The 57,671-nt window shown below is 58.7% G+C and carries 47 protein-coding genes and 1 tRNA gene (2 of these 48 cut by a window edge); 15 read left to right on the top strand and 33 right to left on the bottom strand.

Annotated features, from left to right (window positions below):
• The 10 genes from ACFSE1_RS10615 to ACFSE1_RS10660 form a co-directional block, all read right to left on the bottom strand.
• Positions 1 to 1,826, bottom strand: partial view of a nitrate reductase gene (locus ACFSE1_RS10615; RefSeq protein WP_377400520.1) — the 5' portion only. 850 nt of this gene lie to the left of the window's left edge; the window shows 1,826 of its 2,676 coding nt (coding positions 1-1,826); it begins with the start codon at positions 1,824 to 1,826; its stop codon lies beyond the left edge, outside the window.
• 6 nt (positions 1,827 to 1,832) lie between these two features.
• Positions 1,833 to 2,168: a nitrite reductase small subunit NirD gene (gene nirD, locus ACFSE1_RS10620; protein ID WP_377400522.1), complete on the bottom strand. Its 336-nt coding sequence runs from the start codon at positions 2,166 to 2,168 to the stop codon at positions 1,833 to 1,835.
• Between the two features lie 4 nt (positions 2,169 to 2,172).
• On the bottom strand, positions 2,173 to 4,677 hold the full coding sequence (gene nirB / locus ACFSE1_RS10625; RefSeq protein ID WP_377400525.1) for a nitrite reductase large subunit NirB: 2,505 nt from the start codon (positions 4,675 to 4,677) through the stop codon (positions 2,173 to 2,175).
• Positions 4,678 to 4,682: 5 nt separating this feature from the next.
• On the bottom strand, positions 4,683 to 5,480 hold the full coding sequence (locus tag ACFSE1_RS10630) for an ABC transporter ATP-binding protein (RefSeq protein ID WP_377400528.1): 798 nt from the start codon (positions 5,478 to 5,480) through the stop codon (positions 4,683 to 4,685).
• 11 nt (positions 5,481 to 5,491) lie between these two features.
• Positions 5,492 to 6,397: a nitrate ABC transporter permease gene (gene ntrB / locus ACFSE1_RS10635; protein WP_377400531.1), complete on the bottom strand. Its 906-nt coding sequence runs from the start codon at positions 6,395 to 6,397 to the stop codon at positions 5,492 to 5,494.
• Between the two features lie 81 nt (positions 6,398 to 6,478).
• A complete protein-coding gene (locus ACFSE1_RS10640; RefSeq protein ID WP_377400534.1) occupies positions 6,479 to 7,777 on the bottom strand; it encodes a CmpA/NrtA family ABC transporter substrate-binding protein in 1,299 nt (432 codons plus the stop codon).
• A 347-nt stretch (positions 7,778 to 8,124) separates the two neighbouring features.
• The gene (locus ACFSE1_RS10645; protein WP_377400537.1) at positions 8,125 to 9,405 is read right to left on the bottom strand and encodes a CmpA/NrtA family ABC transporter substrate-binding protein; all 1,281 of its coding nucleotides are present in this window, start codon (positions 9,403 to 9,405) and stop codon (positions 8,125 to 8,127) included.
• 25 nt (positions 9,406 to 9,430) lie between these two features.
• Positions 9,431 to 10,030 carry an ANTAR domain-containing response regulator gene (locus ACFSE1_RS10650; RefSeq protein WP_377400540.1) on the bottom strand — a complete coding sequence of 200 codons (600 nt, stop codon included), beginning with the start codon at positions 10,028 to 10,030 and terminating at the stop codon, positions 9,431 to 9,433.
• Positions 10,027 to 10,626, bottom strand: coding sequence for a hypothetical protein (locus ACFSE1_RS10655; RefSeq protein ID WP_377400543.1), 600 nt, complete (start codon positions 10,624 to 10,626; stop codon positions 10,027 to 10,029). Before ACFSE1_RS10655 ends, ACFSE1_RS10650 begins: the two co-directional genes overlap by 4 nt.
• An 18-nt stretch (positions 10,627 to 10,644) precedes the next feature.
• Positions 10,645 to 10,830, bottom strand: a complete 186-nt coding sequence (locus tag ACFSE1_RS10660) for an HvfC/BufC N-terminal domain-containing protein (RefSeq protein ID WP_377400546.1) — start codon at positions 10,828 to 10,830, stop codon at positions 10,645 to 10,647.
• A gap of 236 nt (positions 10,831 to 11,066) precedes the next feature.
• Here ACFSE1_RS10660 and ACFSE1_RS10665 point away from each other — a divergent pair, with 236 nt between their 5' ends.
• On the top strand, positions 11,067 to 12,002 hold the full coding sequence (locus ACFSE1_RS10665) for a bile acid:sodium symporter family protein (RefSeq protein WP_377400549.1): 936 nt from the start codon (positions 11,067 to 11,069) through the stop codon (positions 12,000 to 12,002).
• 388 nt (positions 12,003 to 12,390) lie between these two features.
• Here ACFSE1_RS10665 and ACFSE1_RS10670 read toward each other — a convergent pair whose 3' ends face one another.
• Positions 12,391 to 14,373 (bottom strand): BCCT family transporter, encoded by a 1,983-nt coding sequence (locus tag ACFSE1_RS10670; RefSeq protein WP_377400552.1) that lies wholly within the window; start codon positions 14,371 to 14,373, stop codon positions 12,391 to 12,393.
• A 400-nt stretch (positions 14,374 to 14,773) separates the two neighbouring features.
• Here ACFSE1_RS10670 and nhaA point away from each other — a divergent pair, with 400 nt between their 5' ends.
• The gene (nhaA, locus tag ACFSE1_RS10675; RefSeq protein WP_377400555.1) at positions 14,774 to 15,982 is read left to right on the top strand and encodes a Na+/H+ antiporter NhaA; all 1,209 of its coding nucleotides are present in this window, start codon (positions 14,774 to 14,776) and stop codon (positions 15,980 to 15,982) included.
• 70 nt (positions 15,983 to 16,052) lie between these two features.
• On the opposite strand, the gene ACFSE1_RS10680 is transcribed toward nhaA, so the two are convergent.
• A complete protein-coding gene (locus ACFSE1_RS10680) occupies positions 16,053 to 16,877 on the bottom strand; it encodes a pseudouridine synthase (RefSeq protein ID WP_377400558.1) in 825 nt (274 codons plus the stop codon).
• Positions 16,878 to 16,970: 93 nt separating this feature from the next.
• On the opposite strand from ACFSE1_RS10680, the gene prmB reads away from it, so the two are divergent.
• Entirely contained in the window at positions 16,971 to 17,888 is a 918-nt protein-coding gene (prmB, locus tag ACFSE1_RS10685) for a 50S ribosomal protein L3 N(5)-glutamine methyltransferase (protein ID WP_377400560.1), read from the top strand.
• On the opposite strand, the gene ACFSE1_RS10690 is transcribed toward prmB, so the two are convergent.
• Complete coding sequence (locus ACFSE1_RS10690) at positions 17,889 to 18,692, bottom strand: potassium channel family protein (RefSeq protein WP_377400563.1); 804 nt, start codon at positions 18,690 to 18,692, stop codon at positions 17,889 to 17,891.
• Between the two features lie 157 nt (positions 18,693 to 18,849).
• Positions 18,850 to 19,398 carry a cupin domain-containing protein gene (locus tag ACFSE1_RS10695; RefSeq protein ID WP_377400566.1) on the bottom strand — a complete coding sequence of 183 codons (549 nt, stop codon included), beginning with the start codon at positions 19,396 to 19,398 and terminating at the stop codon, positions 18,850 to 18,852.
• 147 nt (positions 19,399 to 19,545) lie between these two features.
• Here ACFSE1_RS10695 and aptA point away from each other — a divergent pair, with 147 nt between their 5' ends.
• Positions 19,546 to 20,880: an omega-aminotransferase AptA gene (aptA, locus tag ACFSE1_RS10700; protein WP_377400569.1), complete on the top strand. Its 1,335-nt coding sequence runs from the start codon at positions 19,546 to 19,548 to the stop codon at positions 20,878 to 20,880.
• Positions 20,881 to 20,924: 44 nt separating this feature from the next.
• Here the strand turns inward: aptA and ACFSE1_RS10705 are convergent, their stop codons facing one another.
• The gene (locus tag ACFSE1_RS10705) at positions 20,925 to 21,746 is read right to left on the bottom strand and encodes a bifunctional allantoicase/(S)-ureidoglycine aminohydrolase (protein ID WP_377400572.1); all 822 of its coding nucleotides are present in this window, start codon (positions 21,744 to 21,746) and stop codon (positions 20,925 to 20,927) included.
• A gap of 462 nt (positions 21,747 to 22,208) precedes the next feature.
• On the opposite strand from ACFSE1_RS10705, the gene ACFSE1_RS10710 reads away from it, so the two are divergent.
• On the top strand, positions 22,209 to 23,960 hold the full coding sequence (locus ACFSE1_RS10710; protein WP_377400810.1) for an MFS transporter: 1,752 nt from the start codon (positions 22,209 to 22,211) through the stop codon (positions 23,958 to 23,960).
• 414 nt (positions 23,961 to 24,374) lie between these two features.
• Here the strand turns inward: ACFSE1_RS10710 and ACFSE1_RS10715 are convergent, their stop codons facing one another.
• Positions 24,375 to 24,653 carry a hypothetical protein gene (locus tag ACFSE1_RS10715; RefSeq protein ID WP_377400575.1) on the bottom strand — a complete coding sequence of 93 codons (279 nt, stop codon included), beginning with the start codon at positions 24,651 to 24,653 and terminating at the stop codon, positions 24,375 to 24,377.
• 116 nt (positions 24,654 to 24,769) lie between these two features.
• Positions 24,770 to 26,203, bottom strand: coding sequence for an aldehyde dehydrogenase family protein (locus ACFSE1_RS10720; protein ID WP_377400578.1), 1,434 nt, complete (start codon positions 26,201 to 26,203; stop codon positions 24,770 to 24,772).
• 438 nt (positions 26,204 to 26,641) lie between these two features.
• On the opposite strand from ACFSE1_RS10720, the gene rpsU reads away from it, so the two are divergent.
• Both rpsU and ACFSE1_RS10730 read left to right on the top strand, forming a co-directional pair.
• Positions 26,642 to 26,884, top strand: coding sequence for a 30S ribosomal protein S21 (gene rpsU, locus ACFSE1_RS10725; protein ID WP_377400581.1), 243 nt, complete (start codon positions 26,642 to 26,644; stop codon positions 26,882 to 26,884).
• 44 nt (positions 26,885 to 26,928) lie between these two features.
• A complete protein-coding gene (locus tag ACFSE1_RS10730) occupies positions 26,929 to 27,117 on the top strand; it encodes a hypothetical protein (RefSeq protein ID WP_377400584.1) in 189 nt (62 codons plus the stop codon).
• Positions 27,118 to 27,173: 56 nt separating this feature from the next.
• On the opposite strand, the gene ACFSE1_RS10735 is transcribed toward ACFSE1_RS10730, so the two are convergent.
• The 6 genes from ACFSE1_RS10735 to ACFSE1_RS10760 all read right to left on the bottom strand — a co-directional run bounded on the left by ACFSE1_RS10735 (position 27,174) and on the right by ACFSE1_RS10760 (position 32,639).
• Positions 27,174 to 27,533, bottom strand: a complete 360-nt coding sequence (locus tag ACFSE1_RS10735) for a hypothetical protein (RefSeq protein ID WP_377400587.1) — start codon at positions 27,531 to 27,533, stop codon at positions 27,174 to 27,176.
• Between the two features lie 62 nt (positions 27,534 to 27,595).
• Entirely contained in the window at positions 27,596 to 28,624 is a 1,029-nt protein-coding gene (locus tag ACFSE1_RS10740; protein ID WP_377400590.1) for a LacI family DNA-binding transcriptional regulator, read from the bottom strand.
• Positions 28,625 to 28,631: 7 nt separating this feature from the next.
• Positions 28,632 to 29,456 carry an ABC transporter permease gene (locus tag ACFSE1_RS10745; RefSeq protein WP_377400813.1) on the bottom strand — a complete coding sequence of 275 codons (825 nt, stop codon included), beginning with the start codon at positions 29,454 to 29,456 and terminating at the stop codon, positions 28,632 to 28,634.
• A complete protein-coding gene (locus ACFSE1_RS10750; RefSeq protein WP_377400593.1) occupies positions 29,456 to 30,277 on the bottom strand; it encodes an ABC transporter permease in 822 nt (273 codons plus the stop codon). The genes ACFSE1_RS10745 and ACFSE1_RS10750 overlap by 1 nt, the downstream gene beginning before the upstream one ends.
• Before the next feature lie 84 nt (positions 30,278 to 30,361).
• Positions 30,362 to 31,507: an ABC transporter substrate-binding protein gene (locus tag ACFSE1_RS10755; protein WP_377400596.1), complete on the bottom strand. Its 1,146-nt coding sequence runs from the start codon at positions 31,505 to 31,507 to the stop codon at positions 30,362 to 30,364.
• Positions 31,508 to 31,556: 49 nt separating this feature from the next.
• On the bottom strand, positions 31,557 to 32,639 hold the full coding sequence (locus tag ACFSE1_RS10760; protein WP_377400599.1) for an ABC transporter ATP-binding protein: 1,083 nt from the start codon (positions 32,637 to 32,639) through the stop codon (positions 31,557 to 31,559).
• 246 nt (positions 32,640 to 32,885) lie between these two features.
• Between ACFSE1_RS10760 and ACFSE1_RS10765 the strand changes: the two genes are divergently transcribed.
• A complete protein-coding gene (locus tag ACFSE1_RS10765; protein WP_377400603.1) occupies positions 32,886 to 33,377 on the top strand; it encodes a sigma-70 family RNA polymerase sigma factor in 492 nt (163 codons plus the stop codon).
• A 90-nt stretch (positions 33,378 to 33,467) separates the two neighbouring features.
• Here the strand turns inward: ACFSE1_RS10765 and ACFSE1_RS10770 are convergent, their stop codons facing one another.
• The gene (locus tag ACFSE1_RS10770) at positions 33,468 to 33,596 is read right to left on the bottom strand and encodes a hypothetical protein (RefSeq protein WP_377400606.1); all 129 of its coding nucleotides are present in this window, start codon (positions 33,594 to 33,596) and stop codon (positions 33,468 to 33,470) included.
• A 169-nt stretch (positions 33,597 to 33,765) separates the two neighbouring features.
• Complete coding sequence (locus tag ACFSE1_RS10775) at positions 33,766 to 34,590, bottom strand: manganese catalase family protein (protein WP_377400609.1); 825 nt, start codon at positions 34,588 to 34,590, stop codon at positions 33,766 to 33,768.
• A 211-nt stretch (positions 34,591 to 34,801) separates the two neighbouring features.
• Between ACFSE1_RS10775 and ACFSE1_RS10780 the strand changes: the two genes are divergently transcribed.
• Positions 34,802 to 36,049, top strand: coding sequence for an NAD(P)/FAD-dependent oxidoreductase (locus ACFSE1_RS10780; RefSeq protein WP_377400611.1), 1,248 nt, complete (start codon positions 34,802 to 34,804; stop codon positions 36,047 to 36,049).
• Between the two features lie 12 nt (positions 36,050 to 36,061).
• Positions 36,062 to 37,360 (top strand): NAD(P)/FAD-dependent oxidoreductase, encoded by a 1,299-nt coding sequence (locus ACFSE1_RS10785; RefSeq protein ID WP_377400614.1) that lies wholly within the window; start codon positions 36,062 to 36,064, stop codon positions 37,358 to 37,360.
• Positions 37,361 to 37,465: 105 nt separating this feature from the next.
• Here the strand turns inward: ACFSE1_RS10785 and ACFSE1_RS10790 are convergent, their stop codons facing one another.
• The 3 genes from ACFSE1_RS10790 to rirA form a co-directional block, all read right to left on the bottom strand.
• Entirely contained in the window at positions 37,466 to 38,122 is a 657-nt protein-coding gene (locus tag ACFSE1_RS10790; RefSeq protein WP_377400616.1) for a TetR/AcrR family transcriptional regulator, read from the bottom strand.
• Positions 38,123 to 38,628: 506 nt separating this feature from the next.
• The gene (locus ACFSE1_RS10795) at positions 38,629 to 39,654 is read right to left on the bottom strand and encodes an AbrB family transcriptional regulator (RefSeq protein ID WP_377400618.1); all 1,026 of its coding nucleotides are present in this window, start codon (positions 39,652 to 39,654) and stop codon (positions 38,629 to 38,631) included.
• Between the two features lie 114 nt (positions 39,655 to 39,768).
• Positions 39,769 to 40,236 carry an iron-responsive transcriptional regulator RirA gene (gene rirA / locus ACFSE1_RS10800; RefSeq protein ID WP_377400620.1) on the bottom strand — a complete coding sequence of 156 codons (468 nt, stop codon included), beginning with the start codon at positions 40,234 to 40,236 and terminating at the stop codon, positions 39,769 to 39,771.
• 170 nt (positions 40,237 to 40,406) lie between these two features.
• Here rirA and ACFSE1_RS10805 point away from each other — a divergent pair, with 170 nt between their 5' ends.
• Together ACFSE1_RS10805 and ACFSE1_RS10810 are read left to right on the top strand one after the other, a co-directional pair.
• On the top strand, positions 40,407 to 41,444 hold the full coding sequence (locus ACFSE1_RS10805) for a Fe(3+) ABC transporter substrate-binding protein (RefSeq protein WP_377400623.1): 1,038 nt from the start codon (positions 40,407 to 40,409) through the stop codon (positions 41,442 to 41,444).
• Between the two features lie 284 nt (positions 41,445 to 41,728).
• Entirely contained in the window at positions 41,729 to 43,618 is a 1,890-nt protein-coding gene (locus tag ACFSE1_RS10810; protein ID WP_377400626.1) for a phosphatase PAP2 family protein, read from the top strand.
• Between the two features lie 98 nt (positions 43,619 to 43,716).
• Here ACFSE1_RS10810 and ACFSE1_RS10815 read toward each other — a convergent pair whose 3' ends face one another.
• A complete protein-coding gene (locus ACFSE1_RS10815; RefSeq protein WP_377400629.1) occupies positions 43,717 to 45,213 on the bottom strand; it encodes a CoA-acylating methylmalonate-semialdehyde dehydrogenase in 1,497 nt (498 codons plus the stop codon).
• A gap of 115 nt (positions 45,214 to 45,328) precedes the next feature.
• Here ACFSE1_RS10815 and ACFSE1_RS10820 point away from each other — a divergent pair, with 115 nt between their 5' ends.
• Positions 45,329 to 46,210, top strand: coding sequence for a LysR family transcriptional regulator (locus tag ACFSE1_RS10820; RefSeq protein WP_377400632.1), 882 nt, complete (start codon positions 45,329 to 45,331; stop codon positions 46,208 to 46,210).
• A gap of 24 nt (positions 46,211 to 46,234) precedes the next feature.
• On the opposite strand, the gene ACFSE1_RS10825 is transcribed toward ACFSE1_RS10820, so the two are convergent.
• The 3 genes from ACFSE1_RS10825 to ACFSE1_RS10835 all read right to left on the bottom strand — a co-directional run bounded on the left by ACFSE1_RS10825 (position 46,235) and on the right by ACFSE1_RS10835 (position 49,492).
• The gene (locus ACFSE1_RS10825) at positions 46,235 to 48,436 is read right to left on the bottom strand and encodes a methyl-accepting chemotaxis protein (protein WP_377400635.1); all 2,202 of its coding nucleotides are present in this window, start codon (positions 48,434 to 48,436) and stop codon (positions 46,235 to 46,237) included.
• 398 nt (positions 48,437 to 48,834) lie between these two features.
• Positions 48,835 to 48,911: transfer RNA gene (locus tag ACFSE1_RS10830), tRNA-His, on the bottom strand.
• A 134-nt stretch (positions 48,912 to 49,045) separates the two neighbouring features.
• Positions 49,046 to 49,492, bottom strand: coding sequence for a phasin (locus ACFSE1_RS10835; protein WP_377400638.1), 447 nt, complete (start codon positions 49,490 to 49,492; stop codon positions 49,046 to 49,048).
• Positions 49,493 to 49,725: 233 nt separating this feature from the next.
• Here ACFSE1_RS10835 and ACFSE1_RS10840 point away from each other — a divergent pair, with 233 nt between their 5' ends.
• Positions 49,726 to 53,892, top strand: coding sequence for an ATP-binding protein (locus tag ACFSE1_RS10840; RefSeq protein WP_377400641.1), 4,167 nt, complete (start codon positions 49,726 to 49,728; stop codon positions 53,890 to 53,892).
• 184 nt (positions 53,893 to 54,076) lie between these two features.
• Entirely contained in the window at positions 54,077 to 55,645 is a 1,569-nt protein-coding gene (locus ACFSE1_RS10845) for an ABC transporter permease (RefSeq protein WP_377400816.1), read from the top strand.
• A gap of 158 nt (positions 55,646 to 55,803) precedes the next feature.
• Here ACFSE1_RS10845 and ACFSE1_RS10850 read toward each other — a convergent pair whose 3' ends face one another.
• Positions 55,804 to 57,671 carry the 3' portion of an acetoacetate--CoA ligase gene (locus ACFSE1_RS10850; protein WP_377400644.1) on the bottom strand. The gene runs 85 nt beyond the window's last position, so 1,868 of the gene's 1,953 nt are visible here — the last part of the coding sequence; its start codon lies off the right edge, out of view; it ends in the stop codon at positions 55,804 to 55,806.

A 57,671-nucleotide genomic window follows, 5' to 3' on the forward strand; every position in this document is an offset into this window, starting at 1 on the left:
AGCCGGGCGCTTTTGCCCGTTCGCGTCATCGTATGCCAGTGATCGCGGATCCGGCCCGTGTTCAGGGTCAAGGGATGCCACTCACTGGCCTCTTCAAGCGCCGGTGCCGTGACAGGCACAAAGCGCGCCTTTCGGTCTGGAGTGAAGAACCCACCATCGGCGAAAAAACGGGCGGTTGATGATCCGTCCTGGCGTAAAGGCCATTGGAACGGCAGAAGCGCGTCATAGGCTTCCGTGTCGATCCCCGCATGGGCGCCAATGTCGAAATCCCGCTCGCCGTCATTTTCGAAAGCCGAGAGGGCCGCATGCTCGGCATAGACATCTGACGGGCCGCTATAGTTGAAGTGAGCGCGAAACCCCATGCGCTTTGCCACCTCAGCCAGCTGCCACCAATCGGCACGCGCCTCACCCGGTAGAGCAAGAAATGATCTTTGCCGCGAGATCCGCCGTTCGGTATTGGTCACGGTGCCCGATTTTTCGCCCCAGCCACTGGCTGGAAGCAGGACATGGGCGAGACGCGCGGTGTCTGTATCCTTCTGGATGTCCGAAACCACGACGAAGGGACAGGTCTGCAGAGCCGCTTTCACCGCATCGGCATCCGGCATCGAAACGACCGGGTTGGTGGACATGATCCAGATGGCCTTGATCCGTCCGTCTGCCACCGCCTCGAACATATCCACGGCTTTAAGACCGGCTTTATGAGCGATGACAGGCGCATTCCAGAAGCGCTGCACGTGCTCGCGGTGCACCGGATTTTCAAGCGCCATATGAGCGGCCAGCATATTGGCGAGACCGCCAACCTCTCGCCCGCCCATGGCATTGGGCTGGCCGGTCAGCGACAAAGGCCCCATGCCGGGGCAACCGATCCGACCTGTCGCCAGATGGCAATTCAAGATCGCATTGACCTTGTCCGTGCCGACGCAAGATTGATTGACGCCCTGGCTGTAGCAGGTCACGACCTTCTGCGTTTCACCGAAGAGGCGAAAGAACCGGCGAAGCAGGATGGCAGAGACGCCGGTCGCCTCGCAGAGTTCCGCCAGGCTTGCATGCGAGGCTGCCGCCAAGGCCTCGGGCAGACCGGACGTGTAGTTTGAGACGTAGGTTTCATCGATCGCCCCGGTTTCAGCCAGATAGACAAGCAGGCCATTGAAGAGCGCGAGATCCCCATCCGCACGGATAGCCAGATGCAGATCGGCAATATCGCTGGTCGCCGTTCGGCGTGGATCGATCACCACCACTTTCATGGCCGGACGGGCGGCCTTGGCTGCTGCAAGACGCTGGTAGAGAACGGGATGACACCAGGCCATGTTGGAGCCGACCAGCACGACAAGATCCGCCAGTTCGAGATCCTCATAGCAGGCAGGCACGGTATCGGCACCGAACGCACGCCGATGCCCTGCAACCGACGAAGCCATGCAAAGACGCGAATTTGTGTCGATATTGGCGGAACCGATGAAACCCTTCATCAGCTTGTTGGCAACGTAGTAATCCTCGGTCAGAAGTTGGCCCGAGAGGTAGAAGGCAACGGAATCGGGTCCATGCGCGTCAATCGTGTCTTTGAAGCGCTGTGCCACGAGATCGAGTGCCGCATCCCAGCTCGCACGTTGGCCGTGGACCTCAGGATAAAGAGCACGCCCTTCCGCCCCTAGCGTTTCAGCAAGGGCTGAACCCTTGGAGCACAGCCTGCCGAAATTGGCGGGGTGGTTCGGATCGCCCCGGACGCTGACTGTGCCTTGCTGATCGGCCTTCGCGATCACACCACACCCGACACCGCAATAGGGGCAGGTCGTCTTGATGTCGACGTCGATGGGGGGCAATCCGGCCATCGTCCTTTACTCCGCTGCAACCAGCAGGCTCTCGAGCATGATCGAGAGCTGACCATCGATATTGCGGACAGGAATTGTCCTCACCTCACCTTCATCCGCCCCCAGCGCCTGGCCGCTTTCCAGCGAAATGACGAAATTGTGCAGGGGGCAGGTCACCGATTTTCCGTGCACGATGCCTTGGCTGAGAGGCCCACCCTTGTGAGGGCATTGATCCTCTATGGCGAAGACCTCGTTTTCAGCAGTGCGGAAAACAGCGATCTTGCCACCGGGAGTCTTCACGCAGCGGGCCCCGCGCGGCGGGATGTCGTCAATGGTGCCGATGTCGATCCAGTTCCCATTCATCATCTCACTCCGCAGCCTGATTATAGTTGATGGTCGCCATGGGCTTGAATTCGTGCTTGTCCTTGCCCGAGACGCGTTCCGACCACGGGTCGACCTGCGCAAACTTCTGGGAGAAGACGAAGCGGTCGTAATAGGCGCGGCGCTTGTCGGCATCCTCCATGATCTGCCTGCGGATCTCGTCATGACCGACACGTTTTGCCCATTTGTAGATCCGCTCGAGATAGCGCCCCTGCTCGCGATACATCTGGGTAAGCGCCACGATATGCTCGAGCGCCTCGTCCTCGGTCTTCACCAGCCCCAGAACGTCGGTACCTTTGATGTCGAGACCGGCTGCACCGGCAAAGTGGATCTCGAAGCCTGAATCCACACAGATCACGCCGATGTCCTTGCAGGTCGCTTCTGCGCAGTTGCGTGGGCAGCCCGATACGGCAAGCTTCAGCTTGGCAGGCGTCCACGAGCCCCACATGAATTTCTCGATGCGGATGCCGAGCCCGGTTGAATCCTGCGTGCCGAAGCGGCACCAATCCGAGCCGACACAAGTTTTCACTGTGCGAAGACCCTTTGCATAAGCCTGGCCTGAGACAAAACCTGCCTTGCCAAGGTCGGCCCAGACCGCGGGCAGGTCTTCCTTGTCGATGCCCAGCAGGTCGATACGCTGGCCGCCGGTGACCTTCACCATCGGGATCTCAAACTTGTCGACGACATCGGCAATCGCCCGAAGTTCGGCAGCGTTGGTGACCCCGCCCCACATGCGTGGCACGACGGAATAGGTGCCGTCCTTCTGGATATTGGCGTGGACGCGCTCGTTGATAAAGCGTGACTGGTAGTCGTCAGCATATTCATCCGGCCAATCCGAAACGAGGTAATAGTTGAGCGCCGGACGGCATTTGGCGCAGCCGCACGAGGTCTTCCACTCCAGCTCCTGCATGACGGCAGGTATCGTCTTCAACCCCTTTGCCTTGATCAGGCGGCGTACATCGTCGTGGCCCAGTTCCGTGCAGGCGCACATTGGCGTGACTGCAGCCGGGTTGTAGGCCTCACCCAGCGTGAGAGACATCAGCTGTTCGACGAGACCCGTGCAGTTGCCGCAGGAGGCGGATGCCTTGGTATGGGCGCGAACCCCCTCCAGCGTTGTCAGGCCCTTCGCTGTAATGGCAGAGGTGATCTTGCCCTTGCAGACGCCGTTGCAGCCGCAGATTTCCGCATCATCTGGCAAGGCTGCAACGGCCGCCATAGGGTCCAGCGGAGTGCCCCCCTGGAAGGATTGGCCGAAGATCAGGGTATCGCGCATCTCGGAGATATCCGTTCCGCGCTTCATCAGGTCGAAGAACCAGGAGCCATCGGCGGTTTCGCCATAGAGCACAGCGCCGAGGATCTTGTTATCCTTGAGGACGAGGCGCTTGTAGACACCGGCGCTGGCATCGCGCAGCACGATTTCCTCACGATCCGGCGCTTCCGCAAAGTCACCGGCAGAGAAGAGATTGATGCCGGTGACCTTGAGCTTCGTATTGACGACGGAGCCATGATATTCGCTGGTTCCGCCGGTCAGGCGGTCGGCCAGAACGCGGGCAGCCTCATAAAGTGGGGCAACGAGACCGTAGCAGGTGCCGCGATGCTCTGCGCATTCGCCAAGCGCGAAGATATTGGGATCCGACGTCATCATGCCATCGTCGACGACGATGCCCCGGTTGACCGCAATCCCCGCTTCCTTTGCAAGTGCGGATGCCGGACGAATACCGACGGCCATGACCACCATGTCGCCCTCTATCACCCGGCCGTCTTCCAGCTCTATACCCTCAACCTTGTCGGTTCCGAGGATCTGCTTGGTGTTGGCTTGAGTGATGATATCGATACCGCGTTCAGTCAGCGCTTTTTCAAGCAGATAGGCAGCCGCCGGATCGAGCTGACGCTCCATGATGGTCGGCATCAGGTGGATGACCGTCACATCCATGCCCTGACGCTTGAGGCCATAGGCTGCCTCAAGCCCGAGCAGGCCCGCGCCGATGACGATGGCACGGCCCTTGCGCTCTGTTTTGTGGCGCATTTCTGCGAGGTCAGGCGTGACCGCCTGACTGCAAGATGCGCGGGCAATCTCGAGCATCCTGTCGACGTCGTCGAGATCGCGATAGGGCAAAACACCGGGCAGCTGGTGGCCGGGAACCGGGATGATGAAGGGCAGCGAGCCGGTGGCGATGACCAGCTTGTCGTAAGCGGCGGTAACGCCATTGGCCGATGTTACCGTCTTGGCATGACGATCAATCTCGGTAACCTTCGCGCCTTTGTGGAGGGTCACGCCATGGGTTAAATACCAGTCGTCGTTGTGGATGATGATGTCTTCGTAAGCCTTTTCGCCGGAGAGCACCGGCGAGAGCATGATGCGGTCGTAGTTCACGCGCGGTTCGGCGTTGAAGATGGTCACGTCGTAAAGGCCGGGCGCCTTCTCAAACAGTTCTTCCAGCATGCGGCCCGGCGCCATGCCATTGCCGATGATGACGAGTTTCTCAGCCATTGGTGTCACTCCGCGGCTTCGACGAAACGGTGACGTTCGTAGAGGAACTTCAACACGGCTTCGCGGGATTTGAGGTAGGTGCGGTCTGCGGCAAGCGTGATACGGTCGCGCGGCCTCGGGATTGGGACCTCCAGCACTTCACCGATGCGGGCGGCTGGCCCATTGGTCATCATCACGATGCGATCTGACAGCAGGACAGCTTCATCCACATCATGAGTGATCATGATCATCGTGTTGCCGAGGCGGGCATGAATTTCCATGACCGCATCCTGCAGATGGGCACGCGTCAGCGCATCGAGCGCGCCGAAGGGCTCGTCCAGCAGCAGGATCTTCGGCTCCATCGCAAGAGCGCGGGCAATGCCCACACGCTGCTTCATACCACCGGATATTTCTGCCGGACGCTTGTCCTTGGCATGCGCCATCTGGACCAGATCGAGATTGCGCATGACCCATTCATGCTTTTCCGCTTTGGTCTTCCTGCCCGCAAAGACCTTGGAAACAGCCAGGTTGACGTTTTCGTAGACGGTGAGCCAAGGCAGTAGCGAGTGGTTCTGAAAGACGACGGCACGTTCAGGGCCAGGTGCGTTGACCTCGACATTTTCCAGCAGAACAGCGCCTGCCGATACTTTCGTCAAACCAGCAATCAGGTTGAGCAGTGTGGACTTGCCACAGCCGGAATGGCCGATGATCGAGACGAACTCCCCCTTGTCTATGGTGAGCGTCACATCTTTCAGCACCTCCGTCCGGGTGCCGGCGCGCTCAAAGCTTTTGTCGATGTGGTCGATCTTGAGATAGGCGTTCATGGTCACACTCCTCAATTCTTCGCTGTGCCGCGGGTGACGACACTGCCGAGGAGTGCAACGAGCTTGTCGAGGACAAAGCCGGTCACGCCTATATAGGCGAGTGCCACAATGATGTCGGAGAGACGCGAGGAGTTCCAGGCATCCCAGATGAAGAAGCCGATGCCGACACCGCCAGTGAGCATTTCTGCAGCAACGATAGCCAACCAGGAGAGGCCGACACCGATGCGAAGGCCGGTGAAGATGTAAGGTGCAGCCGCTGGCACCATGATGCGGATGAAGAATTCCAGCGGATTGAGGCGCAGAACCCTCGCGATGTTGCGGTAATCGTCAGGAATGTTGCGCACACCGACGGCGGTGTTGATGATGACTGGCCAGATCGACGTGATAAAGATGACGAAGATCGCGGAAGGGTTGGAGTCCTGAAAGGCCGCGAGCGACAGCGGCAGCCAGGCAAGCGGCGGCACGGTGCGCAAGATCTGGAAGATCGGATCCAGCCCGCGCATGGCCCAGACTGATTGACCAACGACCGCACCAAGAAAAACCCCGACAACAGATGCCAGGCCGAAACCAATTGCCACCCGCTCCAGCGAGATGAGGACACGCCAGGCAAGACCGATATCCTGCGGACCATTATCGAAGAAGGGATAGGCAATGAGATCGTAGCTATCGGTAAAGACCTGTGACGGGGGCGGCAGTGTGGCACCGGGATGCGAACAGGCAAGCTGCCAGATGACAAGCATGGCAATGAACACCACCAAAGGCGGCAGGACATTGCGACAGACTGCTGTCAGCACAGGCTGGAGGTTGAGTTTTCGGTTGGGGCGCGTCGCCATGATGACGACGGTCGCGCCTTGATCGGATGCAGCCTTCATCGTCGCTTGCGCCGGCTGATCTGCCTTGCGGGCTGTTGCGGTCATGGTGTGGTCCTTCTGGGCGGTTGCTGTTCGGCTGGCCTCGGTTCTGCCCCTCACCCGCTGCGCGAGCGCGAGGCGAACAGGTTACGCGCCGGCCCTGATTGTCAGGCTGTCGAGATAGGCCTTGGGATTCTCCGGATCGAAGACCTTCCCGTCGAAAAAGATCTCCTTGCCGCGAGAGGTCGATGCGGGGATATCGCTTGCGGCAACGCCGAGCTGCTTTGCAGCGTCGCGCCAGATCTCTTCGCGGTTCACCTTATCGACCAGCGCCTTGATATCCGTGTCGGCTTCGAGATTGCCCCAGCGGATATTCTCCGTGATGAACCAGGCGTCATGGCTCTTGAAGGGATAGGAGGCATGGTCCTTCCAGAACTTCATTTCCAGACCGGAATTTTCGACCACGCGGCCATTGCCGTAATTGATTGTGCCCTTGAGGCGACCGGCAACATCCTTCGGCGGCACGTTGAACCATTGACGCTTGCCAAGGATCGTGGACATTTCTTCCTTGTTGTCCAGGCTGTCTGCCCATATCTGGGCTTCCATCACAGCCATCAGCAAAGCTCGGGTGGCATTGGGATTTTTCTCGATCCAGTCACTGCGCAGCCCCAGCGCTTTTTCCGGATGCCCCTTCCACAATTCGCTGGTGGTGCAGGCGGTAAAACCAATGCCCTGATTGACGAGCTGCTCGTTCCACGGCTCACCCACGCAGAAGGCATCCATATTGCCCACCTTCATGTTGGCAACCATCTGCGGCGGCGGCACGACGATCGTGGACACATCCTTGTTCGGATCGATACCGCCAGCAGCCAACCAATAGCGAATCCAGAGGTCATGGGTGCCGCCGGGGAAGGTCATGGCAACCTTGATCTCTCCACCTGCCGCTTTTTTGGCGGCAAAAGCGTCCTTCAGCCTGGAGGCATCAAGCTGGACACCGGTTGATGCATATTCCTTGGCGACCGAAATGCCCTGGCTGTCGAGATTGAGGCGACCAATGATCGACATCGGCACGGGAACTTTGTTTTGCGTCACCTTGCCCGTCGAAATTAGATAGGGCATCGGCGTCAGGATATGCGCACCGTCGATACCGTTTGCTGCGCCGCCAAGCACCAGATTGTCACGCGTGGAGCCCCAGGAGGCCTGTTTCAGGATCTCCACATCGGGAAGACCATGTTTCTCAAAGAGCCCTTTTTCCTTGGCAATGATCAGGGGGGCTGCGTCGGTGAGCGCGATATAGCCAAGCTTTATGCCGGTTACTTCCGGTCCGGCACCTGCTGCAAAGGCACCGGAAGGAAAAGCCATGCGTGCGGCACTTGCCAGTGCTACCGCAGAACCAACCTTCAGGATCTGACGGCGGCTGATGCTCATTGCTTTGGTCTTGGTCATAGCTCTTTGCCCCTCTTGACTGTGACGGAGATGCGAAAACAAAAAACGCCGCGTGCTTGCCTGCGGGGATCCTGGCTCAAGGAGCCGGACAGCAAGAAGCCTGCGACGTCATTGTCTGATGAATTATCTGCACCGGTCTGGTGCTCATCCGTCCTGCGATCGCCGTTGACCGCGGGACATCAAATACAAAGCAAAGAGCGTGCCAGTTGCCATCCGGGACTATTAAACGAATGAATCCGGGATTGCCTCACAGATGAAGAGGTGACTTTCGTCTATCGGCACACGCAACTGCTCGTTTGAAAGCATGCTCCAGAATGCAAATGCCCGAGCTTTGTGCACTGCGCATTTTATAGCTCTGCAGCCCCTGCGGCAGCCGAGGTTGTTGAACGGACGGGAAATTGGCCGACATAAGCCGGTAGGTCATCGGGATCGAAAAGCGCGCCATCCACGAAACCATGATAGCCAGCCGTCCCCTTCTCACGTGCTTCATCCGGCAGCGCCGCATCCTGGCCGAGCGCCATACGATAAAGGTCGGGCCGGAAGGCACTTCTGACGTGCGCCAAGCCTTCGGCACTGAACTCGGCTTGTCCCCAGCGGATCATCTGGCTGTAAATCCAACTAGCCTGATCAGGCCGGGGATAATTCGCTGCTCCACGGTGGAAAAGGAAATAGTCCGGCACAACCCGTTTTGCCCCCCGCGCATCCAGGCTGAACTCTCCGCTCAGCACACGGCGAATAATGCTCGTCGGTGCTGCTATATAGTCAGGAACGCTCAAAATCTCGGCAAGCTCGTTGTGATGAGCGGGATCATCGCACCATTGCGCCGCCCGATCGAGTGCAACAATGAGACGGCATACCGTATCGGCATTGGCCTCGGCCCAATCCGGCCGCATGCCCAGCACTTTCTCGGGGGCGAGCGGCCAGATATCCTGCTTGGCGGCGACGATGCGGCCCGTGCCGCGCTCCGAGGCGATCATGTTCCATGGTGCCCCGACACAGAAGCCGTCAATGGCGCCCGCGGCCAGCGCATCGGATGTCAACGGCGGCGGAACCACAACCAGCTTCACATCCCGATCCGGATCTATACCACCGGCTGCCAGCCAATAGCGGAACTCATAATTGTGCGATGAGAAGGGATAAGTCATGCCGAGAGTTGGCACTGCCTCACCTCTTGACCGCATATCGGCCAGCAAGGCGGCGAGCGACTTTGAATTGGCCAGGGCATCGGCATCGTCACCAAGACCGGTCAACGACTTCATTCGCTCGAAAATGCGGGCCGAAAGCGTGATGGCATTGCCGCCCCGGCCCAATGAGAATGGCGCGATGGTGGGTGAGGGATTTGAGCCCAGGCCAAGCATGGATGCAACAGGCATTGGCGAGAGCATGTGCGCGATATCGAACTGGCGGAAGGCGAGCCGGTCGCGGACATTGGCCCAGGTGACATCCCGCACCAGTTCGAGCCGCAATCCCTCCTTCTCCGCAAAGCCGAGTTCTGCGGCGACGATGAGGATAGAGGCATCTATTAGCGGAATATAGCCTGCCCTCAGGATCCGCTGTTCCCTGCCAAGGCCGCGCACTGGTGCGTGGATGGCAGTGTCACCCGATTGAGTGGAAACGATCTCGCTCACCAGTATTCTCCGATCCCTGCTACACTCACAGCAGCAGTCCCGCTGCCGTCACGACGCTCTGAGCGATATCGGCCAGCTTCTTCTTCTCGTTCATCGCGGTTTGTCGAAGCAGAGCGAAAGCCTGCTCCTCGCTCAAACCCCGCATCTTCATCAGAATGCCCTTGGCGCGTTCGATCACCTTGCGCTCCTCAAGCGCCGTGCGTGCTTCGGCGAGCTCGCGCTGTAACCGGCTGAAGGCATTGAAGCGGCTCACCGCCATGTCGAGAATGGGTTTCACCCTCTCCTTCTTCAGCCCATCCACCACATAGGCTGAAACCCCGGCATCCACGGCGGCCTCGATTGCCGTGGAATCAGAGCGGTCCACGAACATGGCAATGGGCCGGGCGACCATGCGCGTCAGCTGGAACATATGCTCCATCATGTCACGATTGGGATTTTCGATATCGATGATGATCACATCAGGATCCATCGTCTCGATCAGTCGTGCCACCCCCTGCATCTCATGGATCAAGGTGACCTTGAGGTGCCCGGCTTCATTCAGCCCCTCCTCGATGATCGAGGCGCGGATTGCGTTTTCGTCGATCACAAGGATCTTCAGGTCGGTGGAGGTTTTCGAATTGCTCAAGATGCCATACCAGCAATATAAACCGCAAAACCCAAGGTGGCTGTGATGAGCGCTGTGTCTGAGCCAACACGCTCCCCGGCAAGCAGTGCGATCACGGCACCTAAGCCAGTTGTCGCCAACCCCATCCGCAGATCAGTGACACTAAACGCCAGCCCAACAGCGGCTAGAAAAAGAGCCGATGCTGCCGTCATCCTGATTGCGGCCCACGGAAGCACAGCCTTGGCAGGATGCCACATGGCGCAAAAATCTCTCCAGCTCAAACCAATCACGATGCAGAGAACAAGTATGCGGTCTTCCAACGGCGTCTCCTGCGTTGCCCCGTCAGAAAGATGCAATTCCTGTGCCGTTCGTGAAGGCGACGTCGTGCGGAAGGGTTCGGATTGTAAACTGGGGATGAAGATATCCCCTGTCTGTTCTGGCGCAATGGCCGCAAGCGCGCCCGGATCCAGATGATTGGCATCGGCGGCGTGATAGGCATCCAGCCATGCCCGCTCAAGACGCGCGACATCCGCAAGCCAGGGCATGGTCTGCGCATATTCATAGGTCTCGATGAAGTCTGCAAAATTGCGGCCACAGTCGAACAGAAGCGGCGACAAGGGCGAGTTGGCACGGATTTAGAAACGCGCCAGGGCTCTGAAGAAATCGCCGCCCGTAATCCGTTCCACCGCCGGATAGATCGAGGCCACCGCATTGATCAGGCTGACCGTGACATTGTTGCGGTAAATATTGTAGCGATCCGCAAGATCTGTGCCTTCGGGTGACCGGATGCCGGGAGGGAGCGCAGCATCAGGCGCCAGCAATGCCGACGGGCATGTTTGTTACGGGCGGCAAGATCACGAACGCGTGATATCTCGATGCGACGGTCGATAGCTCTTCCTCTGCCTGAAACAGGGCCCCTTCGCGGCACGCAACCGGCAGTTTTCACCACCAATTTCGACCTCAGTTCCGCGCGGCGGTCACGGAGCCGCCCTCATGACCTTGACAGTCATCCCTGCCGCTTTAGAGGTCAAAACGCGAATTGGAGGCAGTGAAGACCATGAAGATGTTGGCGCAAGTATCTGGGTTCGTCGGCAAAACCTTTGCCGCGTGGGTGATGCTGTTTGCATTGCTCGGCTTTATGTTCCCCGACACGTTCAAGCAGGTCACGCCCTGGATCGTGACGCTGCTGTCCATCATCATGTTCGGCATGGGCCTCACCATCTCGGCGGCGGACTTCCGCGAGGTCGTGAAGCGCCCCTTCGATGTCACGATTGGCGTCGTCGGTCAGTTTCTGATCATGCCATTGCTGGCGGTTTTGCTGACAAAGCTGATCCCGATGCCACCGGAGGTGGCGGCTGGCGTCATTCTGGTCGGCTGCTGCCCCGGCGGCACGTCCTCAAATGTCATGACCTATCTCTCGAAAGGCGACGTCGCGCTTTCTGTTGCCTGCACATCGGTGACAACCCTTGCCGCCCCGATCATCACGCCGTTTCTCGTCTGGATGTTTGCCAGCCAGTATCTGCCTGTGGACGGCTGGGCCATGTTCATGAGCATCGTCAAGGTGGTTCTCGTCCCGCTTGCCCTCGGCGCGGCCCTGCAGAAGCTTCTGCCGGTCTTCGTCAAGGCAGCTGTTCCCGCCCTGCCGCTGGTGAGCGTCGCGGGCATCGTGCTCATCGTTGCAGCCGTGGTTGGCGCTTCCAAAGCATCCATCGTGCAGTCCGGGCTGATGATCTTCGCGGTCGTCATCCTGCACAACGGGCTTGGCTACCTTCTGGGCTTCTTTGCCGCAAAAGCCTTCGGCCTTACGCTGGCAAAGCGAAAGGCGATTGCCATTGAGGTTGGCATGCAGAATTCCGGACTTGGCGCGGCGCTTGCGACTGCCTATTTCTCGCCGCTCGCCGCTGTCCCCAGCGCCATCTTCAGCGTCTGGCACAATATCTCCGGTGCCTTGCTGGCGAACTGGTTCGCGCGGCGCGAAAACGAGGACAGATAGGCTGGACTGAGTAAAAACCGGCAGAGCCCTCAGCAGCAGACTGAGGGCTCCATGCGCATGGCAGCGTGGCGATGTCTCACACCGATGATCGGACAAGCCCGGCCACGTGCCGGATCCGGACGAGATCATCCTCGACCATCGCAGAGGTCTCAGACGGTTTAAGTGCGATTTCGGAATGCTGAAGCGCGACCGTCCTGAACTGCATCTTTCGAAATCCCGACAGCGTGACGAAGGCCTTTTGCAAGCGCAGCGAGACTTCGATCCTATACGGCCAGCACACGGATGACTCTCGATATCACGTCAATGGCAGTCCCCGGATTCGTTGACGGCACAGGACAAGGCCGGGGATGCGCCGCTGCGGACGGTGATCAGGGGGTGAACCGGGCCATCAGGCCGTGTGTTCCGGGGCGGCATGAACGAGCTGGAAATCTGGCGACTGAACCAGATGCAGATAGCGTTCGAACTGGATCAGAACATCGCTGATGATCTGCTCCTGCGACATGCCCATGAGGTCATAGCCGCTATTGCCGCTCGAGAAGAAGGTTCGCGCTTCGTATCGAAACTCGGCCTCTCCGGCGCGGATGGTGGTGAAGCTTGCAACCCGATGCTTCTGGACGGAAACGCCATAGATGAAGTCCCGAACATCGGATGCAGGAGAGCGAAGCGTGACAAGGCCGGGCTCTTCACGCTCCACATCCGTCGGCCTTCCCCGCAATTGAAGCTCGGCAGCAACCTTGTCGAGGGCGGGTGCAACCCTTCCGTCGATGAAGCGGATGACATCCCTCTCGGTCGGTGTGGCCAGCATGAGTGCAAGCCGCCGCTGCCAGGTCTGTCCCGATGCAGGTTCTGCCGGCACCGCGTTGCGAGCGGTGTGAACCTCAAGCTGCGCCAGATCCTGCCGCATGCCCAGATAAAGGGACAGGACCAGAGCCAGCATGACAACGGCAAAGGGCAAAGCGCTGGCAACTGTGGCAGATTGCAGCGCTGTCAGGCCACCGGCCATCAACAGGCAGGCTGCGACAATGCCTTCCATGGAACACCAGAAGATGCGCTGGGCCGTCGTCGTCTTCGTTTCTCCACCGGCTGCGATGGAATCGACAACCAGCGCACCGGAATCGGCCGAGGTAATGAAGAAGATGGAGACCAGCAGAACCGCCAGTGTCGAGGTGACGCCCGAAAGCGGCAGATATTCGAAGAAGCGAAAAAGCCCGACAGAGACGTCATCTGTAATCGCCGCTCCCAGGGCTCCGGCAGCAACACCATTATCGATGAACATGGCCGTGTTGCCGAACACCGTCATCCAGAAGAATGTGAACCCGGCCGGAATGAACAGCACCGCCGCAATGAATTCGCGAACGGTTCTGCCACGCGAGATCCGGGCAATGAACATGCCGACGAAAGGCGACCAGGAAATCCACCAGGCCCAGTAGAACAGCGTCCAGGAATCGATCCAGGGTGTGGGCTGATAGGCGTAGGTATTGAACGTCCTCAGAACGAGGGTGTCGAGGTAAAGCCCGAGATTCTGGACGAAATCCCGGAAAAGCTGCGCCGTTGGCCCAACGACGAGAACGAAGAGCATCAGCAGGATGGCAACGACGAGATTGGTTTCCGACAGGATGCGGACGCCCTTGTCCAGCCCGGTTACCACGGAGATGGTGGCCATGCCGGTCACGACCGCGATAAGCATCAGCTGTACGCTTGTGCTGATCGGCAGCCCGACAAGATGGTTGAGGCCCGCATTGATCTGCGAAACACCGACACCCAGCGATGTGGCAATGCCGAACATGGTGCCGACTACGGCGAAAATATCGACAGCATGTCCAATAGGGCCGTTGATCCTGTTCTTCAGCAAGGGATAAAGCCCCGAGCGGACCGTCAACGGCAGGTTATAGCGATAGCCGAAATAGGCGAGCGACAGCCCCACCACCGCATAAATGGCCCAGGCATGGATCCCCCAGTGGAAGAAGGTCACGGTCATGGATTCTCGCATGGCCGCCACGCTCTTCGGTTCGGCAGTCGGCGGGGCCAGATAATGCGTCATCGGCTCACCGACCGCGTAGAACATCAGCCCGATGCCCATGCCTGCGGCAAACAGCATCGCAATCCAGGACACGAAGCGGAAATCCGGCACGGAATCATCCGGCCCGAGCTTGAGCTGACCGAACCTGCCGAAGCAAAGCAGCAGCATTGCCGCAAGGAAAATGCCCACCGACAGCAGATAGAACCAGCCGAAAGCTCCCAGGATAGTTCCCTGGATGGCGCCGAACAGGGCCTGAGCCTGACCGGGAAGCACGATCCCGACTGCAGCAAACAGCGTGATGATGATCACCGACCCGTAAAATACAGGGGGATTTATGATGAACGGTTTCATATGTGCAGCAGCCTTCCCTTATGCGTCCTGATAAATATCAATTTGCGAATATACCATTGCATCGCCCTTCTTCTCGACAAAAGATTGCCATCAATTGGCCATCTTCCGCAGAGGGGAACGCAGAAGCCGCGATTTTGCTCCATCTTCTTCTTCAACCCTGAAGGATGGATTTTGGCGCGTTGCCACACGGGAGCATGCGACATCGATCCCGGTCGATTGCTGTGGTGTCCCGGCCCGGCAGGGCAGAGCCGACAGGTGCCTCACGAAAAGGCTCGGTTTTTGTGGAAATCGGGCCGCACTTCAGCTATATATGGTCTCATAGCGCGTGCTGCGTGCGCTGCGGGTTCCCCCGAAATCGACGGAGACTAAGATCAACTTCCAAACAAGGGAGCGTGAACCTGTGTCTTCGACAATGCATTCAGGTCGCATAAACTCTTCACTTCGCAAGTTTCTGGCCAACGAGGCATCGGGTGGCCTCGTCCTCATGGCTGTCGCGCTGCTGGCGATCATCACGGCAAATTCTGCCCTCGCCGACAGCTATTTCCACATCCTGCACGTCTATGTCGGGCCACTCAGCCTTCAGCACTGGATCAACGATGCGCTGATGGCGGTGTTTTTCCTGATGGTCGGTCTGGAGATCAAGCGGGAGATGCTAGACGGGCAGCTCTCGACCTGGAGCCGCCGGGTTCTGCCAGGTGCTGCGGCTTTGGGTGGCATGGTGTTTCCCGCGCTTTTCTACCTTCTTCTGAACCGGGATAATCCTGCGGCAATTCAGGGCTGGGCCATCCCGACAGCAACCGATATTGCGTTTGCACTCGGCGTCCTGTCACTTTTCGGGTCGCGCGTGCCCACTTCCCTCAAGATATTCCTCGCGGCGCTTGCCATTATTGACGATCTCGGTGCCGTCATCGTGATCGCACTCTTCTACACAGCCGATCTAAACCTCATGGCGCTTGCCGGAGCTGCAATCGTCTGGGGCAACCTCTTCATTTTCAACAAGATGAAGGTGAAGGTGCTTTGGCCCTATCTGGTGCTGGGCGCGGTGCTGTGGGTGCTTGTCTTTGCCTCAGGCGTTCACGCGACGCTGGCCGGCGTCATGCTTGCGCTCACAATCCCGCTGAAGCTGACGCCCGGAACGCCAGAAGCAACACCGGACGAGTCGCCGCTCCACCGGCTGGAGCACAGTCTTCACAAGCCGGTTGCCTTCCTCATTGTGCCGATCTTCGGTTTTGCCAATGCGGGTGTCTCGCTTTCCGGCGTCAGCCTCGGCGTGTTCAGCGAGCCGCTGACCATGGGTGTTGCGGGTGGCCTTGTGGTTGGAAAGCTCGTCGGAGTGCTTGGCGTCGTCACGCTGCTGGTCAAGCTGGGACTGGCCCAGCTGCCCGCGCAGGCAAGCTGGGGGCAGGTCGCGGGCACTGCCCTTCTGTGCGGTATCGGCTTCACCATGTCGCTGTTTATCGGACTGCTCGCCTTCGACGATCCCGCCGTTCAGGACCACGTCAAGATCGGTATCCTGATGGGATCTCTGGTGTCCGGCCTTGCAGGATCCGCAGTGCTGATGCTGTCCAGCAGGCGCAAGACAGAAGCCTCTCTTTCAGCAGCCAGCTAGAGCACGTCCAGCAAAAGTGCGTTAGCGGTTTTGCGTCCGGAAAGGTTTGAAAACAAAGTGTGATAGGATTTCAGACGCTGCGGCGTGTGCGATGCTTCAGGGCATCGACTTCCGCAGCGGTGAGGCTACGGCTTTCCCCTTTGGCCAGGCTGCCGAGGGGCAAGTCACCAATGGCGATCCGCACGAGTCTCAGGCACTCCACATGGAAGGCTTCGAGCATTCGGCGGATCTGCCGATTCTTGCCCTCGTCCAGCACGATCTCAAGCCATGCGGTCTTATCGCCCTGCCTGAGAAGATCGACCCGCCGCGCGCTCAGGCGCTCGCCATCATGCACCACCCCTGCCCGCAGGCCGGTGAGCAGGGTTTCATCCGCGATACCGTCGATCTGTACGTGATAGGTTTTCGATACATGCGTTTCGGGATCGAGAAGCGCATCGGCAAACCGCGTATCGTTAGTGAAGAGCAGCAAGCCTTCGCTTGCCTTGTCCAGCCGACCGACCGGCGAAATATGCGCCGCCTGCAGATGCTTCAGGCAATCATAGACGGTTGGCCGCCCCTGAGGATCGTGCCGCGTGGTGACAAGCCCGCGAGGCTTGTTGAGCATGAGATAGACGAAATCCTGCGCTTTCACGGCCTCGCCATCGACCGCAAGCTTCGACGCCTGAAGATCAACCCAGGTTTCCTTGTCGGTCACAGTCTTGCCGTCCACCGTCACACGTCCAGCAAGGATCAACTGTTCGGCCTGCGTTCTTGAGCAAAAGCCCAGTTTGGAAAGCGCACGTGAGAGCGTTGCACGCTGGCCATTGTCCGGCGCCTTACGGCGTGGAGGCAAAGTGGCCGGAGCAATCCGCCTCTCCTTTTGCCCCCTGGGCGGGCCACGCCTGCTGTTCGCCATAGTTCCACTCATCTTGCCGAATTGCCGCGTGACAGCTTTTCCCGAAATGTTTTAGAGGAATAGCCAACCTACTCATTCTTGGAAAGTGAAACAGTGCTCAATCTGGATGAAACCGTCCGCGAATTTGTGACCCTGCGCGATTTCTGGCGCTATGCCATTTCCCGCTTCAATGCGGCGAACCTTTCCTATGGGCATGGCACATCCACTGCAGGCGACGATGCCGCCTTCCTTCTGCTCGATTCACTGGACCTGCCGATCGACACGCTGGATCCGTTTCTCGATGCGCGGCTTTTGCCGCATGAGCGGAAGCTTCTGGCAGAGCGTATTGAAGCACGTGTCACGAGCCGCAAGCCGTCCTCCTACATTACAGGGCATTCCTATATTCAGGGGGTTCGCTTCCATGTGGATGAGCGGGTCATCGTGCCGCGCTCGCATATCGGCGAAATCCTGTTCAACGAGTATCTGAACCCCAATGGCTCCAGCTTCCTGCCCGATCCGATGATGGTGGAAAGCGCCGTCGATATCTGCACTGGCTCCGGCTGCCTTGCGGTGATTGCTGCAAAGTTCTTCCCCAACGCGACTGTCGATGCGGTCGATCTTTCCGCCGATGCGCTGGAAGTCGCGAAGCTTAATGTTGCGGAACATGAAGTGGAACAGCAGGTCAACCTGTTGCATGGCGACCTGTTTGAACCGCTTGCAGGCCGCACCTACGACCTCATCATCACCAACCCGCCCTATGTGGATCATGAAGCGCTTGCAGGCTATCCGCCGGAATATCAGGCGGAACCGCGCATGGCACATGACGGAGGCGAGGACGGACTTGATCTGGTGCGCCAAATCCTTCGCGATGCGCCAGCCTTCCTCAACCCGGAGGGGTTGCTGATCTGCGAAATCGGTTCAGGTCGCGAGATCCTGGAAGAAGAATTCCCGCATCTGGAATTTGCCTGGATTGAGACCGCTGAATCCCAGGATGCGGTGTTCCTGATCAGCGCCGAGGCGCTATCGAGCTAATTAGTCATTATCGTTCGGGATATTCAGCACCTGCCCGCAGGCCTTGCAGTGGACGGCATCGAGATCGTGCCGCTGCAAGCCACATTGCGGGCAAGGAAATGTGACCTTGTTCGGCCGCACCACGGCCTGCGCCAGCCGCACGAAGAGCGAAATGCCGACAATCATGGTGACGACGGATGTGAGCTTGCCCAGCGTTCCGGGCAAGGTAATGTCCCCGAAGCCGGTGGTCGTCATCGTCGCGACGGTGAAATAAAGCGCGTCGACAAAGCCATCCAGGCCATCCTGATTGTAGAAGAAGGTGGTGTAGACGAAACTTGTCACCACGAAGAGAAAGACCATGAAGTTGAGTGCAGCCCGCACCACCTCATGATAGCTGCCATAGCCCGCTTTCCGGAGCGCCACCCGCAGAAGCGGACTTTCGCCAATCGCCCAAAGCCGCATGGCGCGCAGAAAGGCGAAGTTGAAAAGCGTGTGCGGGAAAAGCAACGTCGCCAGCACCGCCAGATCGATCCAGGTCAGTGGCCGCTTCAGGAAGGCGCGTGGTGAATCCGCTGCCAGTGCCCGTATCAGCAATTCCCCGAAGATCCACACCGCAATGGCATAATCGATGATGAGGTAAGTGGGACCGCTTCTGAGATAGGGGCCCAGCACGAAGAAGGCGATGATGCACAGATCCACGAAGGCAAGCAGAGACTGCCAGCGAAGCGCCCAGGCATCGCGTCCACGCGCAAGACGCCGGGCGGCCATGCGTCCATAGGCAAGACGTGCGGCAAGAGAGCGGGAAGAAGTTTTGCTTGTCCTCATCCGGGGGCGATATAGCGCCGCCTCTCAAGGGTCAAGCACAACCCTTGAACGCAGGTAAAACAAGAATGCTCAAGCAGCCTTGCTGGGACGCTCTGTTTGACATTTGATACCCATTGCGGCGATCATCGATGATCCAATGCAAAATTCGAGAATTCCACTAGAAGCTTGGCGGCGTGCAGGCACTGATGACCTCGCAAGGCACCGGACCGACACAGCGAAAACGATGCGGGCGACGACTTTCGAAATAATAGGCATCGCCGGGACCGAGAATGCGGCGCTCGTCATCCACCGTCACTTCCAGCCGACCGGAGAGAATGATGCCGCCCTCCTCCCCTTCATGGACCAGCGGCACTTTGCCGGTATCGGCACCCGGCTGATAGCATTCATGCAGGATCTGCAAACTGCGGCCAAAGGTGTTTTCTCCCACCTGGCGATAGGAAATCCGCCCCTTGCCGATCTCCACCAGCTCCTCTGCCGCGTAAAAAGCTTTCTTCGGTTTTTCCGGCTCAAAGGCAAAGAATTCCGCAAGCCCGATCGGGATGCCATCCAATATCCGTTTCAGCGCACCGACGGATGGATTGGATGCATTCGACTCGATCAGTGAGATGGTTGAATTGGTTACGCCAGCGCGCTTTGCCAGTTCCCGCTGCGAGAGCTTGTGCGCCATACGGATCTGGCGCAACCTGTTGCCTATATCGACGCCCATGCCACCACCTGTTTCACCTGTTCGACATATCGAAACTCATGGCGCATCGATCAAATAAAATCAACAGGTTGCATGACGCCAGAAAAGGACTTGTTGCCGCTTCGAAAATGCAGCACACAAACACATCGGAAATGGAGCCGCATTGCTATGGACCACTCTTCACGTTCTAACCTGCCTTCGATGGAAAACTTCTGGATGCCGTTTACGGCAAACCGGCAGTTCAAGGCCTCGCCGCGCCTCTTGGCCAGTGCCGAAGGCATGTATTACACCGATGTGGATGGCAATCAGGTGCTGGACGGCACGGCCGGTCTGTGGTGCGTGAATGCTGGCCATGGCCGCAAGCGTATTGCCGATGCAGTTGAGCGCCAGCTGCGCACGCTCGATTTCGCACCCACCTTCCAGATGGGCCATCCGATTGCCTTCGACTTTGCTGAAAAGCTTGGCAAGATGTCGCCTGGCGGCCCTTCCGCACAGCTTGACCGCGTGTTCTTCACCGGCTCCGGTTCTGAATCCGTCGATACCGCCCTGAAGATCGCCATCGCCTATCAGCGCGCCATCGGCCAGGGCACGAGAACGCGCATCATTGGCCGCGAAAAGGGCTATCACGGTGTTGGCTTCGGCGGCATTTCCGTCGGCGGCCTTGTCAACAACCGCCGCATCTTCCCGCAGATCCCGGCAGACCATATGCGCCACACGCTGGATCTTGAGCGCAACGGCTTCTCCAAGGGCTTGCCGCCGCACGGCCTCGAACTGGCGGAAGATCTGGAACGTCTGGTGCAGTTGCATGGTGCTGAAACCATTGCTGCCGTCATCGTCGAGCCGCTTTCCGGTTCTGCTGGGGTGGTCATTCCGCCGAAGGGTTATCTGGAGCGGCTGCGCGCCATTTCCGAAAAGTACGGCATTCTGCTGATTTTCGATGAAGTCATCACCGGCTTTGGCCGTCTCGGCACACCGTTTGCGGTGGATTATTTCGGCGTGGTGCCGGACCTCATCACGACCGCCAAGGGTCTGACCAATGGTGCGATTCCGATGGGCGCTGTGTTTGCAAGCCGCAAGGTGCATGACGGCCTGATGCATGGGCCGGAAAACGCCATCGAGCTGTTCCACGGCTACACCTATTCCGGCCATCCCGTGGCCAGCGCCGCTGGTATCGCCACCATGGAAATCTACGAGGAAGAAGGGCTACTGACGCGCGGCGCGGCAATGGCCGAACCGTTCCAGGAAGCACTTCACAGCCTGAAGGGTCATCCGCATGTGGCCGATATTCGCAACCTCGGACTCGTGGGTGCCATTGAACTGACACCGCGTGACGGGGCTCCCGGCACCCGCGCCTACGATGTTTTCGTCGATTGCTTCAAGAACGGCCTCTTGATCCGCGTGACGGGCGATATCATTGCGCTTTCGCCGCCGCTGATCATCGAGAAAGAGCATATCGAGATCATCGTTTCCAAGATCGGCGATGCCTTGAAGCGCGTTGCTTGATCATCAAATGAGAAGCGGCCCCGCAAGGGGGCCGCTTCAAACATTCAGATAAGATCGACGTGACGGTTCACGTCCTTGTAGAGCAGGTAGCGGAAGCGACCAGGCCCTCCCGCATAGCAAGCCTGAGGGCAGAAGGCGCGAAGCCACATGAAATCGCCCGCCTCCACTTCCACCCAATCATTATTCAGGCGATAAACCGCCTTACCTTCCAGCACATAGAGGCCATGCTCCATGACATGGGTTTCCATGAAGGGGATGATACCACCCGGCTGGAACGTCACGATGTTAAGGTGCATGTCGTAGCGAATATCCGCCGGGTCGATGAAGCGGGTCGTGGCCCAGCAGCCATTGGTGTCAGGCATCGCAACCAGTTCGCGCTCATCCTCATGGGCAAAAACGGCAGGCGGAGCTTCCAAGCCTTCCACAACCTGAAAGCGCTTGCGCACCCAATGGAATTTGACCGGCGAAGACCCGGTGTTCTTCAAGGTCCATTTTGAACCGGCGGGCAAATAGGCAAAGGAACCGGCGCGAAGCGCATGGGCGACCCCATCCAGCGTAATCGTCATCCCGCCTTCGACCACGAAGATCGCGCCCTGTGCCGCGGTGTTAGGTTCCGGCCTGTCACTTCCGCCGCCGGGCTGCACTTCCACAATGTATTGCGCGAAGGTTTCTGAAAAACCTGTCATCGGACGCGCGATTATCCAGGCGCGTGTCTCATTCCAATGCGGCAGGAGGCTGGTGACGATATCCGTCATGACCGTGCGGGGAATAACCGCGTAAGCTGTGGTGAAAGTGGCCTTGCTGGATAGAAGCTCAGTCTGTGGTGGCAGACCACCCATGTTCGCGTAATAGCTCGTCTTTTCCATTCTGATCTCCAATCGACACGCAGGCCATCCGTGTCATTTCCTTTGAACGCCACATGTCTTATCGCCAAGTGAACATGAAATAAATCGTCAACTTCGGTGACATCGTCCCCCGAAAGCGCTGAGCGCGCGAAGCTTATGTTCGCCTGTGGACTTAGACGAAAGTCGTTCTGATCCGTCTAATCCCTCTGTGTTACTTTGGCACCATCGCATTCTGTCACATGGGTAGGAATTGACAGTCTGGCGGGGGACGCCGTGTTGAAACCGGCATGCAAGGAGGGCCGCACCCGAAAGGGAAAGATTGCAGACAGACGGCTGGAGGGCCGGACTGATGAAGCGAAGCGAGCCAGAAATGGCACCACGCGCACGATGTGATCAGCGATATTTGACGGTCGGAAGACCGGAATTCTGGAGGAGGAATTCATGGCAGCAATTGAAATGAACGCAAGGGACCGCTCGCGTCCCATGACCGGGGAGGAGAAGAAGGTCATTCTCGCCTCTTCCGCCGGCACCATCTTTGAATGGTACGATTTCTATCTTTACGGCTCACTGGCGGCGATCATCGGCGCACAGTATTTTACCGCCTTCCCGGAAGCCACACGTAACGTGTTTGCGCTTTTGGCTTTTGCAGCCGGCTTCATCGTTCGCCCCTTTGGAGCGCTCGTGTTCGGCGCATTGGGCGACCTTGTTGGCCGCAAATATACCTTCCTGATGACCATCCTCATCATGGGACTTTCCACATTCCTGGTCGGTCTTTTGCCAAGCTATAATAGCTGGGGTGCGGCGGCGCCGGTAATCCTGATCATTCTGCGCATGTTGCAGGGCCTGGCGCTTGGCGGCGAATATGGTGGTGCCGCAGTCTATGTGGCCGAACACGCGCCGGCCAACCAGCGAGGCTATTTCACCGCCTTTATCCAGACAACGGCAACCCTTGGCCTTTTGTTGTCCCTGATCGTTATCCTGGCGGTTCAGGGCTATGTAAACGCAAACTGGGCACCAACCGCAGTTCTCGATGCAGCAGGCGCTGCCGTACTCAACCCTGACGGCTCGCCAAGGATGATCAAGGCCTTCGATCTCTGGGGCTGGCGTATTCCATTCCTGGGTTCAATCGTTCTTCTCTTGATCTCACTCTATATCCGCATGCAAATGCATGAATCGCCTGCCTTCAAGAAAATGAAGGAAGAGGGTGCAGCATCGAAAGCGCCTCTGCGTGAAGCCTTCGGAACCTGGAAGAACGGCAAGTTCGCCCTGATCGCTCTTTTCGGTCTCGTCGCAGGTCAGGCTGTCGTCTGGTATTCGGGCCAGTTCTACGCTCTGTTCTTCATTCAGAACGTCGTGAAGGTGGATAGCTTTACCGCCAACGTCATGGTGGCATGGTCGCTGATCCTCGGTACGAGTGGCTTCCTGTTCTTCGGTTCGCTGTCGGACAAGATCGGCCGCAAGCCCATCATTCTGGCTGGCTGCCTCATTGCTGCACTCACCTACAAATTCGTCTTCCCGCTGCTGACGGAAACGGCAAACCCGGCTCTTTACGCAGCACAACAGACTCCGGTCGTGGTGACCGCCGCGCCTGGCGACTGCTCTTTCCAGTTCAACCCAGTGGGCACGGCGAAATTCACGTCCTCTTGCGATATTGCAAAGTCAACACTGGCACGCTCTTCGGTGAACTACACGTCCGTTGAAGATCCGGCAGCTACGACAGCACAGGTCAAAATTGGCGAAACCGTCATTCCATCCTACGATGCCACAGCTCTGACAGGCGATGCCGCCAAGGCAGCACCGGCCGCTTTCACAAAATCGGTCAACGACGCCCTCACGGCCGCCGGTTATCCACTTGCTGCCGACAAGAACACCAGCGTGATCAAGGCCGCGCACTTCTTCGATATCTTTACCGGCCAGAAGATCATGGTCATCCTGATCCTGACCTACCTCATTCTGCTCGTCACGATGGTCTATGCACCGATTGCGGCCATGCTGGTGGAACTGTTCCCTACCCGCATTCGCTACTCTGGCCTCTCTCTGCCCTACCATATCGGTAACGGCTGGTTCGGCGGCCTGATGCCAGCCACTGCATTCGCCATCTCGGCGCAAACTGGCAACGTGTATGGTGGCCTGTGGTATCCAATCATCATTGCCGGTGCGACGGTTGTGATCGGCGCGCTGTTCGTGCCAGGCGGAACCCACAAGAAGGACATCTTCGCCGACGACGCAAAGTAACACTCCCAATCATTTTGCAAGAGACGGACAGGCTGACCTTCGGGTCAGCCTTTTCATTTTAGAAGCATAATCTCCTTGGATGCTTAACCTCATCATTCCGCTACCCGCCTCCAGCGCGATGCTATGAGCGCCGGGTCGAGAGCGAAGCAGCAGGCGTTGAACCAGCCAGCGCTGACTCGTGATGATGAGCCGCATGAGCCGAGGCAGAGGTTCTGCTCCCGAACAGGAGTGATGAAGATGGGGGTACCTATCGCAATCACGCTTGAGCCAAGAAAAACCCGGACGAGCTGGTTAAATCGCGTCCGGGTTCCATTCTTTAACTCGTCGCAACGGGGTCAAGTGTTAGCGCACCTGACCTCACTCCTGTAAGATACAGGCACGACACCTGGCTTCAAGCACGGCATATAGTGCGCCTTATGAGCGCTTTGACTTCAGCCATACCAGCCAGCCGAGCAGAAAAACACCGAGAATAATGGCATTGGCGAGAACCCCCATCGCGACTGCCCTGATCTTGTCGGCGCTCGCATCTGCTGCCGTTGTCATCGGCAGCAGAATGGCGATGAACACCACGCCCATGGCCAGCGGCATAGTGAGCCCCATGGTTTCGCGTGTCCGTAGCGCCGTCATCAGCAGAAAGAAGACAAGCCCGATGCGGAACGGGTCAATCAACTGGCCGGTGAGAATTTCTATCATTGTTCCCCTCCCATTAAGGCATTGGTGAGATTACAGAAATCTCGGATGGGAACAAGCGATTCCACCAAAAATGCCGGCGGGCGAACCACCGGCACGTTTAAGGTCAAACCGGTTGATCAGGCCAGCGTATAGGCCGTCTTGACCACGGTGAAGAATTCCGCGGCATATTTGCCCTGTTCGCGCGGGCCGAAGGAGGATGCCTTGCGACCGCCGAAGGGCACGTGGAAATCCACGCCAGCGGTGGGCAGATTGACCATGACCATGCCCGCTTCCGAGTTGCGCTTGAAGTGGGTGGCATGCTTCAGGCTCGTGGTTGCGATACCGGCGGAAAGGCCGAAGGGCGTATCGTTGGCGACAGCCAGCGCTTCCTCATAATCCTTGACGCGGATGACGGCGGCAACCGGGCCAAAGATTTCCTCGCGGCTGATGCGCATATCGTTGGTGGCTTCCGTGAAAAGCGTCGGCTGGAGATAGAAGCCCGGCGTTTCGCGCTCGATGCGTTCGCCACCAAAGGCGAGCTTTGCGCCTTCCTTTCTGCCGATATCGATATAGTCGCAATCCTGCTTCAGTTGGCGCTCATCCACAACCGGGCCGATATGCGTGCCTTCCTTCAACGCGTGGTCCACGTTCAGCTTGCTGAGGCGCTCGGTCAGGGCTTCAACGAACTTGTCGTGAATGCCTTCCGTTACGATGATGCGGGAAGATGCCGTGCAACGCTGGCCGGTGGAGAAGAAGCCGGAATTGGCAGCGGCTTCCACGGCCACGCCAAGATCGGCATCGTCCAGCACCACCATCGGGTTCTTACCACCCATTTCCAGCTGGAACTTGCGGTTATGCTCAATGGAGGCTGCCGCCACGCGCTTGCCGGTTCCGGTGGAGCCGGTAAAGGTAATGCCTGCCAGATGCGGACTATCCAGCATGGCCTGACCGACGACGGAGCCGCGCCCCATCACAAGGTTCAACACGCCCTTGGGCAGACCGGCGCGATGGAGAATATCCACAATGGCCCAAGAGCAGCCGGGCACCAGTTCGGCAGGCTTGAAGACAACCGTGTTGCCATAGGCGAGAGCTGGCGCGATCTTCCAGGCGGGAATGGCAATGGGGAAGTTCCAGGGGGTGATGATGCCGATTGGCCCCAATGGTTCGCGGGTAATCTCGACGCCGATATTCGGTCGCGCGGAGGGCACGAGCTCCCCTGTCAGGCGCAGCGTTTCACCTGCGAAGAAATCGAAGATCTGGGCGGCACGGATCGTTTCGCCAATCCCTTCGGCGAGCGTCTTGCCCTCTTCCAGCGAAAGCAGTCGGCCCAATTCATCCTTGCGTGCCAGAATCTCATCCGCCGTCTTTTTCAGGATGGCATGGCGCTCCAGAATTCCGGACCGTGACCAGGATGGAAACGCCGCCTTGGCTGCGGCAATGGCTGCGTTCGCATCATCTGCGCTTGCCTGGGCGTAAAGGCCGACAACATCGCGCGTGTCGGAAGGATTGATGTTTTCTTCCGCTTGGGAGCCGACCCATTCGCCGGCGATGAGGTTCTGGTGCAGTGTCATGGTGCCTCTCTTTGTTGAGCGTAAAATCGCCCTCGCTCTCTCGAAATTCTCGCTTATCATATCTCTCTTGAATATAAATATGACAAGCAACTCACGCTTCTGCGTAGGGCGGGAACAAATTTGCCGGGTTCTTGGTTTCTGCTGCATGCAAAATGTTCGGCAGGCAAATGTTCAAAACCTGGTGTTGGCGCCAAGTCGGATGTTTCATTCCGCCCAATGGTTGAATTCTGGATTTCCGGCACTACATAAGGTGTCACCGTGCGCCTGCCTTCCCTTTGGAAGCAGCCCTCCCACCCGGGCCGAGGCGCAATTCAAGGCGCGCACTTTGCCCGCCCTTTGCGGCGATGCCACGCGCATCTCCCGCTCGTTGTTCGGCACCTGCCGGAACCGTATCAGATCATCAGGCACCTGAGCCTTCAGGTGCAGAAGGAGATATTTTTGCAAGTTCTCGTCCGCGACAATAACGTTGATCAAGCTCTCCGTGCCCTGAAGAAAAAGATGCAGCGCGAGGGTCTCTTCCGCGAGATGAAAGCGCGCAGCGCCTATGAAAAGCCTTCAGAGCGTCGTGCCCGAGAGAAATCCGAAGCCATTCGCCGCCAGCGCAAGCTCGCTCGCAAGAAGGCGCAGCGCGAAGGCCTGTTGCTGATGCCGAAGAAGGCAGCCGTTCGCGGGCGGCGCTAATTCCCGTTCGATAGTTCCCAGCAGTCCGTAGAAAGGATAGCCCCATGTCCCTGGATGATGTGACGATAGCCCCCGCCAAGCTCTCTCCCCGTGATAGAGCGGAAGCAACGAATCGAGCGGCTCGCGAGATCATCGATTCCGAGGCCACGGCGCGGGAAAAGAAGACGGAAAAACTGCGCGCCATGCGGCTTGCCAAAGTGGCGACGCCCGGCCCGAGAAAAGGCAAACGCTAAGCCTGCCAGATGCAAAGGCGATCCGTCAGGGTCGCCTTTCTTTTTGATCCCGACGCTCAACCGCCCGATGGATTTTGCGGTGCCTCGCCTGGCTTGATCACCGGCATGTTGCCCGTTTGCGGTGCGGGCTCCACAAGTTCATGATCTCCTGTCACCGGCGGCTTCAGAACGCCATTGCAATTGGCAAGATTGCCTGAGAGAGATTCAGGCTTGCTGTCCGGTGCCTGACCGGAGCTTCCGCCTGACTGGCCATCCGGCGTCAGACAACGATCGGTAGACGGGCTGGGTGCAGTTGTCCCGGCCTGTGCCACGGCCTCCGTGGCAGCCAGAAGCGCTCCCAAAGCGAGGGTGAGCGACAGGATACGCAATCCAAACCTGCCTGAGTTCGTTCCTGAGTTCGTTCGAAATTCGGACATGCTCTCTATCCTCCTTCACAAACAGAACTCGTCAGGCCCGTCGCCGTTCCCGGTGGCAGCACTCAACGTGTCGGGATAAAACTTTCCCGCACCACCAGATCGGGGATGATGCGTACGATCTGGGACGGTGCATCCGCGTTGAGGGCACGCTGTTCAAGAAGCGTTATCACCGCAGAGGCCACCTGTTGCGGATCCTGGCGGAAGGTGGTCAGGCTATAATTGAGCCACGCGGCTTCCGGCACATCGTCGAATGCCATGACGGCGACATCCTGCGGCACCCGCAGCCCGGCACGCCTGAGGATATCGATCAGGCCAAGGGCGAGAAGATCGTTGGCGCAGAAAATTGCATCAAATTCTGCCTTCGCTTCCAGCAATTCACGCGCCGCCGTCACACCGCCCTGATAGTCGGAATCGGCGCCATGGGCCATTGGAATGGGGCCAAGCCCGTGGGCCTGGCAGGCTTGCGCAAAGGCAATTTCCCTTTCCCGAATGCTGGGCGTGCCGGAATGCGAACCGATATAGGCAAGCTTCTTGCGCCCCGCCTCGATGAAAAGTTCGGCGGCACGGCTTGCCGCCTCCTGGTTTCCGGCCTGCACCAGATCTGCGCCTGCCTCACCGCGTCCGATCATCACCACCGGCTGGCCGTTGCGTCTTGCCAGTTCGAAGAAACTCGCAGGCGGTGATCCAGAGAGAATGATGGTTGCTGCCGCGCGATGACCAATCAGAATGCGTTGCGCCGCCAGCAATTCCTCTTCCGTCTGGCCGGTATTGATGAGAACGGGAACGCTTCCGCGTGCGATCAGCGCCTTGGAGAGCGCCGCTGTCAGGTGCGAACGAAAGCCCACTTCCGGCTTGGTGGCAACGATGCCGACCAGCCGGCTCTGGTTGGCGAGAATGCCGCGTGCCAGATCGTTGACGTGATAGCCAAGCTCCTCGGCTGCCTTCAGCACCTTTTCGCGCGTGGCAGGCGAAACGCTGGCCCCCGGCGTGAAGGTTCGCGATACGGCAGAGCGTGACACGCCTGCCTTGCGTGCCACTTGTTCGGCACTGACAAAGCGTGGCTGGTTCCGGGCAGACTTTTCTTTTGTCATCAAAACCTCATCGTCCCACGCGGGACAGCACGTCCGCTTTCAGAAAGCGTTCGACAAGCAGCATGAATACAAGCGATGGAATCAACAGCAGCAGCGCCGTGATGGACGCAATCTGGTAGTTTCCGCCAGACCCTGCAGAATAAAGAAGCAGGGGCAGCATGTTCACATCCGGAGCGCCGACGAAGTAGCTTCCGGTAAATTCATCAAGCGATTCCAGAAAAACGAAGATTGCACTGGCCAACAGGCCGGGCGCAGCCAGAGGCAGCGTAATATCCCGGAAGGTGCGCAACGCCCCTGCCCCGATGGACCGGGCAGCCTGCTCCAGTTCCGGCTCTATGGCGGAGAAAGCTGCAGTGGCAATCCACACCGCGTAGACCAGACCATGCGAGACATGAACGAGAACGACGCCCGCGATGGTACCATTGAGGCCGATCTCGTAGAAAATCCGGGCGACGTTGACATAGACCGTCAGGTTGGGAAAAGCCTGCGGCATAAGGAAGGCCAGCAGGATAAGCCCGCGCAATGGCAGCTTCAAACGCGCCAGAGCATAGCCTGCAGGAATGGCCAGAGCGAGCGACACCAGCACCGTCAACATCGCGACGATCAACGAGTTGCCAAGCGATTCAAGCGCTCCTCCCCTCGGCGCGAAAACCTTTCGCCAGCCGGAGAAACCGTATTCCAGCGGCAGCGCGTGAGGAAAGTACCATTTCTCTGTCACAGTCCAGAGCAGCATGTTGAACAGCGGCCCGAAAATGGCAAAGGCCAGGAGACCGAAAACAATGCCGCGCGGCACCCACCAAAGGGCGGCGAAAAAGCGCGAGGAAGCCCTCATCATGCCCGCTCCTTCATGCTGATTTTGAGGTAAAACCAGGCAACGCCGGAGGCCATGAGAAGCGAGATGAGGCCGAGCGCATTGGCAACGCCGTAATCGCCATAGGCATTGACGCGGAAGGCAATATCCGCCGTCAGCATGGTGGGCGATTGCGCATTGATCATCAGCGGCACCGAAAGCACGGACATCATGGTCACGAAGGAAAGAATGAGCCCGACGGCAAGCGTGGTCGCCGCCTGAGGCAAGATGATCTGGAACAGAATGCGCAGCCTTGAGGCCCCCAGGTTCATGGCCGCCTCGATACCCTCGCGGTTGACGGATGCCATCGCTCCGGACAGCAGAAGCGCCACGAAAGGCGTCTGCTTCCACACGAAGGCGATCACGATCCCGCGCCAATCCAGGAAGCTGACCGCCTGAAGCGGCTCAATCAGGCCAAGGCTGATGGCGGTGTTGTTCATCATGCCGTTCTTGGCGAGGAATGTACGCAGGACCTGCCCCACCACGATGAAGGGCACGAACATCGGCCAGCGATAGAGAAACCGCAGCAATGCCACTGCGCGCGGATGGTTGCCCAACGTGAGATATCCACCGATGGAAATGGAGAAGACCCCGATCAGCACCGTCGAAAGGGTAATGATCGCAACGGTGAAGACCATATCCTTCCAGTAGAGATCGAAGGACTTCGAAAAATTCCCGAAGCCCCAGCCGCCATCCACCTGAAACGCGCCGATTCCCGAGAGAGCAAGCGGCAGGATGAACAAAAGGCCGATCACCGCCAGAGCCGGTGCAACAAGAGACAAGCCGAGGAAACGTCTGGACATCACGGTGAGGCACGCATTTCACTGATCCCGGAGGGTTCCCCCATCCCAGGTATTGCCGGGACGGGGGAACGATCGCAGGAGGGTTTACTTCACAGACTTCTCATAGGCTTCGAGGATCGCCGTATTGTAGGGTGCGATCGGGAATGGCTTGCCCTTGGAAGCCAGATCTTCCGGGGAGATATCCACGAAGAGCTTGTTCCAGGTCGCATCGTCGAGCTCCGCCTTCACGTGGTTGGCGTCGATGCCCGGATACCAGTTGAAGCGCTTCACGATGCCTTCGGCCTGCACCTTGGGGCTTGTGGCCAGGGCCACGAACTTCTCAGCCAGTTCTTTGTGTGCTGCCTTTTCCGGAATCACATAATGCATGGGCTGGCCGGGCATACCGGGTGCGGGCAGAACCAGCTTCATCTCTGGGGGCAGACGGCCATCTGCCTTCCAGCTGTAGAACATATCCACCCAGACAGGCCCCATGGCGATCTCACCGCGGGAAAGAAGATCCAGCGTTCCGGCATTGCCGGGTGTCAGTGTCGCATTGGTGGTGAAGTCGGCAAGCTTCTTCAAGGCGCCACCCCACTTCTCGGTTTCGGCCTGCTCGAAGGGGCCATTCATCAGCTTGCTGGCATCGCCATCGCCAAAGGCATAGATCCAGCCCATGACGAAGCTGACGCCGGATGCGCCACCCTTGATGCCGTTATAGCCGAACTGCTTGGGATGCGCCTTTGCCCAATCCACCAGCTCCGCGTAGCTCTTCGGCGGGTTGGGAACGAGCGCCGGATTGTAGGCAATGGCCGTCTGGCTGTTGAACATCGGCATTACATAGCCTTCGACATTGGTGCCGAGAGCCATCTTGGCATTGTCACGCGTGACCAGCTTGCCGGTATCGATGTCACCGCGATATTTCGCGAGGTAGCTCTTGCTCACCATCGGGCCAACGAACTTCTCGTGGACAACCGCCACATCCGTATCCCAGGTCTTCTGCTGGGCACCGGCTTGCGCATCGAAGCGCTCGAGAATCTTCTGGGAACCGGCATCGCCCGGGCCTGTGCCCACGGCGCGCACCGTATGGCCGGGATTGGCCTTTTCGAACAGCGGCGCGAGATACTGGTTGATATAGTCGACCATGTTCTGGTCGCCCGCCGTCACCACGGTCAGTTCGTCTGCGTGGGAAGGCAGGGCCGAAAGCGGGAAGGCAGACAAGGCAAGGGCTGCCATTGCGGACAGTCGTTTCATCGGTCGTCTCCGTTTTGAGATGAAGAGGTTGATAGCGAGCCTGGCCACTTCAGGCGGCCGGGTTAAAGGCAAAGAAGTTTTCGTTGGCGACGCGCAGCACCACATCCGACCCCGGAGCGAAGGCTCGCGGCGCATCCGCCATGACCTCCTTATCCCCCAGACGGATGACATGGCGCCAATGGCCGCCCGGATAGCTGACGGACAGGACACGCCCGTCGAAAACCTGCCCGCCATCCTCCGGCAGATCGCTGCCCGCCTCGAAAAGCTGGGCCGCTTCCGGGCGAAAGCGCGCCTCGATCATCCCCGAGGCAAGCCTGTGCGCCGGGACCGGCATGGTGAGCGTGCGATGACCGGGGAAGGAGGCAAAGCGCACGCGCCTCTCCTCCACCTCCGCCTGCAATGTCAGCAGGTTTTCGGCACCCATGAAGGCTGCAACAAAGGAGGAAGCCGGGTTGTTATAGACCTCCTCCGGGCGGCCCTGCTGTGCAATCTGCCCGCCATTGAGGATGACGATGCGGTCCGCCATGACCATCGCCTCCTCACGATCATGCGTGACATGGATTGCGGTAATGCCGAGCCTTTGCTGCAAGGCGCGAAGCTCGTGCCGCACGGTCAAGCGAATACGGGCATCGAGATTGGAGAGTGGCTCGTCCAGCAACAGGATTTCCGGATCGATCACAAGAGCACGGGCAAGTGCCACGCGCTGGCGCTGACCGCCGGACAGTGCCGAAGGCTTTCGCTGCCCAAGCCCGTGAAGACCGAGGAGCGACTGCACCGCTTCCACTTTGGCACCGATTTCGGCTGACGGCAGCTTGCGCAGCTTAAGGCCATAACCAATGTTTTGCGCAACCGTCATGTGCGGCCAAAGCGCATAGGACTGGAACATCAGGGCCATGCCGCGCCGATCCGGCGGCAGCCTGGAAATATCACGGCCTGCGACCTGCACCGTGCCTTGCGATGGCGCGACAAAGCCGGCCAGCAATCTCAGAAGCGTGGTCTTGCCGCAGCCGGATGAGCCGAGCAAAGCGACGAATTCGCCCTTTTCAACCGTCAGATCGATGCCCTTGAGCACCTGGGTCGCGCCATAGGTGCTGGCCACCTGCCGAAGCTCGAGAAATGTCTGATCGCCCATCGATATGCCCCATCTGCACAGCCGTGCAATCACTGGGAACACTCTTATGATCGCTTTCTAACAGGCAGATGACAGCGTGATTGAATGCTGAAAAATTCATCGCACCCGGCCGAAAAGCGGGTGCCTCACAGCTCCGGCATGTGGATTTCGGTCAAAATCGGACAGAGCATCAGATTATGCTAATTTTCTCGGAACAAGTTGGGCAGAGCTTGTGTTTCTTGATCACAGGGTATGGAGGCAGATATCATGACCGATATGACCGGACACCAGCGCGTACAAGCTCAGATGATCGAGCTGATCCCCGCTTTACGCTCCTTTGCCAGACGGCTGGACCGAAGCCCGACCAATGTTGACGACCTCGTGCAGGAAACCCTGGTTCGGGCTTTGGCCAATATCGACAAGTTCCAGGAGGGCACCAGCCTGAAATCCTGGCTCTTCACAATCTTGCGCAATACTTTCTGCACCAAGTTCGGCCTTGCCAAGCGCGAGACCGTGGGGCTGGAGGATTGCGCCTCGGCGCGGCCAAGCGTGAACGCTCCGCAGGAATGGTCTGTACGGGCCCACGAGTTTCATCGTGCCCTGCTTGCGCTGCCTGATCACTACCGCGATGCCGTGGATATCATTCTGCTTCAGGGACAAAGCTATGAAGTGGCAGCGGAACGCTGCGGCTGCCCCGTGGGCACCATTAAAAGCCGCGTCAACCGCGCCCGCGCCCAGCTTTCCACGCAGCTGAATTAATCAAGAAAACGCCCCCTCTCCCCTTCAAAGGTAGCAAAGCGCTACCTTTTCTTTTGCCTGTCCTTCTGGCCTCACGGCTGATCGATCCCGCTACTGATCGATGGCGTGCGGCGATGGTTGACCCGGTGCCTCGCCTGAGGTGGAGAAGGGTCTGATGACGATCAAGGCCAGTACGATCACGACGATCACGCCCAGCCCCAGCAGCATGTTTCTGTTCATGGAGTTTAACCTTTCGTGAGGAGTGGCGGCACGTTCGAGCGTTTTCGTATCCAACAGAGACACGACAACGCTTTAACTCTTTGTTTTTACGCATTTCCGGACGGAAAACCGCTAAACAGTTTTCCTGGAAATGCTCTCGCCGCCACTCGCTTCGCTGTTTCCTCAGGAGTTACATTTGCTCTGACTGCGCGCCGCTTCCGGGCTTTGCCGGGCCGAGATTGGGTTTAGGCCCCATCGGCGAAAGCGGCACGGAGGTGAAGTCGCCCTTGCCATCAATGGAGCGGCCCTCGGACCAGCGGCCCGAGACAGGCGGCGTTCCATCCGCCTGGAAACCGAGGAAGGCATAGGAGAACTCGCGCTTTTCATCTTCCTGCGGGAAGCTGTTGGGAATGGGGAAGGCTCCTTCAGCCCCGCCCAGCTCCTCCAGTGCTGCCATCCACTGGTTCTGGTGCATGGTGTCACGCGCAATCAGATAGGACAGCATATCCTTCATGCCCGGATCGTTGGTCATGTTGTAGAGACGCACCGCCAGCGTACGCCCAGTGGATTCGGCGGCAATATTGGCTGTCATATCGGCTGCAATATTCCCGCTGGCATAGACATGCGACATGTCGAAGGGAACGCCATCGCTATCGACCGGCATGGCCGAAAGCCCTGCCGATAGCAGGTTTTTCATGTTGAAGCCGTTCATCACCATGCCGTTGACCGGATCGGCAGCCATAGCTTCCTTCTCGGTCAAAGGTGCAGCTTCCATGTTCAGCGCAACGGCGGTCGCCAGCATTTCGATGTGCCCCAGCTCCTCAGCCGCGGTGTTCATCAACAGATCGCGAAATTTCGGGTTGCCGCGCGCGCCGCAGGCCTGGAAGAAATACTGCATGGCAACGCGAATTTCTCCTTCGACACCACCGATTGCCTGCTGAAGCGCATGAGCGAAACGGGGATCGGGCTTCTCGACGCGAACCGGGTGTTGCAGCTTTCCGTCTGTGTAGAACATCTAGTGTCTCCTTGGCTGTTGGGTCGCCCTCCAACAAAAGCTTTTCGGAGAAGTTCCGGCATTACCGGCAAAACAGATAAACAAGGGCAGACGAGGAAAAACGGAAAAAGCCTTGGCAAACGGAACGCGCCAGCAAAATTCGTTTGCAAGCGGCTCAAACCGGACGCATCTTCCATTCGTAAGTCATTCCATACAGAAGAGCAGCATTTTCATGTCGGCAGATGTCATCGTCCTGGGTGCGGGTATCATTGGCGTTTCAACGGCGGTACATCTGGTCAAGCGCGGCAAGTCGGTGGTTCTGGTGGATCGACGGGGGCCGGGCGAGGAAACCTCCTATGGCAATGCAGGGCTGATCCAGCGCGAGGGCGTGGTGCCCTACGGCTTTCCGCAGCAATTGGGCATGATCCTGCGCTATTCGCTGAACAACCGTATCGACGCTCATTACCACCTGGGTGCCCTGCCCTCGGTTGCGCGGTTTCTGGCAACCTACTGGTGGAATTCGAATGTCAGCCGGCATCAGGTGATTGCACGGGCCTATGCCCCCTTGATCGAGCATTCGATCAGCGAGCACGACAGTCTCATTCAGGAAGCAGGCGCCAGCCACCTCATTCGCAAGGATGGCTGGACGGAAGCCTTCCGCACCAAAGCCAAACAGGATGCGGAAGTGAAGGAGGCAGAACGGCTGAAACGCGAATACGGCCTCAACTTCATCGTTCATGACGCCCGATCTCTGGCGGACAAGGAACCGCATCTTTCCAGCGATTTCGTCGGCGGTCTGAGCTGGGTCGAACCCTGGTCCGTTCTCGATCCGCATGCCTTGACCCTCGCTTACGTGAAGCTGTTCGAAAGCCTTGGTGGCCGGTTCATCCACGGCGATGCCACATCGCTGAGGCAAAAGGGCAGCGGCTGGGAGGTGATGACTGAGGAAGGCGCGGTGACCGGCAAGGATGCTGTCATTGCGCTCGGCCCCTGGTCGGACACGGTAACCAAACCGCTCGGCTACAGGTTCCTCGTCGGGGTAAAGCGCGGCTATCACATGCATTACGCCCCGCGTGACAATGCGGTACTGAACGGCTGGACCATGGATGCGGAGCGTGGCTATTTCCTTGCGCCGATGTCCCAGGGTATTCGCCTGACAACGGGCGCTGAATTTGCCACGCGCGATGCGCCGAAAACGCCCGTTCAGCTGGAGCGCGCAGAAGCCGTGGCCCGCACGGTTTTTCCGCTGGCAGAGCGACTGGACAAGGAGCCGTGGATGGGTGCCCGCCCCTGCACGCCGGATATGATGCCGGTGATCGGCAAGGCACCACGCCATAACGGCCTGTGGTTTGCTTTCGGCCATAGCCACCACGGCCTGACCCTCGGCCCGGTGACAGGACGCGTGATTGCAGAATCGATCTGTGGCGAAAAGCCCTTCATGGATATAACGCCCTATCGTCCGGATCGTTTTTCCATCTAGAAAGAACCCGTCTTGACCCGTGCAACAAGCAGCAATCCCGGCCACACCGCCTCCTGGTATGCAGCATCGGCTGGAGATCAGCGCATTCGCCCCGCGCTGGAAGGGGAAGTGGAAGCGCATGTCTGCATCATTGGTGCGGGCTTCACGGGCATATCTGCCGCGCTGGAACTGACCGAGCGCGGCCACACGGTCGTCGTTCTGGAAGCGGAGAGAATCGGTTTCGGCGCATCCGGGCGCAATGGCGGCCAGATCGTCAACGGCTACAGCCGTGACCTCGCCACGATTTCCAGCCGCTATGGGCCAGAGAGGGCCGCAGAGCTTGGCCGAATGTCGCTGGAGGGCGCAGCCATCATCCGCGAACGGGTGGCCCGCTACGGCATCGAATGCGACCTTCGTGAAGGGGGCTTCTTTGCCGCCTTCACCGAAAAGCAGATGCGGGAGATGGAAGCGCACAGGGCCGATTGGCAACGCCACGGCCACCCCGCACTGGAGATGGTGTCCCGGCAGGACGTCGCCAACTATGTCATGACGGATCGCTATGCGGGCGGCATGATCGACCGCCTTGGCGGCCACATCCATCCCCTCAATCTGGTTCTGGGCGAAGCGGCGGCTGTCGAGGCCCTCGGCGGACGGATTTTCGAGCGATCCCGCGTGCTGGGCCTGGAGGAAGGCCCGCGCCTGACCGTGCGAACGGCCAAGGGAAGCGTCGCCTGCGATTATGTGCTGGTCTGCGGCAATGCCTATCTCTTTCCGCAGTTTCCCGAAATCAGCAGCCGCATCATGCCGGTATCGAGCCAGATCATCGTCACAGAGCCTCTGGAGGCAGACCTTGCCCGCTCGCTGCTTCCGGCGGATTACTGCGTGGAAGACGCCAATTATGTGCTCGATTACTACCGCCGCACGGCTGACAACCGCATTCTCTATGGCGGCGGCATTGGCTATGGCGGGCGCGATCCGGCTGATATCGAGGCCGTCATTCGCCCGAAAATGCTGAAGACCTTTCCGCAACTGGCAGGCCGAAAGATAGATTTTGCCTGGGGCGGCAATTTTGCCCTGACGCTGACCCGCATCCCTCACATGGGGCGCCTGTCAGACCGCATCTATTTTTCGCATGGCGACAGCGGACACGGGGTCACGACAACCCATCTTCTCGGCAGAATTCTGGGCGAGGTGGTGGACGGTCATGCCGGACGGTTCGATGTATGGGCATCGCTGCCGAACCTGCCCTTCCCCGGTGGCCAGACCTTTCGTGTTCCGCTGACGCGACTGGGTGCATGGTGGTATGGCATGCGCGACCGGCTGGGGCTCTGAAGCCCGGACGAAAGACCGCAGCAGTTTTTGTGTGACACAGGTTTTAAAAACAAAAAAGCGGGACTATTGCCCCGCCTTTGCAATCGATTTCGCTCTATGTGCCGATCAGCACACAACGAAACGCTTCAGCTGCTGATGGATGGACGCCTTGAAATCCGAAACGATCTGCGCGCCTTCCCGTTCCGGCACCTTGATGGCCAGACGAACCATGCTGACCGTCAGATGGCACATCACAAACGCCGTGCGCTGGAATTCTTCGCGCAGATTCTCCGGCACGAAGGGGGCCGCAGCCTGACAGAACATTTCGGAGATCTGGCGCGCTTCGCTGATGTCGATATCTGCAAGGGCCTTGTCCGCCTGAATGGCGTTGATCAGATCCTGGACCGGCGGATGGCTGCGAACGAAACTCGTATAGAGATCGACCATCATGTCGGAGGCTTCACTGATATCGCTTGGCCCGGCGATGCGGCTCAAGCCTTCGGCGAGCATGTTGCGCATCTGCCCGATGTAACGATCGTAAAGGGTGGCGATAATCGCGGTCTTGTTCGGGAAGTACTGATAGACGGAGGCAATCGGTCCACCGGAGCGACCGGCGATTTCTTTCATGGTCACGGCATCGATGCCTTTTTGACCAATAAGGTCCATCGCGACTTTCAGGATTTCATCGATGCGTTCGCGGCTGCGTTCCTGCTTTGGAATGCGACGCAATGCCAATTGTGCTCCGATATCACGCCGTTCAACCATCTGGCTGCTTGCATCCATAATTCAAACTCCCCTAGCAGCTGCGCCTTACGCGCGCCGCGCCTTGCCCCGTTCGCTGCCGCAGAAGTAACCCATCGTGCTCTTCTTATCGGCCTTTGCCAATTTGTGCGAGAGGCACAGCATCAACCGCTGTACACAGTTCCCGCCGACCGTCTCAACATTCAACCGAAGATGGAAGATCCTTCAATCATTCGTGAGCATGAGAGGTCAATGCGCATGGCTGAGTGTGGCCCCGTCTCTTACACGCCGCAAAACCGCCCCTGCGAGTGCAATTCTTTACTTTTGGAGTTAAGAAGAAGACTTTCTAATGGAGCCTCCATTAAATAAGCCTTATCCCTCCGCAAGCTTAACACCAAACCCTTACCAAAACGCAGTTTCTTGTTCGTTGTTCGAAGTCCGCATCTAGCGAAGCTCATCTCTGTCAGTACTTCATGTTGTACACTTGTTCAACTGTAACAGACAGCAGATATATCAATTTTTGAATATGGTTTTTTGTAGATGATAATTTACCGATGTCTTACCCATGCGATCATAGCGGGCATTAGGAATGACAAAAATACAAGCCGGACAATGTGATGCGTACCCACATAGGCGGGGTCTGCGTGCAGGATGACGGCCATGGCTGCCATGGTTTCCAGACCGCCCGGCGCAAAGGCGATCAATGCCGCAGCCAGCGGAATGCCAAGCCACAGCGAGACAAGAAGGGCCGCCGCGACGGATACCACGCCCGCAACGAGCGTGACGGCAGAACCCGCAAGCGCAGCCCGGCTGAGGTCAGCAAGGCGAACGCCGGAAAAGCGCGCACCAATCATGCTGCCGAGAACAATGTAAACAGGAAGTTGCAGCCAGGCAGGAATTGCGCCCTCAACCAACCCACTCACATGCAGGCCGCTGGATATCAGCATTCCGCCCACAAGAAGCGCCGCAGGGACACGCCATTTCTGCAGCAGCAGCCCCAGAGCGAAGGCAGGAAGCGCCATCAGGACCAGAACAGGCAGGCTGATCTGCTTGAGGACCAGAACAGGTTCGGAGGGAGCCGTGCCGCTCATCTCGACAAACAGCGGCACCAGCAGCGTGAGCGCGAGCACCCGCACGCTTTGCACCACCCCGACGCTGACCAGATCGCTTTTAACCCCGGCGGCGAGACTGAGCACATAGCTGAGGTGGCCGGGGCAAGCGCCCAGCAAGGCCGTCATGGCGTCATAGGCAAACAGGCGGCGCAGCATGATGAAGACAATGAAAAGCAGCAGCGCTGACATGGTAATCAGCATCAGAAAGCTGGCGGGCCAGGCCCAGGCCGCTGCGATGACCTGTGGCGTGACGCCTGCCCCCATGGAAAGACCGACGGAGAGGAAAGCCAGATCGCGAAGGCGCATCGGCACCCGCAGCTTCAGGCCGCTCAGGCTTCCGAGGGTCACAAGCGCGGCTGGCCCCACCAGAAACGGCGCGGGAAGACCGAGGCTTCGGGCAATCAATGCGCCGGAAATTCCAAGTATGGCAGTGAGCAAAAGGCTCTTGAAGGCGGCAGGCATCATCAATTCATAAAGGCGGAAGAATGTGTGTCCGCATCACGGTCAGTCGCGCCTCCCTTTGGGAAGGCCACTCGAAAGAAACCCCGCCTTTCGGGCGGGGCATGAAATCGAGCCTTATGCCGGAAGCGCATTCCGAACAGGAGCCACGTCGTCCAGGCCCAGAAGGAAGTTGATCTGGGGGCGCGCCTTCACAAGATCGTCGATGCTGTACTCTGTCAGAACATCGAAGAAGGCGTTCAGCGCCTTGCGCAGCGCCGAGTTGAGACCACAGCTATCCACCAGAGGGCATTCCACTGCGCCATCTTCGAAACATTCCGCCATGGCGAAACTGTCTTCTGTCACCTTCACCACGTCGAAAAGGGTGATCTTGTCTGCGGCACGACCGAGGCGCACACCGCCGTTGCGACCGCGAACCGTCTCGATCAAACCGGCCTTTGTCAGCGGCTGCAGGATCTTGAAGAGAAAAAGTTCCGATACGCCATAGGCCTTTGCAATCTCCGGAATCCGGCTCAGGCTTCCGTCATTGGCGGCACAATACATCAGCATCCGCACCGCATAGTTGGTCTGCTTTGTCAAACGCATGCCATTCTCCCTGATTCCGCTCAGCTCTCATATAAGCCTTCGGCAAGTTTTGAACAATTCCAAAATATGAAATTTTTGTTCAGGTAATGACGTGTTCACAGTCGTATGAGTTGACGCCGCCAAAAAATTCATGAATGACGCGCTCAACATTAAACATGGAGGAGATTGGTATGAATTGTGTAAAGACCGTGTTGCTCGCAGGCATTGCAGCAGCATTTTCAGTTTCGACGGCGATGGCAGACGGCGAAGTCAATATTTACTCCTATCGTCAGCCAGAACTCATCAAGCCTTTGCTTGATCGATTCACACAGGGAACCGGCATCAAGACAAACGTTCTCTTTCTGGACAAGGGTCTTGTTGAGCGGATCAAGGCCGAGGGTGCCAATTCTCCGGCAGACGTCATTCTGACTGTCGATATCCAGCGCCTGACCGAAGCCAAGGACGGCGACGTGGTTCAGCCGGTCAGCGGCAATGCCGTCATCAACAAGGATATCCCCGCCTCGCTGCGCGACACCGACAACATGTGGTTCGGCCTGACGACACGCGGTCGCGTTGTCTACGCCTCGAAGGAACGCGTGGCGCAGAACGAGATCACCTATGAGGAACTGGCCGACCCGAAGTGGAAGGGCAAGATCTGCATTCGTGACGGCCAGCACGCCTATAACCTGGCTCTCTTTGCCTCGATGATCGCTCATCATGGCGCGGACTATACGGAAAAGTGGCTGACCGGCCTGAAGAACAACCTTGCGCGCAAGCCAGACGGCAATGACCGCAGCCAGGCCAAGTCCATCATGGCGGGCGAGTGCGACATCTCTCTCGGCAACACCTATTATGTTGGCCTGATGATGACCAACGAAAAGGCACCGGAAGAGAAGGAATGGGCCAAGGCAATCAAGGTTCTGTTCCCGAATGCAGCCGATCGTGGCACCCATGTGAACGTTTCCGGCATGGCGCTGGCCAAGAACGCGCCGAACAAGGAAAACGCTCTCAAGCTGATGGAATTCCTCGCCTCCGGCGAAGCACAGAAGATCTACGCCGAGAAGGTTTTCGAATATCCGGTCATGCCGGGTGCGGAACCATCTGCAATCGTGAAGTCCTTCGGCACCATCAAGCCGGATAGTCTGCCGCTGACGGATGTTGCCAAGCATCGCAAGCAGGCTTCTGAACTGGTGGACAAGGTCGCCTTCAACGAAGGCCCGTCGAAGTAAGGCCAAGCCTTCAGACACATCGAGACGACTGTCTGCAACCGGCCCTTTTGGGCCGGTTTTCTTTTGGAGTTCTTCAACGCGACCGACTGCGAGTGAGTGTCATGTCACTGTTACAGCCGGTGCCTAAGGCAGTGCCGGCTGCCCACCCGTCACGACGGTTTTTCTATCGTCAGGCGGCGGGTTGTCGATCAATGCCAATTGCTGTTCTGCGGTGTTGAAACAGGGGGAGGACCCCGCAGAGGAGATGGCGAAGCACCTTCCAGAAACGCTCCGAAGGAGTTCTCATGTCTATCAATGTCCTTTCCCGACACATCCGTCTTTCGCTCCTTTCGACGACGGTTATGCTGGCTGCCCATTCCGCGCTGGCCGCCCCTCTTGCATCGGGCACCTTCACGGTTCCCGTTCCGGAGGTCTCCTATCCGCTGCCCGTAGTGGACAATTACAAGGCCCAGGCGGGCCAGAAGGCGGATGGCCAGAAGGTCAACAAGTTCGACCGTGCCGACAATCCCATCATCCATATTCTTTCCGGCTTCGATGACATCTGGCAGCTGGGCGACGCAGCCTGGGCCAAGGGCGGAGCAAACGGCGATGGAACGGAAGATTACAGCAAGGCCAGGATCGTCTCGCCCGAAATCTGGGCCGCCAATATGCGCTATGTTCTGGATGTGACCGGACCGGCACGCACGCCGGAAAACGCGCTGGCCGCCTATCTGGATGACCGCCGCGTGCAGAGCTATTCGGTCATCGACGGCAAGGGACCATTCGCCGAGATCTATCGCCGTGAGGCTGGCGCGACGACGAGCATCGTTCACAGCCTGGCGAGCTTCAACCCCAACAAGCCGCTTTCCGAAAAAGAGGATGACAAGGGAACGGAAGCAGGAACCGGAAGCCCTTCGCTTCAGGATTTCATTGCCTTCATGAACGTCATGCGTGGATCGGAAGGATCAACTTCGCCGTCCAAATATTTCTATGCCTCTCCCCGTCCCTGGCGCATGACGGATAGCGGCGATGTGGTCAAAATCGGCACGCAAGCCTTTGGTGACAAGACCATCGACATCTATGACAGCTCCGTGCAGGTGATCCCGGCCCTCCTGAGCGCACGCGAGGAACGTCGCCGCAAGGATGGCGCCTTCCCCTCCGGCCATACCAACGCGGCCTATATCGCTGCCTATACTTATGCCTATGCCCTGCCGGTTCGCTTTGCTGAACTGGTGACGCGCGCTTCGGAACTGGGTGAGAACCGCATTGTGACCGGCATGCATTCGCCCCTTGATGTCATCGGTGGGCGCATTGCCGCGACGGCCATTGCCGCAGCGCAGCTGAACGACCCGGCGCACAGCGACCTGAAGAAGCGGGCGCTGGAGAACATGACCCGCACCATGCAGGCCAATCTGCCAGCAGGCGAAAGCCTCTACACAGCGGCACATGCGGGCAAGGATGATCGCTTCCGCGATTATTTTGCCAATGCCGCCATCTATCGCCAGCGCATGACTTATGGTCTGCCGCAGGACAAGGCAAAGGCAGGCCAGGAGATGATTGTGCCAAAGGGCGCGGAAGTGCTTCTTGAAACCCGCTTCCCTTACCTGACCGCAGAACAGCGCCGCGTGGTTCTCTACACGACCGGCATCGATAGCGGCTATCCGCTGCTCGACAAGAGTAATGGCTGGGGCCGTCTCGATCTCGTTGCCGCCGCTGGTGGCTACGGTGCCTTCCCCGGCGATGTGACGGTTGACATGCAGGCCGCGAAGGGCGGTTTCGATGCCGAAGATCAATGGCTTCACAACATTTCCGGCAAGGGCATGCTGACCAAGGCAGGAAGCGGAAAGCTGACGCTTGGCGGTCACAACAGCTATAGCGGCGGTACGTTGCTGCGCGAGGGAACGCTTGTTGCTTCGCACCCGGTTTCTCTCGGCACCGGCGATCTTCAGGTCGATGGCGGCACGCTGACACTCTCCCACGAAGGTCTCATCCTTCCCGGCGAGGTTGCCATTACGGGCGGCACCTTGGAAATCGACATGGCGACCGCGAAAGCGGATGAAGCTGTAACCGCCATCAAGGCAGGCCAGATCAAGGGCCAGTTCGAGCGCGTCATCTCCACAAAGGGCCAGACGCTGCAAACGACCTATGACAAAGGCACGCTGACGGTTCGCCTGCCTGCCGCCAAGGCTGGCTGAGCAGCGCCTTCTTCCCCGAAACGCGAAACCCCGGAGGTCAATCCTCCGGGGTTTCCTTTAGACCGGATGACGGTTCGCCATCATTTCATCGTCAGGCATCATTTCATCGTCGGCATGACAAACTGGGCACCTTCCTTGATTCCTGACGGCCAGCGGCTCGTGACCGTCTTGGTGCGCGTCCAGAAGCGGATGGAATCCGTGCCGTGCTGGTTCAGGTCGCCGAAGGAGGATGCCTTCCAGCCGCCGAAGGAGTGATAGGCCAGCGGGACCGGGATCGGAACGTTGATGCCGACCATGCCGATATTGATGCGGGAGGCGAAATCGCGGGCGGCATCACCATCACGGGTGAAGATGGCAACGCCGTTGCCGTATTCGTGCTTCATGGGCAGGTCGAGCGCTTCTTCATAGGTGTTGGCGCGAACGACCGAGAGAACCGGGCCGAAGATTTCCGTCTTGTAGATATCCATGTCCGGCGTCACGTTGTCGAAGAGGCAACCGCCGACGAAATGGCCGTTTTCATAGCCCTGAAGCTTGAAATCCCGTCCATCGACCACAAGCTTTGCGCCCTGATCCACACCGCTATTGATGAGACCGAGGATTTTTTCGCGGGCTTCCTTGGTGACGACTGGGCCCATATCGGCCTTTTCATCTGTGTAGGGGCCGATGCGAAGGCTCTCTACCATCGGAGTGAGCTTTTCCACGAGGCGGTTGGCGGTTTCTTCACCCACCGGAACGGCAACGGAAATTGCCATGCAGCGCTCGCCCGCAGACCCATAGCCCGCACCGATCAGTGCATTGGCGGCCTGATCGAGATCGGCATCCGGCATGATGATCATGTGGTTCTTGGCACCGCCGAAGCACTGGGCGCGCTTGCCGTTGGAGGCCGCGGTTCCATAGACATAGCGGGCAATCGGCGTGGAGCCGACGAAGGAAACAGCGCCGATGTCCGGATGGGTCAGAATGCCATCGACAGCAGACTTGTCGCCATTGACGACGTTCAGGATACCTTCCGGCAGACCAGCCTCGATCATCAGTTCGGCCAGACGCATCGGCACCGACGGATCGCGCTCCGAGGGCTTCAGGATGAAGGCGTTGCCGCAGGCAATGGCGGGCGCGAACATCCACATCGGAATCATGGCCGGGAAGTTGAAGGGGGTAATGCCTGCGCCGATGCCAACCGGCTGGCGGATCGAATACATATCGATATTGGGGCCTGCGCCCTCGGTGAACTCACTCTTGGCGAGGTGCGGAATACCGATCACGAATTCGCAGACTTCGAGGCCGCGAATGATATCGCCCTTGGAGTCTTCAACCGTCTTGCCATGCTCCCTGGAAAGCATGACGGCAAGCTCATCCATATTGTCGTTCAGAAGCTGGACGAACTTCATGAACACGCGTGCGCGGCGCTGCGGATTGGTGGCAGCCCATTTGGGCTGTGCGGCCAAGGCGCTCGAAACGGCTGCATTCAGCTCTTCGGCGCTCGCCAGCGCCACTTCGCCCTGTGCTTCGCCAGTGGCGGGGTTGAAAATCGGCTGGCTGCGGCCGGATGTGCCGGCAACGCGCTTGCCGTTAATGAAATGCCCGATCTGATACATGGGGTTCCTCCAATGGTGTGGCCGCAGTATGCGCTTTCATTTGCACAAGACAACAGCATGATTTACGCATCCGTTGTGCAAAATTCGAAACTTCAACAGGGATCCGGGCGCTGCGATGGATTGGGATAATGTTCGCATCTTCCTTGCTGTGGCGAGAGAAGGACAGTTGCTGTCCGCCTCCCGCCGGCTCGGCCTCAACCATGCCACACTGGGGCGGCGCATCAGCGCGCTTGAAGCGCATCTGCGCACCCGGCTTCTGATCCGCAAGCCGAGCGGTTGTGAGCTGACGGCGGAAGGTCATGCCTTTCTGGCTTCAGCCGAACGGATGGAAGCGGAAATGCTGGCGGCCCAAGCACGAACGGGCAAGCTCGATGCACCCGTGGAAGGCACTGTGCGGATCGGCGCACCGGATGGCTTTGGCGTTTCGTTTCTGGCCCCGAGGCTGGGAAAGCTGCTGGAGCGGCATCCGCATCTGCGCATCCAGCTTGTGCCGGTTCCCCGCTCTTTTTCCCTATCACAGCGCGAGGCCGACATTGCCATCACCGTGGAGCAGCCAAGCCAGGGACGGCTGATTTGTTCGCGTCTGACGGATTATACGCTGGGGCTTTATGCCTCGCACGCTTATCTTGCGCGTCATGGCACGCCCGGGCAGATCGACGATCTGCGCAACCATGCCCGCATTGGCCATGTGGAAGACCTGATCTTTTCGCCATCCCTGAATTATACCAGCGAAATCATGCGCAACTGGGATGCGGGCTTTGAAATTTCCAGCGCCATCGGCCAGACCGAGGCCGTGCGATCCGGTGCAGGCATCGGCATTCTGCATGATTACATCGCTCGCCAGATACCGGAGCTTGAGCGCGTCCTGCCGCAGCTTTCCATTCGCCGCGCCTATTGGACGAATTACCACGAAAGCCTGCGGGATCTGGTGCGGATCCGCACCGTGGTGGATTACTTGAACGAATGCGTGAAAGCGGAACGCAGCATCTTCGAGTAAGACGCCGCGTTCCGCGTAGTCAAATCATGCCGCGTAGCGTGTAGCAGATGCCATGCCCTGCGCGGGGATGGAGCGGGAATGCTCCAGCCTGAACTGGGAGATCAGGCTTTCCAGCGTGGAGCTTTCACGGGCAAGCCCCGCACCTGCCGCATTCATCTGTTCCACCATGGCGGCGTTCTGCTGGGTTGCATGATCCATCTGGTTCACCGCGCTGCTGATTTCCGCAAGCCCAGCGGATTGCTCCTGCGCTGCAGCGGCGATTGCCTCCATATGCGCGTTCACAGAGACAATGAGGTCCGCAATGCTTTCCAGGCCAGTACCCGTATCGGAAACAAGCCGTACACCTTCGGAAACGGCCACTTCGGAATTGTTGATCAGGGTCTTGATTTCGCGCGCCGCATTGGCGGAACGCTGCGCCAGCTCCCGCACCTCCTGTGCCACGACTGCAAAACCCTTACCTGCTTCTCCCGCTCTTGCAGCCTCGACACCCGCATTGAGGGCGAGAAGATTGGTCTGGAAGGCAATCTCGTCGATTACGGAAATGATCTGGCCGATCTGACGGGAGGCCTGATCGATACGTTCCATGGCAAGAACCGCCTCTCGCACCACCTCGCCAGACTTGCCAGCCTGAACCTGTGCATTGCGGGTGACGCTGCGTGCCTCGTTAGAGCGTTTAGAGGTAGCCGATACGTTGGACGTGATCTCTTCCAAGGCCGCGGCCGTTTCCTCAAGCGAGGCTGCCTGCTGTTCGGTGCGGCGCGACAGGTCGTCAGACGCTGCGGAAATCTCCGAGGCACCGCCGCTGACCGATCCGACGGACTGGCTGACTATCTGGAGGGTTTCCCGCAACTGGCTGACAGAGCGGTTGAAATCCGAACGGAGGGCTTCGAATTGCGGAGCGAAGGCTTCGTGGATTTCGCACTGCATGTCGCCGGAGGCAAGGCTGCGCAAGGCAGCGGCAAGCGAGCCGGTGGCGCGATTAAGCCGCTCCTCCGCTTCTGCTTCCGCACGTCTTTGCGCTTCCAGACGATCGCTTTCAGCTCTCGCCCGGGAAGCCTCCGCCTCACTCTCCAACTGCTTGTTGCGAATGGCATTCTGGCGGAAGACTTCAACAGCGCGCGCCATGTCACCGATTTCATCCCTGCGCGTGCCATCGGTACTGCCTGCCTCCAGATGTCCCTCGGCCAAACGCCCCATGGAATGCACCATGGCCTTGATGGGGGAAGAAATAGTCATTCCCATATAGGCGGAAAGCGCGATCATCAGCAGCCCGCCGCCGACGCACAGGATCAGAACCAGCGTGAGGCTGGAAAGTGCATTGGAAGCATCCGCCCGCGCAGCCGTTGCAATATGGTCAAGGGTCTTGTCTTCCAGCGCCTTCATGGCGTTGATCCGCTGCGTTGTCAGGGCGAACCAGTTCTTTGGATCAAGATCGCTCAGGTTGGCGGCACTGCCCTCTCCGATGATCCGGCTGCGGATCGCGCGGATCTGCTCCAGCGCCGGCACCTGTAGGCTGGCCGCATAATCTGCCTTGCGGCCTTCATCCTGCAATTTGAGGAAACCTTCGAGCAAAGCATCTTGCGCGCCTCCGATCTGCGCGAATGAAACGAATCGGGCTGGATCGACCTTGCCTGCGGCAATGAACCCGTTGCCTATGCCTCGTTCCTGGCCAGCAAGCTCCTTGGCAGACATCAGCTCGACATAGGCCGTCATTTGGGAGGCAAGAGTGGAATTGCTTCCCTGCGCCACGAATTCCGAGGCGGTGCCGGAAAGATCGGCGATCAGGCCACTGTAGAAATCGAAGGATTGTTTGCCGCTGACGGTGAAGCCATCGATCCCGCTTCTGAGGCTGGACAGATCCCCCAACTTGGCACGTACATCGGAAATGCGTTCGTTCAGTGCAGGCTGTTGAAGAGCAGCAGCACTATCGTAAACCTCCGGCATGAACTGCAGAGCCTTGTCGGCGGCCTGCCTTGCACCTGCAACCTCCGCTGCGCCAGACTTACCCTTCGATGTCAGGAAGCCAGCCGTCTGGCCGCGCTCGACCTGAAGACTATGCACGACATTAGCCAGCTTGGTCAGATCATCGCTGATCGAGACGATCGCGCTCATGCGTTGATAAGCATTCCAGAAATCCGCCACCTGAAGAGAGGCCAGATAGATCATAGCCAAGAGCGGCAGGAGAACAGCCAACCATAGCCGCTTGGAAATTGAAATGTTGGTCATTCGCTAAAGTCTTTCTCATTCAGCCCGAAGGTGCAGGTACGCTCCAAAGTAACCTGAGAGTGTCGAAATTCCCTGAATGACGAATGATAAGTTCTTATTCATATATTGTTGGGAAAAGCCGAAAGCGCGCCACCTGTGCGGGAAATCACAGGCGGTTAAACCACCTTTGCGCAGCACCTCCCATGATGCGGCAAACGGCAGTTTCTTGCAGAGACGGTGGCAGGGAACTTATCGAGGGAGGCAGATCATGCCCGTCGGTGGGAAAAAGGCCGGACGCAAAACCGCTGACACGCTTTTGCTGGACGTGCTCTGGTTGAGCAACAAAACAGAATGTGCAACGTGTGCGAAGCCAAGCGTCGCACGTTCAAAACACGTCAAGACTGAAAGAAAGAGAAAAATGGTACGGTTGGGGGGTCTCGAACCTCCGACCTCAGGTGCCACAAACCTGCGCTCTAACCAACTGAGCTACAACCGCACAATAGCGAACCGGTTTCCCGGCGTCGTCTGGGGCGTGACATAAGAGAATTGCATTTTTTTTGCAAGCCCCTTCATGCCCGATAATGAAAAAGGCCGGGCAAAAACCCGGCCCATCCTTGGGAGGATTAAATCTTAAACGGTCTTGAAGTTCGCCATAGCCTTTTCAGCGGCATCCTTGCCGGGCTTGGTAACCTCTTCGGAAACCTTGCGGGCAGCTTCCTGCATGGCCTTGGCCTGCTCGACAGCAACTTCCGCCTGCTTGCGCACAAACGAAGTCTGAAGCTCGATCAGCTCAGATACGGACTTTACGCCCAGCAGCGCTTCCATGTGGGAAAGCGACAAATCGGCTGAGGTGCGCATGGCGCCAATTGCCTTGAGGCCGAGTTCCACAGAGCCAGCATGAGCGGTCTGCACCGTTGTTTCCACAACCTTGCTTGCCTCTTCAGCAGCTTCCTTCATCTTGGAGAAAGCCTCACGGGACTGGGAGGCGCCCTTTTCCGCGAACTCGCGCAGACTGTCGGTCATGCGGCTCGGGTCAAAGGCAGAGAACGAGAAAACGTCATCAGTTCTGTATGCCATGTCATCCATCCTTGTTGGGTTGAGCCTCCTCGGGAAGCTCCATGACACCTATATAGGCGATCTCGTTGTGCGATGCAACATTTTTGTGCGCCGCACAATACAATTTTACAGGTTAACCCTGTTACGGAGAATAACTCATCCGCGAGTGGACCGAATGGGGGCTGGGAAGTTACTAACAATGTGTTAACCTCACTTCGGAATGAACTCCGAAGGGTCCCGGTGCAAGGAAGCCGATGTCCGCTGTGCAGTATCCGTTCATCGATATCGCTATTCATGAAAGAGTGCGCGAGCAGTTTGCCGCCGGCAAGGCGCTTGTTCTGTTCAGCCCGGACATGAAGGACGTTCTGTGGGCAAACGGTCGCGGCGCCAGGCTTTTCCGTTCTGCCACCATTTACGACCTGATGGAGCGCGGCGCGCCAGGCGGCGATATCACGCTGCGCCAGGCGAGAGCTGCGGCCGGTGCGCTGCGCAAATCCGGCGATAGCGCCAGCTTTACCATCCGAGTGACGGCCGGCTTCGAGCGCGTGTCCGCCCGTGCCCAGGTGGAGCGGATCGACCTGCCGGATTCGCAAAGCGGAATCCTGCTCAGTGTGCCGGATAGTCCTGAAGCTCAGGCAGGCTCCGATTCAGCATCGCCAATGCTGGAGGGCTTTGACGATCCAAACACCCACATGGCAGTGATGAGCGAGAATGGCAGCCTGATTGCCGCCTCCCCGGATTTCGACCGGCTGGAACTCTATGCTGCCGCCCGTTTCGTTATGATCCAGACTCTTGAGCGCAGCTCGGAGCGGATCATCAAACGGCTGCTGGCCACAGCGCTGGGCAACCTGCCCTGTGCGCTTGCGCGGGTGACGGACAATCCGGCAAGCTACCTCCTCTTCATCGTTCAGCCTCAGACAGAAGAGCAAGCCGAAGCCCCGCAAGAGCCCGCATCCGGTTCAGTGCCGCAGCACGATGACGGGGCCTCGCAGGAACCTGCACAGGCTGAGGCTGAGGCGGAAATCGAGACAGTGACGCATTCCGGGTCTCCCGTGCAGGAGAGCGCCTTTGATCAGGCATTGGCTGCCATTGCCGATATTGACGAGCTTGAGGAACAGGTCGAAGAGGACCCGGATTTTACCGAGGTTGGAAACACTCTACCCGCAGCCTTGGGGGAAAATGACCACAGCGCAAGTCCGCAGGCATTGCGCGAAGAAGCGCCTCGCCCAGCATCCGTCTCGCGCCGCGAACCGGAAAATGACGAGCTCGTACCCGCCGATGAAATGCCCGCTGCGGCAAGCTCTGGGGAAACCTCCCCCTTTGGGCGGCGGCGCGATACCCGTGCGACCCGCTTCGTCTGGAAGATCGATGCGGACGGCAATTTCAGCGAAATTTCTCCGGAACTCATGAATGCTGTCGGCCCCCATGCCGCAGAGGTGACAGGGCTTTCCTTCGGCGATGTCGCCGCACTGTTCAATCTGGACCCGGAAGGCCGGATCACGGAACTTCTCAACCGTCGCGACACCTGGTCCGGCAAGACGATCTGGTGGCCGATCGAGGGAACCTCGCTTGTGGTGCCAATCGACATTGCGGCTTTGCCCACCTATTCCCGCAGCCGCGAATTCGATGGTTTCCGCGGCTTTGGCATCATCCGGATGGCCGATGCGAAGGAAGATCCGCTGGCGCTGGGCCTGACGCTGGTATCTGGCGATCAGGAGGATGAGCCTGTCCTCGATGAGCTGGACGACGCAAGCTTCGTGACCTTCACAGACCGTGCGAGCGAACTTCGCCAGGAGGATGCCGCAGCGCCTGCCAGCGAGGCTGAGTTACCTGAACCAGCCGTGGCGCAACAGGCCGAGGTTGCAGAAGAAGCTGAAGCGAGCATCGAGACCGGGCAGCCCCTTGAAACGGAGGCAGAAACGCCCGATCAGGCCCCTGCTGAAGAGCTTGAGCCGATTTCGCCGGAAGAAGTGGACGCCTTCTATGCGGAACTGGAAGGCATGGATATAGAGGATGCTGCGGACCTGGATGCCGCCGCAGACTATCATGCCGAAAATGCTGACGAGGTTGAGCAGACCCCGCAGGAGCCGGACAGCGAAGAGGCGGGCGACGATGCCGGGGCTGAGCCTGCACCTGCCGCAGCGATGGAAGAGATCGCAGCCCTTCCCGATGAAGAAAAAGCAGACAGGCCGATCGACAACAGTGCGGTCGATGTGCAGGAAGAGCGCTCGCCCGAGGCGAATGAACAGCCTGAACGGATGCCGCTTCCCCCCATCGAGAAGCCGGTGCTGCGGATCGTGGAAAATCCCGGTCAGCGCTATACTGACAAGATCGTTCGCTTCGACGAGCACCGCTTGCGCACGGGCGATCGCCTGACGCCTGGTGAGCAGGCAGCCTTTCAGGAAATCGCGCGCCGGCTTGAGGCTTTCCGCCGTGGCGAGGAAGCGAGCAAGCCACAGAAAGCTGCTGAAATCGAACCGGCGGCAGAAACACCCGATGTCGCGCGGGAATCCGCCTCGCAAAACACCGCCAGACCGGGTTCGCTTCTTCATGCTGGCCTCGATGCAGAGGATGACGCCCTGCCCACCGCGCCCGCGGTGCATGAGGTTCAACAGGAACCTGTTGTGGAAGAGGTCGAGGAACGGGACGGCGCTTCGATAGAAACCGAAGAAGCCGTGGACGCCGAAGACGTCGTACAGGCGGAAGACGGGCCTCATTCTCTAGAAAAGGAAGGCACGGACCCTCTCGAGCAGAATGGCGAACCAAATGTCGGGGCAGACGATGAGCCCGATGCTGAGGTAGCGCCAGAGGCTGACATCGAGCAGGAGAGAGAGGCCGCCCCACAGGCAGAAGACGAAGAGGCGCCCATTACGCTTGCGCAAGCCTATGCGGAAGCTGCCAACTTGCGCCCGCGCCCGCAGCTTTCGGCCGAGATCATCGACCAGATGCCGGTGGCGCTGCTGGTGCATAGCGGCGATGACCTCATTCACGCCAATGCCGAATTCCTGCGCCTGACCGGCTATGAAAGTCTGGAGCAGTTGGCAGATGTCGGCGGTCTGGATGCCCTGCTCCAGCGCCACGAACTGGATGACAAAACCTCTGAGGCCGGCGGAATGGTTGTTGTTCGTGCCGACGATGTGATCGTGCCCGTCACTGCCCGGCTGCAATCGGTGCGCTATGAGGAGGGTTCCGCTCTCATTCTGGCCCTGATGCCGAACACCGCAGGCACAGAGGCTGCAAAGCCCGACTTATCACCGAAAGCCATTGCCGAGCATCAGGCACAGGCAGATGAAGTGACCCGCCTGACGGTGGAAGTGGATGAATTGCGTGCCATTCTGGATACGGCCACGGACGGCGTCGTGACGCTTGGAGCCGATGGCGACATCCGCTCCATGAACCGTGCGGCAAGCGCACTCTTCAACTACGATAACGCCGAAACCATCGGCAAACCTTTCGTGATGCTGTTTGCGCATGAGAGCCAGAAATCCGTTCTCGACTATCTGAGCGGGTTGACCGGATTTGGCGTCGCAAGCCTGCTCAATGATGGACGCGAGGTGATTGGCCGCGAATCGAGCGGTGGCTTCGTGCCGCTCTTCATGACGATCGGCAAGCTCAGCTCGTCCAATGGCTTCTGCGCCGTTATTCGCGATATTACCCAGTGGAAGCGGACCGAGGAGGAGCTGCGCAATGCCAAGCGCGCAGCAGAAACCGCCAGCGCCCACAAGACGGAGTTCTTGGCCCATGTGAGCCATGAGATCCGAACGCCCCTCAACGCAATCATCGGTTTTGCCGATATGATGGCAACGGAACGCCTCGGCCCCATCGGTCATTCGCGCTATGTCGAATATGCCAATGATATTGGCCGGTCTGGCCGCCACGTGCTCGATATTGTCAACGATCTCCTGGATATTTCCAAGATTGAAGCCGGTGAGATGGATCTCGATTTCGCATCCGTCGGGCTCAACGAGACCATTGCGGAGGCAGTGTCGCTGCTCCAGCCGCAGGCCAATACGCAACGCGTCATCATCCGCACCGCCCTGAGCCAGGCGGTCCCGCCCGTGGTGGCCGATCTGCGCTCGATCAAGCAGATTGTGCTGAATATTCTTTCGAATGCGATCCGCTTCACCCCATCGGGAGGACAAATCGTCGTCTCCACCAGCTATGAGGCAAATGGCAGCGTGGTGTTGCGGGTGCGGGACACGGGCATAGGCATGACCCGTTCAGAGCTGGAACTCGCCATGAAACCGTTCCGGCAGGTTGCCGGTGCATCGCGCAAGCGGGGGGATGGAACAGGTCTCGGCCTGCCACTCACCAAGGCCATGGTGGACGCCAACCGGGCTGTCTTCTCCATTCATTCGGCTCCGAATGAGGGAACGCTGGTGGAAGTCACCTTTCCTTCACCGCGCGTCCTGGCTGACTGATTTGATCGAGAATCGATCAGTCGGCTCTTGGCTTTTGCCCCCGATATTGTAGGGCTGAAGTCGAGAATTTTGGTCATAAAAGGATGCCGGTTTGCCTTCAGCCAGCCTCGCCCTGAAACATGCGGCGCGCGCCGAAACGCGCGTGCTTTCGGTTATCGCCGTTCTGATCGCCATTATCGCCGCCATGCCGGTGGGAGCGGTGATCTGGATTGCCTTTTCCGGTGGATCGGAAAGCATGGAGCATGTGCTGGCGAATGTGCTGCCACGTGCGGCAGGTCGCACCGTGCTGCTGGTGGCGCTGACCGGTCTGGTAACCTCCGTCTTCGGAATTGCGACGGCGTGGCTGGTCACCACTTTCGAATTTCCCTTCCGCCGCCTGCTCACGGTTGCCCTGGTGCTGCCTCTGGCCATTCCCTCCTATATCGCTGCTTACACATTCGTGGAGTTTCTGGATTATACCGGACCTGTCCAGACGCTGCTGCGCCAGTTTTTCGGCTTCAAGACCATTCGCGACTACTGGTTTCCGGACATTCGCTCGCTTGGCGGCGCAGTGTTGATCATGTCCAGTGTCCTTTACCCTTACGTCTATCTCGCCTGCCGTTCGAGCTTCCTGATGCAGGGCCGCGCCGCCGGTGATGTGGCGCGCACGCTGGGATCCGGGATCTGGCGCACCCTCTGGCGCATCCAGCTGCCCATGGCGCGACCGGCCATCATGATCGGCCTGACCCTTGTGACAATGGAGACCCTCAATGACATTGGAGCCGTGGAGTATCTGGGCGTCAACACGATCACCTTCTCGATCTATGACAGCTGGCTGAACCGCGGCAGTCTGGCCGGTGCGGCGCAGCTGGCCTTGATTCTGCTAGTCTTCGTGGCCCTGCTCATCTGGGTCGAGCGCATGGCACGGCGGCGTCAGCGTTTCGTCGCCAACCGCACCACCGCAAGCGTCAACGATCATATCCGGCGGCCGCTGGCGGGGTGGAAGGGCGCGGCAGCCGCTCTTGTCTGCCTTGTTCCGGTGGCCATCGGCTTTCTGCTTCCGCTTCTCATGCTCATGCACTATGCGGGCAATCGGCTGGAACTCTTCCAGGATGACCGGCTGCTCAAGGCGATTGGCCACAGCGTAACGGTATCGGGTTCGGCGGCTTTGGCAACCGTCCTGATCGGCTTTACGCTCGCCTATGCCAATCGTGGCCATACCGGCCGCGTGACGCGCATGGCAGGACGTGTTGCCTCTCTGGGTTATGGAATGCCGGGAACCGTTCTGGCCATTGGCGTTCTGTTTCCGCTCGCGGCATTCGACAATGCGCTGGACGCTTTCCTTCGCGAGCATCTTGGCGTCTCGACCGGCCTTCTGTTATCCGGCACCGGCTTTGCGATTTTCTATGCGTGCAGCACACGCTTTCTCACCATGGCGGAAGGAACGATCGATGCGGGCTTCCACAAGCTTTCGCCGCATCTGGACATGGCCGCGCGCACGCTCGGTCGGAACCGCCTGCAGACCCTGTTCTTCGTTCTCCTGCCGAATATGCGCCCAGCCCTGCTGACCGCCGCGCTGTTTGTGTTTGTGGAAACGATGAAGGAGCTTTCCGCGACCATTCTCTTGCGCCCCTTCAACTTCAACACGCTGGCAACGCTGATCTATGAAGACGCCTCGCGCGCGCAAGTGGAAAACGCCTCTGTGGCGGCCTTGATCATTGTATTGGTCGGGCTTGTGCCGGTTCTCTTCGTATCCCGCACGATCGAACGGTAAAAGAAAGGCAGCCGAAGCTGCCTTTAAAGATCATGCTGATGGAATTTCTCCAGAGTTGATCCGCAGAGCAAACCGTCTGCGTCTCTGTTCCAATCGTCGCCTGCCCGCCTTAAGAACGGGTTAAAATATGACCCTGTGTAATATTGGATCCCCTTGTTTCAGCTTCGAAGTTCCGCGAGATTGGCGAACAGATCGAGTGCCTCGGGGTTGGCAAGGGCTTCCTTGTTCTTGACGGGGCGGTTGTGCACCACTTCGCGCACCGCCAGCTCGACGATCTTGCCGGATTTCGTACGGGGTATATCCGCCACGGCAATGATTTTTGCAGGAACGTGGCGCGGAGTGCACCCGGTGCGAATCCGGGTCTTGATGGCGGAAACCAGCGCCTCATCGAGCACTTTACCCTCCGCCAGCCGGACAAACAGCACGACGCGCACATCCTCGTCCCAATCCTGACCGATGCAGATCGCCTCCAGGACTTCCGGCATCTGCTCCACCTGATTGTAAATTTCAGCCGTGCCGATCCGCACCCCGCCCGGATTGAGGGTGGCATCGGAGCGGCCATGAATGATCAGGCCACCATGCGCGGTCCATTCGGCGAAATCCCCGTGGCACCAGACATTGTCGAACCGCTCGAAATAGGCGGCACGATACTTGGCACCATCGGGATCGTTCCAGAACATGACCGGCATCGAGGGGAAAGCCTTGGTGCAGACCAGTTCGCCCTTTTCGCCCCGGACCGGATGGCCTTCATCGTTCCAGACATCGACTGCAAGCCCCAGACCCGGCCCCTGAATCTCGCCCCGCCAGACCGGCTTCAGCGGGTTGCCCAGCACAAAGCAGGAGACGATGTCCGTGCCGCCGGAGATGGAGGCCAGATGCACATCCTTCTTGATGCCCTCATAGACGAAGCTGAACCCTTCCGGCGACAGCGGCGATCCGGTGGAGGTGATCAGACGCAGGGCGCTGAGGTCGTGTGAACGCGCCGGTTCAAGCCCGCCTTTACGTACGGCGTCGATGTATTTGGCGGAGGTGCCGAAAATGGCGAAGCGCTCCTTTTCCGCATAGTCGAACAGCACATTGCCATCCGGTGCGAAAGGAGAGCCATCATAAAGGCACAGCGTTGCACCGGCTGCGAGACCGGAGGCCAGCCAGTTCCACATCATCCAGCCGCAGGTTGTGAAGTAGAACAGACGGTCGCCCGGTTGAACGCCGCAATGCAGCACATGCTCCTTCAGATGCTGTAGCAGCACGCCACCCGCGGAGTGAACAATGCACTTGGGAACGCCTGTCGTGCCGGATGAAAACAGAATGTAGAGCGGGTGGGAAAAAGGCAGCGGCACGAAAGTGATCGGCGCAGCCTCGAAGGGCGCCATGAAGGCCTCGAATGTGCGGCCATCGGCAAGCGAGGCGGCAAGGGCCTCGGCGTCACCGGCATAGGGCACGACAAGCACGGGAACGTTCAGCTGCGAGGCAACGTCGCGCACCTTGTCCGCAACATCCTGAAGCTTGCCGTTATACCAGTAACCGTCGCAGGTAATGAAGAGCTTCGGCTCGATCTGGCCGAAGCGATCCAGCACGCCCTGCCTGCCAAAATCCGGCGAGCAGGAAGACCAGATGGCCCCGATCGACGCGGCGGCCAGCATGCAGGCCACGGTTTCCGGCAGGTTCGGCATCATGGCGGCGATCCTGTCGCCCTCACCGATCCCCAGCGCGCGGAATGCCTGTTGCAGGCGCGAGACCTTCGCGTGAAGCTCGTCCCAACTCCAGCGATAGGCAACCTTATCCTCGCCGCGGAAGATAAGGGCGTCATCCGAGCCGGTGCGGCTCAGGAGATTCTCGGCAAAATTCAGCCGTGCATCGGGAAAGAACCGCGCTTCGAGCATGATGTCGCCATTGATCAGGGCGCGCTCCCCCTTCTCGCCCTTTACCTGGAAGAAATCCCAGATAGCCGACCAGAAATCCCCCCGGTTCCCGATAGACCAAGCGTGAAGCGCATCGGAACTGCCAAAGCTTAGCCCTGTGCGAC

Origin of the sequence: Affinirhizobium helianthi, from assembly GCF_042680945.1 — a bacterium.
GTDB lineage: Bacteria > Pseudomonadota > Alphaproteobacteria > Rhizobiales > Rhizobiaceae > Neorhizobium > Neorhizobium helianthi.

Coding starts and splice junctions, on each gene's coding strand:
- nirD (WP_377400522.1), bottom strand. CDS start 2,168: ATGAATGGGAACTGGATCGACATCGGCACCATTGACGACATCCCGCCG.
- nirB (WP_377400525.1), bottom strand. CDS start 4,677: ATGGCTGAGAAACTCGTCATCATCGGCAATGGCATGGCGCCGGGCCGC.
- ACFSE1_RS10630 (WP_377400528.1), bottom strand. CDS start 5,480: ATGAACGCCTATCTCAAGATCGACCACATCGACAAAAGCTTTGAGCGC.
- ntrB (WP_377400531.1), bottom strand. CDS start 6,397: ATGACCGCAACAGCCCGCAAGGCAGATCAGCCGGCGCAAGCGACGATG.
- ACFSE1_RS10640 (WP_377400534.1), bottom strand. CDS start 7,777: ATGACCAAGACCAAAGCAATGAGCATCAGCCGCCGTCAGATCCTGAAG.
- ACFSE1_RS10665 (WP_377400549.1), top strand. CDS start 11,067: ATGAAGATGTTGGCGCAAGTATCTGGGTTCGTCGGCAAAACCTTTGCC.
- ACFSE1_RS10670 (WP_377400552.1), bottom strand. CDS start 14,373: ATGAAACCGTTCATCATAAATCCCCCTGTATTTTACGGGTCGGTGATC.
- ACFSE1_RS10680 (WP_377400558.1), bottom strand. CDS start 16,877: ATGGCGAACAGCAGGCGTGGCCCGCCCAGGGGGCAAAAGGAGAGGCGG.
- ACFSE1_RS10690 (WP_377400563.1), bottom strand. CDS start 18,692: ATGAGGACAAGCAAAACTTCTTCCCGCTCTCTTGCCGCACGTCTTGCC.
- ACFSE1_RS10695 (WP_377400566.1), bottom strand. CDS start 19,398: ATGGGCGTCGATATAGGCAACAGGTTGCGCCAGATCCGTATGGCGCAC.
- aptA (WP_377400569.1), top strand. CDS start 19,546: ATGGACCACTCTTCACGTTCTAACCTGCCTTCGATGGAAAACTTCTGG.
- ACFSE1_RS10705 (WP_377400572.1), bottom strand. CDS start 21,746: ATGGAAAAGACGAGCTATTACGCGAACATGGGTGGTCTGCCACCACAG.
- ACFSE1_RS10710 (WP_377400810.1), top strand. CDS start 22,209: ATGACCGGGGAGGAGAAGAAGGTCATTCTCGCCTCTTCCGCCGGCACC.
- ACFSE1_RS10715 (WP_377400575.1), bottom strand. CDS start 24,653: ATGATAGAAATTCTCACCGGCCAGTTGATTGACCCGTTCCGCATCGGG.
- ACFSE1_RS10720 (WP_377400578.1), bottom strand. CDS start 26,203: ATGACACTGCACCAGAACCTCATCGCCGGCGAATGGGTCGGCTCCCAA.
- ACFSE1_RS10730 (WP_377400584.1), top strand. CDS start 26,929: ATGTCCCTGGATGATGTGACGATAGCCCCCGCCAAGCTCTCTCCCCGT.
- ACFSE1_RS10735 (WP_377400587.1), bottom strand. CDS start 27,533: ATGTCCGAATTTCGAACGAACTCAGGAACGAACTCAGGCAGGTTTGGA.
- ACFSE1_RS10740 (WP_377400590.1), bottom strand. CDS start 28,624: ATGACAAAAGAAAAGTCTGCCCGGAACCAGCCACGCTTTGTCAGTGCC.
- ACFSE1_RS10745 (WP_377400813.1), bottom strand. CDS start 29,456: ATGAGGGCTTCCTCGCGCTTTTTCGCCGCCCTTTGGTGGGTGCCGCGC.
- ACFSE1_RS10750 (WP_377400593.1), bottom strand. CDS start 30,277: ATGTCCAGACGTTTCCTCGGCTTGTCTCTTGTTGCACCGGCTCTGGCG.
- ACFSE1_RS10755 (WP_377400596.1), bottom strand. CDS start 31,507: ATGAAACGACTGTCCGCAATGGCAGCCCTTGCCTTGTCTGCCTTCCCG.
- ACFSE1_RS10760 (WP_377400599.1), bottom strand. CDS start 32,639: ATGGGCGATCAGACATTTCTCGAGCTTCGGCAGGTGGCCAGCACCTAT.
- ACFSE1_RS10765 (WP_377400603.1), top strand. CDS start 32,886: ATGACCGATATGACCGGACACCAGCGCGTACAAGCTCAGATGATCGAG.
- ACFSE1_RS10770 (WP_377400606.1), bottom strand. CDS start 33,596: ATGAACAGAAACATGCTGCTGGGGCTGGGCGTGATCGTCGTGATCGTA.
- ACFSE1_RS10775 (WP_377400609.1), bottom strand. CDS start 34,590: ATGTTCTACACAGACGGAAAGCTGCAACACCCGGTTCGCGTCGAGAAG.
- ACFSE1_RS10780 (WP_377400611.1), top strand. CDS start 34,802: ATGTCGGCAGATGTCATCGTCCTGGGTGCGGGTATCATTGGCGTTTCA.
- ACFSE1_RS10790 (WP_377400616.1), bottom strand. CDS start 38,122: ATGGATGCAAGCAGCCAGATGGTTGAACGGCGTGATATCGGAGCACAA.
- ACFSE1_RS10795 (WP_377400618.1), bottom strand. CDS start 39,654: ATGCCTGCCGCCTTCAAGAGCCTTTTGCTCACTGCCATACTTGGAATT.
- rirA (WP_377400620.1), bottom strand. CDS start 40,236: ATGCGTTTGACAAAGCAGACCAACTATGCGGTGCGGATGCTGATGTAT.
- ACFSE1_RS10805 (WP_377400623.1), top strand. CDS start 40,407: ATGAATTGTGTAAAGACCGTGTTGCTCGCAGGCATTGCAGCAGCATTT.
- ACFSE1_RS10810 (WP_377400626.1), top strand. CDS start 41,729: ATGTCTATCAATGTCCTTTCCCGACACATCCGTCTTTCGCTCCTTTCG.
- ACFSE1_RS10815 (WP_377400629.1), bottom strand. CDS start 45,213: ATGTATCAGATCGGGCATTTCATTAACGGCAAGCGCGTTGCCGGCACA.
- ACFSE1_RS10820 (WP_377400632.1), top strand. CDS start 45,329: ATGGATTGGGATAATGTTCGCATCTTCCTTGCTGTGGCGAGAGAAGGA.
- ACFSE1_RS10825 (WP_377400635.1), bottom strand. CDS start 48,436: ATGACCAACATTTCAATTTCCAAGCGGCTATGGTTGGCTGTTCTCCTG.
- ACFSE1_RS10835 (WP_377400638.1), bottom strand. CDS start 49,492: ATGGCATACAGAACTGATGACGTTTTCTCGTTCTCTGCCTTTGACCCG.
- ACFSE1_RS10840 (WP_377400641.1), top strand. CDS start 49,726: ATGTCCGCTGTGCAGTATCCGTTCATCGATATCGCTATTCATGAAAGA.
- ACFSE1_RS10845 (WP_377400816.1), top strand. CDS start 54,077: ATGCCGGTGGGAGCGGTGATCTGGATTGCCTTTTCCGGTGGATCGGAA.